Below are 57,671 nucleotides of genomic sequence, written 5' to 3'. Positions count from 1 at the left end.
ATTTAATAAAGGACTATTTCCATATTTATCTTGGGCATTAACATTGGCATCGCGATCGAGTAATAACTGAACAATTTCTTTCCTATTTTTAATATTTCTTGTCTTAGTTATATTTAATAGAGGAGTTTCGCCATGTTTTGTGGTTGCATTAACATTGGCATCGCGATCGAGTAATAATTGAACAATTTCTTTCCTGTTCTTAATATTTCTTGTCTTAGTTATGTTTAATAGAGGAGTCTGACCATTATTATCTTTGGCATTAACATCAGCACCATGAATAAGCAAAAGTTCTACTATTTCTATATTCTTTCTATTAATAGCATTAAATAAAGGAGTGTCACCATAATTATTTTTAAGATTAGTATCTGCTCCATGAGTAATCAATAATTCGGTCATATCTACATAGTTTCTTTCGATAGCACTAAATAATGGGGTCTTTCCATCTCTACCTTTAACATCAAGATCGATACCCAAATTTATTAACAGTTGAACAATTTCATAGTTATTATTCCATACGGCATCATGCAGTAACATATTTCCATCTCTTGCATATTGTAGTTTATCTCTAATTTTTTCGTTATTAATTATTTTTGAAATATCAGTCATATTAGCTATCATTCTTTTTAGATTACCAGTATTTTTTGTTCTAATAATACAAACTAATAATTTTAATTTATTCTTGTTCGATAGATAATTAATATTCCCTTTTTGCTGAAAAAAGTTTTGTGCAACTTCAGAAGAACATAAATTAGCAGGATAAAAACCTAAGCGACTTAGAAAGAACCATTTATAAGAACTAACACCCCAAATTAGAGATAAACATAAAACACCAATACCAACACCAGTAATCAACTTTCTTTGCTTAACCTTCTTACTCGCCAATAACTCAGCTAAAGCAACCTCAGCATCAGCAAATCTTTCATCTAAATCTGGTTCTAAAATCTTATCTAACCAGTCAGCAAAACTATCAGAAATATTAACCGAACTGCGAAAATCTAACTTAAGAGTATCTTGAGGTAATTCGGCGGGGGAACGATGAGTTAAAAGATAAAGTATGGTTGCACCAAGGCTATATAAATCTGTGGCGGGTACAGCTTTTCCTCTAAACTGTTCGGGAGCCATATAACCATAAGTTCCCACTACAGTGCTACCCTGCATTAAAGTATTGTAATAAGTATTTTGCACTGCACCAAAATCGACTAAATAGATAGTGCCGTCATCACTACGAATTAAGTTATTAGGTTTAATATCCCTGTGAATTACAGGAGGGTCTAAAGAATGGAGATAAGTTAATATGGCTAATATTTGTTGAGCAATCTTTTTAACCTCTGCTTCGGTAGTGCGCCAACCAGATTCTACTAACTCAAATAAAGACTTTCCTGGTGCTTGTTGCTGCACAATATAAAAAGCTTTATCGGTTTCGGTTTCAATGTCAAAGTAATCTATGTATTTAGGAATTGCAGGATGCTCTAACTTGGCTAATACCTCTGCTTCCCTTTGAAAAAGTTCGATTTGCTTCCAATTATCAAGCTGTTTGAGAGAAATAACTTTAATGGCGACATGAGAATTAGTTTCTAGATTTATCGCCTGATAGGTAATTGCTACCCCGCCTTTTCCTAATATATTAGTAATGCGATACCGATCTTTAACAATATCTCCTGGTTGATATGCGTTCACGCAGTCCCTACCTTGGCGAGATCGCCATATTTTATAAAAACAACTATATGTCTGGTTTTATTTTTCCCTCAAAAATGGCAAAAAACTGCACCGATTGAAAAGAAGAAATTGCTAGTCTATGGATAACTGTGTTGAAATACTTGATTAATGGTTTTGATAGATCTATCATTCACAAATCGCCAGTCATAAATCCCTAACCACTCGGAACTTTACCTAGAAGATTTATACTCTTAAACCATAAGCGGTATAACTAAACAGTCTTCATGTTTTTGATAGGCTAGTCTTATCAATGAGTAATGCGACTTGATTTAAACTTAATTTAAATAACAGTCTTTTTTTGATAGGGAATGAGCAAAACTCGCATTGGTAATGTTGACAATAACTCCATTAATTTATCTTGTTTCCCGTATGGGGTAGGTCACGATCGCGAGGGCGTTTGTTTATTATTAAATATAGGGGAACACCGTATTATCTTAGACTGTGGGATCGCAGATCTGGAAGCTCTACAAAAATCGTTAAAATCGCCCGCAGAATTAATTTTTTGTTCCCATGCCCATACGGATCATTGTCGCGGTTTACCACAACTAAGCCAAGCTTTTCCCGATCTTCCTATTTATACCAGTGAAGTTACTGCCAAACTGTTACCCCTTCATTGGTCAGAAGAAATGACCACTGAGGTTGAGAAACAGTTACACACTCTCCCTTGGCAATCGCCAGTAACCATTGGCAAAAACTTACAATTAGAGATCTTTCCCGCAGGACATTTACCTGGTGCTGCTGCAATTTTAATCACTTATAAGACTAGCCAGAAAGACTATAAAGTGATGTATACGGGTGATTTTTCCCTGTCTAACTTTCAGCTAGTAGAAGGACTTTCCATTGAAAATATGCGGGGTTTGGCTCCTGATGTTTTAATCATTGAAGGTAGCTATGGTACGGTGCGTCATCCCCATCGTCGTCAGCAAGAAAAGCAACTGATGTCAAGAATTAACCTCGCTTTAATGTCTGGGGTTAATGTCTTGTTACCTGTAGCTGCGATTGGTTTGGGACAAGAAATCTTAAAACTATTGCGCTCCCATCATCAGTTTACAGGACGCGATTTAGATATTTGGGTAGATGCCAATGTCGCCAAAGCCTGTAATATTTATCTCGATTTACTATCGCAATTTCCCGCTTCAGTACAGAATTTTGCCAAACACCAATCTTTATTTTGGGACGATCGAGTTTGTCCCCGAATGCGCCAGATAAACGATGCAGAAGACATCTTCCAAGGAAAATTCCCTTGCATTGTCTTGGTAGATCGTAAAGAAGATTTGTTGTCTTATATCTCTTCTAAAGCTGGTAAATGGTTAATTTTATTTCCTGAAAGTTCCCATGTAGACACCACAAATTTTGAAAAAAACAGAATACGTTTGGTAAAAAGACAAGAATGGATTACTCAAGAAACATATTTGCTAGCAGAACATAGTGATGGTCGCAATACTACCCAATTAATCCACAATTTGCGCCCTCAACACGTTATTTTAGTTCATGGTTTGGCAAATTATCTCCTAGAATTAGCTAGTTTAGAAGAATTGTGTAATCGCTATCAAATCCACTCTCCTAGTAATGATAAACTACTAGAATTGCCTATCGGCGATCGCTTTATTCAACCCAAAAACCCTACTCCCACTCACTACGAAGGAGAAATCAACGAAGGTAATTCTTACATTAGAATTACTTTTCCCGATAGTTTAAATAACGATTCTCGTTGGAATAAATTTGCCGATACAGGAATTGTGGAAGCACGTTGGCAAGGAGATGAGCTAACTTTAAGAGGTATACCACAAAGAGAATTACTCTACTCCAATCAAGACCCCACTATAGCGGAGGATTTAGATTGTTGCCAAACCTGCCTTCATTATCGCAGTCAAAGGTGCTGGAATCCAGGCTCTCCCCTCTATGGTTTTAAGGTAATTCCTGAAGGCTATTGTCCCGTTTTTGAACCAAAAGATTCAGAGGGAAAAGGGGAATAGGGAATAGGCAACACCTCAAGATATGGGGAAGATCATAAATTATTTTTCGAGAAAAATTGCTAGTTGCTACTTCTATCCTGTTTCGATATCTATATTCGATATCTATAATAGTCTTGTAAAGAGCTAAAAGACCTACTGTTCTGTCAATTAAAAATTGACGGGTAAAGGGAAAGGGGAAAAGGTTAAAGGAAGCTGTAAAAGTTGAAAAATTACCCAGCAAAATAAAGTTGACAAAGCCCTACACAGAAGAATCCATGAGCAATTCGATTAAAACACAGATTCTCGAAGCTGAAGAAAAGCTCAGGCTTGCAATGCTTCATTCCGATGTCGATACGCTCAATAAATTGCTTGCACCCGAACTTGTTTTTACGAATCATGGGATACTTCAAAAGTAGCAAGTACCCCGCGCTTCGCGCAAAGCAGTGCTTCATGTAGCAAGTTCTACCTCTGAGGCGAAGGAGCGAGGATTCTTGAATTGAATTATCTTTTTATATTTTCCTCACTCATCTAGGAGGCTTTATACCATGTTCTGGGAGCTATAGATATTACTTGCTACTGCGACGCGATAGCGAGTCCTTTAGGGCTATTTGCTACTTGCTACTTTAGCTGCTGAAGGCAGCTTGGTAATTGGGAAACCGCGTCTAGATTTAAGCGCGGAGGAACAATCGTTGAACGGCTTTAGCCGTAAGTGAAATATGGTAAAATACTCATACTTGGCAAGTCGCACAGACTTCTAAATTGTGGGTGAGACTCCCAGTAATTGGACGTTGCAGTTAAAAGGTAGGTGGGGGAAATCCCCAACTTGGTGGTTAACACTCTGCTCCTAGCCTTTACAAGTAAAGCTTTTAGGATGAGCGAAACAAAATAGATAAACATAGCCAAGTACAATTAAGTTTAAAAGTATGCTCAGACCTAGTTTTAGGCGAGAGAGTAGCGGGTTTTTGGCAAGCCCTTTAAGGATTCTTATCTCTTAAGAATCTCTGTCACTAGAGAGTGCGGAGAGTGTCAACTTGGTCAAGTATTAGGAAAACAAGACGATCTCACTGCCCATCAATCTGGAATACTGAAAATAGAAGTGTTAAAGCCTTCTGAGCAACAGATTCAATTGATAGGAAAGGTTGCAGTTGTCACCGTCCGAGTACATTTAGTAGGTAGCTACGCAGGCATTACATCTGATAATGATTTTCGATTTACCCGTGTTTGGAGTCTTGATTCTAGTGATATTTGGCAGATCGTCGCTGCTCACTCCAGTATAGTAACTTAGTTACAAGTCCAACTATTTATCAAGTCAATAGGGATTATAAGATTTGATTGGAAAATTAAGTATTCAGTCCAAGCTGATGCTGATGCTGTTAGCAGTATCTATTAGCTCGATAATAGCGATCGCTTATATTGGTTATAGTAGCGGTCAACAAGCTCTTAGTCAAAGTATTTTTAATCAGTTAACTTCTCTTAGAGAATCAAAAGCCTATCAAATAGAAACCTATTTTAAAAATTTACGCTCTCAGGTACAAACTATTAGCGAGATGCCGAGCATCCCCAATACGATGAGAGAGTTTCAAGAAGCTTACCAAGAACTCAAACAACAACCTGTCAATCCAGAGTGGAATAACAAACTAAAAACCTATTACGAGCAAGAGTTTTTACCCAGATTGGCTAAAAATGTTAAAGGTACACCTTTACTTTTTTCTTATCTACCCAAAAGCAACACCGCTCGCTATTTACAGTATCACTACATAGCAAATAACAGTAACCCTGTAGGGCAAAAACAATTTTTACAAGACCCGATGGATGGTAGTAAATATAGTGAGATTAACCAAAGAATTCAATCTGTTTATCGCGACTTCGTTGACGAATTCGGCTACTATGATATGTTTCTGATTGATATCGATACAGGAGATATTGTTTATTCTGTAGATAAAGAAGCTGACTTTGCCACCAACATTTATGATGGACCATATCTTACCAGTGGTTTAGCTAGTGTAGTCCGAGAAATCCAGAAAAATCCCAGTCCTGGTTTTGTTGCTGTCAGTGATTTTGAGCCTTATCGAGCTTCCTATGCTGTACCTGCTGCTTTTATTGCTAGTCCCATTTTTGATGATTCAGGATTAATCGGGGTGCTGGCTTTTCAAATCTCTGTTGATGAAATTAACACGGTAATGACGGGGAATCAAAATTGGCAAAGAGATGGCTTGGGCGAGTCGGGAGAAACCTATTTAGTGGGTGAAGATCGTAAGATGCGAAGCACTTCGCGCTTTTTAATTGAAGATCCCAAAGGCTATTTACAAGCAATTACAAACTATGGTTTACCTCAAGAAGAAGTTGAACACATACGACAACTTGGCACTACCGTTTTTTACCAAGAAATCAAGACTGAAGCCGTCGAAGAAGCTCTATCAGGACAAACCGACACGAACATTGGAGAAGATTATCGAGGAGTTACCACTTTAAATGCTTACAGCCCTTTAGAAATCAATGGCTTAGATTGGGCGATAATTGCTCAAATCAATCGCAGTGAAGCCCTTGCTCCCATTTTACAATTTGGACGCAGAGTTTTATTTTCTACTAGTATTATAGTCTTACTGGTAACAGCGATCGCAGGTTTTTTCTCTCATCAATTTGTTCGTCCCATTCGTAAGTTAACTAAAGGTTTTAAACAAGTAGGTGCAGGGGAAACTGATGTCAAAGTCCAGGTAAAAGCAAAAGATGAATTTCGTCTGATGGCGCATTCTTTTAACGAAATGGTGGAGAATCTTCATCACCAACAGCAATTAGTTAAAGAAAGAGAAAAAGAAAACGAAAAATTACTCTTAAGTATTTTACCCGAACCAGTAGCTAATCGCTTGAAAGAAGGAGAAGAAGATATTGCCGATAGCTTTCCTAATGTAACAGTGTTATTCGCCGATTTATCGGGATTTACCGAATTATGTGATAATTTATCTGCTAATGAAATAGTGGCTTTTCTGAATGAATTAGTAATTGCTTTTGATGAAGCAGCAGAGCTTTATGGAGTAGAAAAAGTAAAAACTATTGGTAGTGGTTATATGGCAGTAAGTGGTTTATCTGTACCTCGTATTGACCATAATAAAAGGGTGGTAGATTTTGCCTTAGAAATGATTAGAATTTTACGTAGTTTTAACCGCGATCGTAATATTAATCTCAAAATTCGTATTGGTGTTAATTCAGGAGAAGTCGTAGCTGGTATTATCGGTAGAAGTAAATTTATCTACGATCTTTGGGGAGATACTGTTAATATTGCTCATCGTTTACAAGTTAGAGGCGCAGAAGATATGGTACAAGTCACAGAGGATGTTTATGCTCGCTTAACCGATGTTTATGAGTTTAAATCTATTTCTGATATAGAAATTCCAGGTAAGGGAACAATACCAACCTGGTCTGTTTCTCTGAATTAGCTTTTAGCTAAAACTTTATTAGTAATAACTAAAAGCTATCTTACTTGGCTTGACTAGAGTTTAGTTTGTTCCCCAAAATTCACTATTAACAGCGCACTTTATAATTTTAATTATTGAAGCATCAATATTAATACCAAATCCGTTTAGTAAAACCCCCAATAAATATTTAGTGTAGAGACGTATCATGATACGTCTCTACAAGGTTTAATGGTTTCATCTAAGTACCCAGACAGAATTAATTACACATTTAGCTTTCTCTATTGCCTATTACAAGCGTGCCTATTGCCTCCCTCAACTAGGAAATTAATTTTGTCCAACTGCTTATAAACTGGGTATGTAATTCGGATTTGGTATAAACGCTTTGTTTACTGTTTCTCAAAATATATAAAAGGTATTGTGAATGACCAACTCAGTAGAAAATTTAAACGTGGTGATATTGTCTTAGGCAAAGTCATTGAAATTGAGCCATCAAAAGCTTTAATTGAAATAGAAGGCTGTGAGCCAGTTCATATTATTAAAGAGGTTGCATCTACTCAAGAAATAGAATCAATTGAAGAGGTTTTGCAGCTTAATCAAACTTATGAGTTTTTAGTTGTAAGAGATTGTGGTGCTGAATATTATAATTATGACGAACTTTATCTTTCAATTGTTGACCTTGAGTCCTCAAGATCGAAAAAAAGACTAGAGCAGTTAGCCATAGAAAATGTAACGGTATATATCAAAGTTTTTCAAGCTTTCGAGTATGGAGTATCAGTTATAGTAGAGAATAAAAGCTTTATTATTTCTAATATTCATCTCAAAACCAAAACACCAAATCAAGAATTAGTTGGAACAACAATACCTTGTAAAGTAATCTTGATAAAGCAAGAAAATGATAACTATAATTATAATTATATAGTGGTTAGTCATTGTTGGGCAGTATCAGATAATAAGCATTGTACAAACAATCCAAACACTATTGATAGAGATAATACTTCGTTAATAGATAATTCAATTACTCAACAACCATATGCTTTTGGTGATGTAGTTGTCGGAAAAGTAATTAAAATAGAAAAAGATTATGCTTTCGTTGATGTTTCGGCAGAAAAACCTGCTTATGTTGCATTAAGAGATATTTCACTTCAAGCTAAATCTTGCGAAGAAGTTTTACATCTTAATTTAATTCGCGAATTTAGAATCTTGGTTATTTATCGAGATGGTTCTCATACTCTCGCTTTATCTCGTAGGGATATAGATTATGAAATAGGTTTAAAAAGAGTTGAACAAATGCAAGAAGAAGATGTAATATTTTACCCTCCATCAATCAAAGAAACTGGCAGAGGAAATGGGTATATAGTAAGGGTTGAAGGAGTAATAGCTTTTCTTCCTGCTAATCATCTAGGAAATAATATTACAGAAAAAGAGGTGTTAGAGAGAAAAATACCTTTACAATTTTTAGAATTTGACAAAGAGCGATCCAGAATAGTAGTTAGTAACCGAAAAGCTTTAGTTAAATTAAGATTAGAACAGCTTCAAGTTGGCAATCTAATAATAGGAAAAATACTTGCAATCAAAGAATATGGCTTATTTATTTATACAGATAATCTTGCTGTTTTGTTGCATATTTCTGAAGTTTCCCAAATTTCTATAAGCTCCGAAGATTTGAACAATATTTTTAAAGTTGATGATGAAATAAAAGCAATTGTTGTTTCTATGGATATCTACAAAGGGCGTGTTGCAGTTTCTACAAAAGAACTCGAAATAGAGCCAGGAAATATGCTCAAAGACCCACAATTAGTTTATAGAAATGCCGAAATAATGGCAGCAAAATATCGTAGTAAACTATAAAATTCACTGTGAATTGGAATACTTATTTTTAATAATTGGTGGGCAACATACCTATGTTGAAAAAGTTCGTATATTCTGGTTTTTTTGCCCACCCTACAAAGCTTGTTAAACTTAAGGTAAATCAGTACTTCCCCTTAAATAGCGATCGCATTCATGAGCCACACCGCGACCTTCGTTAAATGCCCAAACTACTAGGCTTATTTAATTTTGGGACATCTTGAAAATATAACAACTTGTCGTGGTTTCATTTGCGTTACAAGTAAAGCGATCGCTTGATTATTTTGGATTTTCTATGCACTAAAATATGGAAGCTAATCTAACTGTTTGGATGGAGTGATTGTGTAGATGAAAGTAAGTGTTTTTCTTAGTCATAACTCAAAAGACAAACCATTTGTTAAAGAACTTGCTAGAGATTTAGATAATCATGGAGTTAGATACTGGCTTGATGAGGCTGAAATTAAAGTCGGTGAGTCATTAATAGAAAAGATTAGAAGTGGCTTAGATGAAGTTGACTACGTAGCAGTTATTTTATCTCCCAATTCAATAGCATCATCTTGGGTTCAGCGAGAAATAGATGTAGCAATGAACCAAGAAATCTATGGCAAAAAAGTAAAAGTTCTTCCGATAATGTACCAAAAGTGTGAACTACCAGGGTTTCTACTTGGAAAGCTCTACGTTGATTTTACAGATGAGGCAAACTATGAAGATGCTTTTAAAAAGCTTGTAAATAGCATTGGTGTGGTCTTTAACCAGAGAGCTTTAGAAAGCAACATCACTGCTTCTAGTTTGCATGATGCTTTAGATAAAGCCGATCTTATTAATCTTGCCCTGTTTAGCAAGCCATTTCATAGACCATTTCAATATTTGGGAATGACAATTGCCAATGCAGCCCAAGAAGTTGATCGAGAACCAAACGAAGTAGGCAATATCATTGTAGATACTGATGATTGTCATATGGTACTGGAAGCTGAAGGAAATTTTATTCAATATGTTGATATCGAGATAAAGAAAACAGCCCCTCAATACCAAAATCGAGAATTTGATTCAGAACCAGTATTAGCTTCACTCAGTATCAATCCTGCTGAATTAGATTTGGTCAGAAAACAAACTCATTATCATACTTACTACGATCATCGGAAGAAATTGAAAATAAGTGTATCTTGTTTGTATGATGGTAGCCCGCTAAATGCTGGCTTTAGTTCTAAAAATTATGGTGCTTAATTGTAAGTCAATCTAAAATTGTCAATTGATTTTTCACCATTACCTCATAGATAGCCATCAAATTAGAATTATTAGGCTTGGTTGATTCATTTTTAAGGGGAATAACCAAGCTTTCTTCTGATCTTCTCTATTCGTTAACTTAAGGTAAATCTGTACTTCCCCTTAAATAGCGATCGCTTTTACGAGCCACTCCACAACCTTCGTTGAATGTCCCAACTACTAGGTTTATTTAATTTTGGGACATCTGGAAAATATTACAACTTGTCGTAGTGTTGATCGTGTTACAAAAAGTGCGATCTCTTATTCCCCTGATATAAAAAAACGAAAAAAAGCGATCGCATCTTGATTATTTACGCTCTATTTTTACTGATTTAGACTGGAAACAGCATGAAAATCTTAAGGGAAAGAATACTGCATGAATTTAACTGTGATTGATGGAGATTTACTGAATCAAGATGTTGAAGTCATAGTAAATCCGTGGAATAGAAATATAATTCCTTGGTGGTTACTGATTCCACAAGGAGTATCAGGAGCCATAAAAAAGCGAGGTGGCTATAAACCTTTTTTTGAGCTAGGGAAAAAAGGTGCGATACCTTTGGGAAATGCTGTTGAAACAAATGCAGGCAAACTGACCTATAAAGCAATCATTCATGTCGCTGGAATAAGTATGTTATGGATATCGTCTGAAAAATCGATCGAGAATTCCGTAATAAATGCGATGAAAATAGTAAAATCTCGCAATTATCAGTCTGTCGCTTTTCCATTAATAGGTGCAGGGACAGGTGGATCGAAACAAGAGAAAGTTCTCTCGCTAATGAAAACGACATTAAATCAGATTGATTATGAAGGAACAGTTTTAATAGTCAGGTACGCGAAGTCAAAAACCTAATAAGCCTACCCTGGGTAAATATGTACTATCTAGTAAATAGCGATCGCATTCACGAGCTACACCACGACCTTAGTTAAATTGGAATATTATTATTTAATGGTTTGGTGGGCAACAGACCTATTCTGAACAAGTTTGTCTATTCTTGTTATTTTTGCCCACCCTACTAAACTGCAAAAGTCAACTTAAGGCAAATCTGTACTTCCCATTAAAAAGCGATCGCATTCACGGGCTACTCCACGACCTTCGTTAAATGCCCAAACTACCAGACTTTGTCCGCGACGACAATCTCCTGCTGCGAACACACCAGGAATATTGGTAGTGTATTGTTCGTGTTCTGCTTTGATGTTATTGCGGGCATCTTTTTCTAGTCCCAAAGCATCTAGGAGGGGTTGTTCTGGGCTGAGAAATCCCATTGCTAAGAGAACTAATTGGGCGGGTACAATTTTTTCTGTGCCAGCAATTGGTTGGGGTGTAAAACGACCATTGGCATCCCTTTCCCATTGTATTTGCACGGTATGGACGGCTTTGACTTGTCCTTGTTTATCTCCTTCAAACTTGGTTGCAGTAGTGAGATAGCCACGAGGATCGTCACCAAATTGGGCAGCAGCTTCTTCTTGTCCGTAATCAAGACGGTAAACTTTAGGCCACTCTGGCCAAGGATTATTGGGAGCGCGCTCTAAGGGGGGTTGGGGCATAATTTCTAGTTGCACTAAACTACGACAACCGTGACGCACTGATGTTCCAACGCAGTCAGTTCCAGTATCACCACCACCAATAATTACCACGTCTTTATCTTTGGCAGAGATATTAGTCTCATCCTGGTTGAGAATTGCTTGAGTATTGGCAGTGAGGAATTCCATAGCAAAGTGAATGCCCTTGAGGGAACGACCTTCGATGGGTAAATCTCTGGGTTTGGTTGAACCAGTACAAAGTATTACTGAATCATATTCCTTAAGTAACTGTTCGGCAGATATATCTTTTCCAATTTCGGTATTACAGGTAAATGTTACCCCTTCTGCTTCTAATAGCTTAATGCGACGCATCACAATCTCTTGCTTATCCAGCTTCATGTTGGGAATGCCATACATCAGCAGTCCTCCTGGTCGATCCGCCCGTTCAAATACTGTCACCCAATGACCTGCTTTGTTGAGTTGAGCAGCAGCAGACAGTCCAGCAGGGCCAGAACCAACGACAGCAACCTTTCTCCCTGTTCGTTTTTGTGGTGGTTCAGGGTTTACCCAACCTGATTCCCAACCTTTTTCGATAATTGAATATTCAATATTTTTAATGGTTACTGGGGGGTTGTGAATCCCTAGAACACAAGAACCCTCGCAGGGTGCGGGACAGACGCGACCAGTAAACTCTGGGAAATTATTGGTTTTGTGCAAGCGATCTAGTGCTTCGCGCCAAAGTCCCCGATAAATCAGGTCGTTCCACTCTGGAATTAGGTTATTAATTGGGCAACCACTCGCCATACCGCTAATGTTGATGCCAGTATGACAAAAGGGCGTACCGCAGTCCATACACCTAGCAGCCTGGGTTTTAAGGTTATCCTCTGGCATGGGTAAATGGAATTCATCCCAGTTACGAATGCGATCGCGGGGAGCTAGTTCGGAAGGTTCTTCGCGCAGATATTCAATAAAGCCTGTTGGTTTTCCCATAGTTTTTTATAAAAGGATGAATGATAAATTATGAATTATGAGGAAGTTGGGGTGTAGGGATATAGGGGAGAAGGGGGTTAGGGAAATAAGGAGTAGCAAATAATACTTATTACTTATTACTTATTACTTATTACTTTATCCCTCATCCCTCATCCCTCATCCCTCACTTTAGCTTCCGCTAATACGGGCAGCATCACGAGCGTTGGCTTCAAAGGCAGCAGTTAGGGCATCGTCTCCGCTTAAACCTTCAGCGATCGCTTTTTTGATGGCTTGCAGCACACGTTTGTAGTCTCTGGGCATTACTTTGACAAATTTTGCTGCCATTTCTTCCCAGTTAGCCAACACTTTAGTTGCTTTCTGACTGCTGGTATAATCTGCGTGTTTTTGAATCATTTGGTAAATAGTTTCTAAATCTTCTTCATCCAAAGATTCAATGTCTGCCATTTGAGTATTACAACGGGTTGCAAAGTCACCTTTCTCATCGAGAATGTATGCCACTCCGCCACTCATTCCCGCAGCAAAGTTACGCCCAGTTGACCCTAGAATTACAACTTTACCACCAGTCATATATTCACAACCATGATCGCCGATGGCTTCCACTACAGCATTAACCCCAGAGTTGCGGACGCAGAATCGTTCTCCAGCGACACCATTGATATAAGCTTCACCACCAGTTGCGCCATAAAATGCCACGTTACCGATAATAATATTTTCTTCGGGGACAAAAGTAGAACCTTTGGAAGGATAAACAATTATTTTGCCACCGCTCAAACCTTTGCCTAGATAATCGTTGGCATCACCTTCTAATTCTAAAGTTACGCCCTTGGGTACGAATGCCCCAAAACTTTGTCCCGCACTACCTTGAAAATGGAGATGTACGGTATCTTCTGGTAAACCTTGCCAGTGGCGTTTACTGATTTCATTGCCTAGAATCGTACCAACTACCCGATTAATATTTCTAATGGGCAGGGTAGCTTTAACTTTTTCTCCCTTTTCAATTGCTGGTTTGCAGAGATCGAGTAACACATTCAGATCTAAGGATTTACCTAGCCCGTGATCTTGGGGAATCTGGCAATAGCGACCGACTTCCGCTCCTACTTCGGGTTGGTAAAGGATTTTTGAGAGATCGATACCTTTGGCTTTCCAATGATCTACTGCTTTCCTGGCTTCTAAGATATCAGTACGCCCTACCATTTCATTGAGGGTACGGAAGCCCAAACTTGCCATAATTTCCCGCACTTCCTGGGCAATAAACTTCATAAAGTTGACCGTATATTCGGGATCGCCGATGAAGTTTTTGCGTAACTCTGGGTTTTGAGTAGCAACTCCTGCGGGACAGGTGTTCATGTGGCAGACGCGCATCATGATACAGCCAAGGGTAACTAAGGGGGCGGTGGAAAAACCAAATTCCTCAGCACCAAGAATAGTAGCGATCGCCACATCACGACCAGTTTTCATTTGACCGTCGGTTTCTACGGCAATTCTGCTACGGAGGTTATTTAAGACCAAGGTTTGATGGGTTTCTGCTAAACCAAGTTCCCAAGGTAATCCTGCGTGTTTAATTGAGGTTTGGGGAGATGCTCCCGTACCACCGTCAAAACCAGAGATCAACACTACATCAGCATGGGCTTTAGCTACCCCAGCAGCGATCGTTCCTACCCCTACTTCCGAGACTAATTTAACGCTGATCCGCGCTTCTCTGTTGGCATTTTTCAGATCGTGGATTAACTCGGCTAAATCTTCAATGGAGTAAATATCGTGGTGAGGTGGGGGAGAAATTAAACCTACTCCTGGGGTAGAGTGACGCACCTTGGCAATCCAAGGATAAACTTTTTTCCCTGGTAATTGTCCTCCTTCACCTGGTTTTGCCCCCTGTGCCATTTTGATCTGGAGTTCTTTGGCTTGGGATAAATACAAACTGGTAACGCCGAAACGACCTGATGCTACTTGTTTAATAGCACTGTTTTTCGAGTCACCCCGATCGTTTGTCCAGGTGTAGCGTTCTGGATCTTCTCCTCCTTCCCCTGTGTTAGATTTCCCGCCAATACGATTCATGGCGATCGCTAAAGATTCATGAGCTTCTTTAGAAATTGAGCCGTAACTCATCGCTCCCGTCTTAAACCGCTTCATAATCGCTTCTACTGGCTCTACTTCTTCCAGGGGAATTGGTTCGCGGTCTTTATATTCCAGCAATCCCCGCAGAGTAAAGTGTTGCTGATTCTGCTCGTTTACTAGCTTGGCGTACTGCTTGTAAAGTTCGTAATTACCTGTTCTGACTGCTTGTTGCAAAGTGTGAATGGTTTGAGGACTAAACAAATGTGCCTCTCCGTCTTTGCGCCATTGGTATTCTCCTCCAGCATCCAGGGTATGTCCGTTAACTTCTCGTTCGGGAAAAGCATGAGCGTGACGTAAAATAGTTTCTTTGGCGATCGCTTCTAAATCTACTCCTTCAATCCTCGATGCTGTCCAGGTGAAATAGCGGTCTATTACTGAGTGATTCAGTCCAATCGCTTCAAAAATTTGCGCTCCCCGATAACTTTGAAGTGTGGAAATACCAATCTTAGAAGCAATCTTAATTGTTCCTTTGGTTACTGCTTTGATGTAGTTCTTGCAAGCAGTTTGATAGTCTACATCAGCCAGTATTCCCTGACCCATCATGTCCTCTATAGTGGCAAAAGCGAGATAGGGATTAATCGCACCGCAACCATAGCCCAGCAAGACTGCATAATGATGTACTTCCCTTGGTTCGCCCGATTCTAAGACAATGCCCACTCTAGTACGAGTACCTTGACGAATTAAGTGGTGATGTAACCCCGCAACCGCTAGCAAAGCAGGAATAGGAGCGTTATCTTTATTTATACCGCGATCGCTCAAGATAATTACACTTGTTCCTTCGGAGATCGCTTTATCTACCTCAGTACAAATATTCGTGATTGCTGCTTCTAAACCCTGTACTCCTTCTTTGGGGTTAAATAAAATGGGTAGGGTAAGAGACTGAAAATCCCCGTCTAAGTTTTTCAGCTTTGCCAATTCTGCATTGCTAATTACAGGTGTTTTTAATTTAATTAGATGGCAACTTTCGGGTTGAGGATCGAGTAAGTTACGTTCTGAACCAATAGTGGTTACTGGAGAGGTAACAATTGCTTCCCTAATTGAATCTATGGGGGGATTAGTTACTTGAGCAAATAGTTGTTGGAAATAATCATAAAGTAACTTGGGACGATCTGAAAGTACTGCTAAGGGTGTATCCGTACCCATCGAACCAAGTGCCTCTACTCCATTAAGGGCCATTGGTTTGAGTAACATCCGCAGTTCTTCAAAAGTATAACCAAAGGTCATCTGTTGCTGAATAGTCGTAGTTAGTTCTGTTGAAGAAATAGGTAACAATTCATCGGCTACTTTGGGTTCTGGTAAAGATGCCAAATCTACCAAATAGCGATCCAACCACTCCCGATAAGGATGTTCGTTAATAATTGCTTGCTTAATCTCTTCGTCAGCAACAATACGTCCCTCTTCCATATTCACCAAGAACATCTTGCCAGGCTCTAAACGCCCTTTAGATTCTACGTTTTCTGGCGCAACTTCCAGCACTCCTGCTTCTGATGCCATAATTACCAGGTCATCTTTGGTAACGTAATAACGAGAAGGACGTAAACCATTGCGATCGAGCACTGCTCCTACCATTGTCCCATCAGTAAAGGCGATGGAAGCAGGTCCATCCCAAGGTTCCATCAAACAAGAATGATATTCATAAAAAGCCTTTTGCTCATCACTCATAGATTCGTGTGCCGTCCAAGGTTCGGGGATCATCATCATAACTGCGTGGGGAAGCGATCGCCCTGCCAAGACCAATAGTTCTAAAGTATTATCAAAAATACTGGAATCACTGCCATCGATATTAATTAAATTTTGCACCTTCTTCATATCATCGCCAAATAGCTCCGATTCCAACAATGATTGCCGAGCGTGCATCCAGTTAATGTTGCCCCGTAAGGTATTAATTTCCCCGTTGTGAGCAATGTAGCGATAGGGATGGGATCTTTCCCAACTAGGAAACGTGTTAGTGCTAAAGCGCGAATGTACCAGAGCTAAAGCACTTTCTAAGTCGCGATCGTGGAGTTCGGGATAATATTCTCCTACCTGCATCGGCATCAGCATCCCTTTATAAACAATTGTTCGACAGGAGACACTGGACTCATACCAAAACGAATCCCCCAACTGTTTGCGAATCGCTTTATGAGAACGCTTGCGAATCACGAAGAGTTTTCGTTCAAAGGCTGCTTCATCTAAATCGGCAGAGCGTTGGATAAACACCTGCTGCATAAAAGGCTCGCTCGATTGAGCGGTGTGTCCCAAAGTTGAATCATCGGTAGGCACGTCACGCCAACCCAAAACTTTTTGTCCTTCTTCGGCGACAATTGTTTCAAATACCCTTCTTCCCTTCTCTCTCATCGACGACTCTGGAGAAGAGTAGATCATGCCGACACCATACTGTCCTACTTCTGGTAAATTAATACTTTCCTGGGCAGCCACCTTCTTCATAAACCTATGGGGTATTTGCATCAAGATACCAGCCCCATCACCTGTATTCGTCTCAGCACCACAAGCACCACGATGTTCGAGATTACTTAAAATCGTCAAAGCCTGTTCCACAAGCTCATGAGATTTCTTCCCATTCATATGGACGATAAATCCCACACCGCAGGCATCATGCTCGAAGCGAGGATCGTATAGACCCTGTTGGGCTGGAGGTTGGTGATGATTCATTTTAATAAACTAAATAATGTTGGCAAAGACAGATGAAATGGTGTTTAGCTAGTGGTATTTGAGGTTTAAACCTGTTGGCTTTAGCTAATTACTGTAATTTTACCGAGAGAGCTTAAGGATTCAGATTTTTTAAGGAAATGATCATAATCAAATGGTGTTGTTCAAGCCAAGGTTGCACTTTGGCAGAAAATTATTCTGACTTTTCTTCTTTATTCCTTTAATCTAATTTTTTTTCTTTCATCTCAATATAGACACGACAATATAGTAGGCATTGCATAACTTACAATGTTTAGTCTAGACGTGCTACTAAGCAGTCGGATAAAATTAATTTCCTAGTTGAGAGAGGCAATAGGCACGCTTGTAATAGGCAATAGAGAAAGCTAAATGTGTAATTAATTCTGTCTGGGTACTTACCTTGATATAATTTTATGCTACTAAAAAACAAGAGCGCGTACTGATGATTTAAAACTGTCGCAATATGGAAGATACTAATCAAAATAAGCCAAGTAATAAAGTAATATTAGAACCAGAAAGAGCTAGAGCTTTGATTATTACTTTAGCTTTAGGAATAGTTATTTGTACTGGATTAATTATTTATTCTTTAATTACTCACAATGCTGCTTTTAACTTTTTAGATAGTTCTCTTTTTAAACCTAGACTACTGTGGTTAGGTTTTGTCGGAATGATTCTATTTTTTGAAAGTTATCTATTTTTTATGATTAGCATTACTATTTTTGAATCCTTACCAGAAAAAGAAGATACGGGAAAAATAACAGCTATTATTGGAATATTATTGCTTTCGGTAATATTTTTTGTCTTATTTTTTAGTTACGATCTTGAAAATGAGTGGAGGCATTACGTAGGTTTAATCGTTACAATGACTGGTGCTATTATGACGCTTTTTAAACAAATAATTCAGCATAAATTTCCTAAAATTGCCAAAATATGGAGTTGGACAGGAGCGATATCTGTGTTTACAGGACTTCTACTTTTAGCATTTTCATTTGATTCTTAAAAATCAATAATTATGGAACAATCTCTTTGGCAAAAACCATCTTTTTTTTGGGGATTAGGTTTAATTATAATTTTTCCTTTACTAACAGTAGTTTTAGAAGAAATTACAATTGCTTTGGAAAAGCATCATAGTTATGTTGCTGCTACTTTACAAATTATTCGTAACCTAGTATTGCCAAGTTTTGCAATCTTTATTTTACTGAATAAAGTATTAGAAATTTCCGCCGATAGCTCCTCAGTACAAATCATACAAACTATAGTAGGAGTGTGTACAATTCATGCCTTGTTAACTTTACTAAATGGATTACTATTTGGTTCGGCAAAAGTAGGAACATGGCAAGCTAACACACCAAAACTATTTCGCGATTTAATTCGTTTCTTTTTAATTTTAATTGGTACGGCTATCGTACTCTCTGTAGTCTGGAAAGCAGACCTGGGGGGGGTAATTACCGCTTTAGGTGTCAGTTCAATTGTTCTTGGGTTAGCTTTACAAGATACTTTAGGTAATTTATTTTCGGGTATTACTTTACTGTTTGAGCGTCCTTTTAATTTAGGGGATTGGTTAGAATTTAATGGCACTAAAGGAAAAGTTATAGAAATCAATTGGCGTTCTGTTCATTTACTGACTAGAGAACTAGAACTATTAGTAATTCCCAATGCTATTTTGGCAAAAGAAATTATTCGTAATTATCGCCTTCCTCAAAAACTTCACGTCGAACCAGTAGATATTGGTTTTTCTTATAGCGATCCTCCTAATAAAGTCAAAAGAGTCCTTAAAGAAACAGCTTTAGCAACCAAAGGAGTGCTAGAAAAACCAGAGCCAGTTATACAAACTATTAACTATAATGATTTTTCTATTGATTATCGAGTCAGATTATTCTTAGCTGATTATGACAAAGTACCACAAATTAGAGATGAATTTGTCACTCGTATTTGGTATGCTGCCAATAGAAATAATCTCAATATTCCCTTTCCTATTCGCACTGTCTATCATGAACCACCAGTAAAGTCTAAGCAAGAAGAAATACTTTTACAATTTGTAGAGTATTTACAAACATTTCCTAGTTTTATTTATTTAGAAAATTATCATCTAGAAAAATTAGCTAAAAATGCAATTTTAAAACATTTTGGAGTAGGTGAAATTGCTATTAATCGGCAAAATGTTCAACGTAATCTTTATTTAATTATTGCAGGAAGAGCTAAAATTTCTGTACTAAACAATTTAGGTAAAGAAAAAGAAATTGCTCGAATAGCTCGTGGAGAATTTTTTGGAGAAATGTCTTTGATTTCTAATAGCTCTAGCTTGATATCTGTAACTGCGATTGAGGATTTAGAGGTCTTAATTTTAAAAACAGAAACAGTACAAGATATCTTAGAGCTTGTTCCTCGTTTATCAAGGGAAATTGGGGAAGTGATTGAAACTCGTCGCCGAGCAATTCGTATTGCGAAAAAAGATAGTAATTAAATCAGAAGTCAGTGGTAATATTTTAATTCATTTAAGCTACTAAACTTTAATTTAATATTCGCTAAAAATTCGATTCTTTAGCTGTCCGATCACTGACTAACCTCTTTGGCGGATTTTTTTCCAGAGATTTGAGTACTCATTTTTAGTTTCTGGGGAAAGGGGAGAAAGGAATTCACTATTATTAAAAGTTGCCAGGGTAGATTTTAAAACAGGGCTGTTTTCTAAGTTTGGAGCTAAGTCTTGCATACCTTGTTCCTGCGATTTAGTTGAAATCGGAGAGATAGCATTAGTAAAAAGCAATATTTGCTTTGCCGATTTGGATTCCCAACAAAAATCCATCCAATTAGCTCTGATAGAAGCAATTTGTTCGTTACTGGAAGTATCATCTCCTAAATTGGGCTGTACCCATAAATCAGCCCAAAGAGAAGTTCCTGAAGCGGGAACAGCAACAGCAATATTAGAGTAGCGTTTGGTAATAGCTAAAACATCCGTAGACCAGCCTACAGCTAACCAAGTATCACCCAAAGCTAGGGGTTGCAAATATTTATCGGAACTATAAAACTTAACCTGTTGTTGCAATTGTTGTAATTCTGTTTCTAAATTAGGAATTTGACTTAGATTATTAGTGTTATAAGAATGCCCTAATTTTTTTAAAGTTAAACCAATTACTTCTCGATAGTCATCCAATAGAGAAATACGCCCTCGTAACTCCTCACGCCATAAGTCTGACCAATCTGTAGGAGTCCAAGCTATTTTATCTTTACGATAGGCAATTACCGTATTACCCCAACGATAGGGCGCACCATACACTTCTCCTTGAGCATTGAGATTACCTTCACGATCGCGCTTAACTAAATTTTGCCATCTAGTTGGTAAACTAGACCAGCCCTCTAATTTACTGGTATCTAGGGGTTGAACTAGCTGGTCAGCGATCGCTTTTTGCAGCCAAGAGTCACCCAGAGTAACTATACTAGCTTGCTGAGGGTTATTTCTACCGATGATAGGTAAAGAATCAATCACAGATTGCTCTTGTTCATCTGGTTTTTGCCAAGCTTCGAGTAAGTCAAAGATTGCTTGTAGATTAACTTCGGGTATCAGTTTTATTTGACCCGTTTGGGCAATAATTTTCTGAAAATCGCCTAGCAATTGAGGTGGAATTGAATCTTGTAGGAAAGTTACATCTAAAGTATTTTGAGAGCCACTACAACCAGACAACATACCAGCAGTAGCAGCTAGAGATGTTAGTAAAAAAGTACGGCGATTCAGCATTCTATCAAGGATGAGGTATGAAGTATGAAGTATGAGGGATGAAGTATGAAGTCGTGATGTCAGTCGTCAGAAGTAGCAAGTAATCAACAACTAACAACCAGAAGTGCGACCCCGCGTCGACGAAAGGCGCTCTGGGTAGCGCACTTCCCGAAGGGCAACCAACAACCAGCAACCAGCAAATAACCACTAACCACTAACCACTAACCACCAAACACTAACTAAGGAGATAATCTGGCAATTTTCCAGGTGTTATCTTGTTGTAAATGATAGACTAAGCGGTCATGAAGGCGACTGGGACGACCTTGCCAGAACTCGATAGTTTGAGGAATTACGCGAAAACCACCCCAATGAGAAGGACGAGAAATAATTTGGACATCCGCATACTGTTTTTCTAATTCTTGCTGTCTCTTCTCTAGAATTTCGCGATTATCGATTACTTGACTTTGATTAGATGTCCAAGCACCAATTTGAGAACCTAAAGGACGAGAATGAAAATAAGCATCAGATTCTTCGTCGCTAATTTTTACGACTTTGCCTTCTATTCTGACCTGTCGCTCCAGCTTATCCCACAAAAATACTAAAGCAGCCCAAGGATTAGCTATCAACTGTTGCCCTTTGGCACTTTCGTAATTAGTGTAAAAGACAAAACCCCTCTCATCATAACCTTTAAGTAAGACAATTCTAGCTGTAGGCTTGCCATCAGGGGAGGCAGTTGCTAAAGTCATGGCGTTTGGTTCGATAAAGTCTGCCTTTAATGCCTCTTGAAACCAGGATGCAAACTGTTTGATAGGATTGGCATTAATTTCTGCTTCTAATAAACCCGCAAAGGTGTAATTTTGGCGTAAATCTGCTACTTTTCGATCCATATTTACTATACTTTTAGGCAATAAAGTCTAAATTTACTTATTCTCAATATATTTATTGATATTGTGACTGATGGCAATCATTCCTGCACAAATCGCGATCGCAAATTTAATAGATTCTGCGGAAAAAGGAGATATCGATCCTTGGGATGTTCCTGTAATTGAAGTGATCGACCGCTTCTTGCAAGAACTCGGATTGATGGAAACGACAGAATTATCAACCACTGAAGCCAATCTTCCTCAATCTGGACAAGCCTTTTTATGGGCATCAATGCTGGTGTTACTCAAAGCTGATACCTTACAATTGCTACAAGAAATTTATCAAGAAGAAGAAACAGACACCGAGTTTTTGGAAGAATTAACTCTGGACGATCTTGAGCAATCACCTTCCTTACCACCTTTTTTAGAACGTCATTTGCGCCGTCGTACTTCTGTTCCTCCCAAAGGAAAACGTAAAGTAACGTTACAAGAGTTGATAGAACAGTTAGAACAAATTGCAGCCGAAATTGAAGCTACAACTACAGGAACGCCAAAACCCAAGCGTTCTAGTACTTCCAGACGGGCTGCCATGAAAGCGATCGCTAATTTAGCACACAATGAAAACTTAACCGAGTTAGCAATCCAACTAGAAAACTTTTTAGCTCTTAAATTTCCTCAGCTATCTGCTAGCCAAGATTTTCTCAATTGGGAACATCTTTTGAGCCATTGGCATCAAGATCGACCAGCAGACTGGAAGCAACATCAACATACAGAAAATCAAGATCGTGCAGGAATTTTTTGGGCATTATTGTTACTATCTGCTCAATCTAAAGTAGAGTTATCCCAAGAAGAATTTTATCAAGATCTCAGTATTAGACCAATTGTGAGTCTTTAAAATCAAGAAATAGTTAAGATAAAAGTGATTAAGCCCAATAATAATCTCAGTCAAAATGCTGAATTTTCAATATGGTATTCAGGAATATTTCATCGGGGTAATATTGTTGGTAGACTAAAAGAATTAAAAATTTTAACTTGCGTTCGGTTGAGGAGAAGCTTGAATGAAAGCCATGATCTTGGCAGCCGGTAAAGGTACTCGTGTTCGCCCAATTACCTATACTATACCCAAACCCCTAATTCCTATTTTGCAAAAGCCAGTAATGGAGTTTCTTTTAGAACTTCTCAAACAACATGGCTTCGATCAGATTATGGTTAATGTCAGCCACCTCGCTGAAGAAATAGAAAGCTATTTTCGTGATGGTCAAGGTTTTGGGGTAAGTATTGGTTACTCGTTTGAAGGAAAAATCATTGAAGGAAAACTGGTAGGGGAAGCTGTAGGCTCTGCTGGCGGACTCAAAAAAATACAAGAGTTTAATGCTTTTTTTGATGATACCTTTATTGTTCTTTGCGGAGATGCCCTAATTGACTTAGACTTAACCGCAGCCGTTAAATGGCACAAAGAAAAAGGAGCAATTGCTACTATTGTTACTAAATCAGTACCAAAAGAAGATGTTCCTAGTTATGGTGTAGTAGTTACTGACGATGACAGTAAAGTTCAATCTTTCCAAGAAAAACCTGCTGTAGAAGAAGCTCTAAGCACCGAAATTAATACAGGGATTTACATCTTTGAGCCAGAAATTTTTGACTACATTCCTCCCCATCAAGAATATGATATTGGTGGCGAACTATTCCCCAAATTGGTGGCAAAAAACGCGCCCTTTTATGCCGTATCAATGGATTTTGAATGGGTAGATATTGGTAAAGTTCCTGACTATTGGCACGCTATTCGTAGTGTACTTCGAGGAGAAGTCAAAAATGTCAAAATACCAGGCTCAGAAGTTAAACCAGGCATTTACACTGGTTTGAATGTAGCAGTTAATTGGGATAAAGTTAATATCCAAGGGCCCGTCTATATCGGTGGTATGACCAAAATTGAAGACGGAGCAACTATTATTGGCCCGACGATGATTGGCCCTAACTGCTGGATTTGTAGCGATTCCACCATAGATAATAGTGTAATTTTCGAGTATTCTCGTTTAGGTAAAGGAGTTTTTTTAGTCAATAAGCTAGTCTTTGGTCGTTACTGTGTAGATAAAGATGGAGTAGCTATTGATTTGCAAGCTGCTGCTTTGGATTGGCTGATTACCGATGCTCGTCAAGAACCTCCAGAAGAAGCAGAACACGAAATTGCTATTAAAGATTTTCGTGAAGAAGCACAAAATAAGAGTTAATAGTTAATCAATTGTTTTTTTGGTTGTTTGCGTTTTTAATTGGCGATTCTAAATCGGGAAATTTTTACAAGACATGAGATTTAATGTAGGGGTTTGGCAATGCTAAACCCCTACTGTTGTATTCTTTTTGCTTGATTAATTTATCGGAAATATCTAAATGTTCGCTACAGATCGGTAAATGAGTACAAACAATAATTTTTTCTACATCTTGTCTTACAAAACCTATGCATAGTTAGTATATGATTCTCTGTCAACACGGGAGTGGAATCTGCTCTTTGACCAAGAGCATTTCCTCCCGTCATACTTCAAATTAACTATTAGCGATGAATCATCAACTGGAAGAATTATTAAACCTAGCTCAAGCTCAAGGTGCTAGTCATAGTGAAGTTTATCAGGTACAGTCTCAATCTCGTCCTGTTTTTTTTGAAGGAAATCGTCTCAAGCAGTTAGAAAATTCTCAATCAACAGGTACAGCACTAAGATTGTGGTATCAAGGATGTCCAGGGGTTGCAGTAGCTTACGGAGAAATTAAACCCCAAATTCTCGTAGGTAAGGCGATCGCTATTTCCCAACTTAATACCCCAGAAAACATCGATTTAACCCCTGCTAGAACAGAGATTCACCCTAATAGCGGTCAAAGTTTAACTGTGGAGGAGTTAATCTCTATCGGTCAAGATGCCATTGCCAAAATTCGCGATTTGTATCCTGAAACTATCTGTAGTGCGGAATTTGATTGTGAAACCGAAGCCACAATTCTAGTTAATTCTCAAGGACTCCATTGTGAATATACAGATACTACTCTAAGTTATTATCTGGGAGTGGAGTTAGTTAAAGATGAAGATTTTTTAGGGATTTACGATGGGGAAGACAGCAAAAATTCCTTAAAATGCGATCGCGCAATTGCCGATATCGAACAACGTTTAGCTTGGGCGGAAACTAACACTAATACCCCCGCAGGAAAATTCCCCGTACTTTTTACGGCTAATGCAGCTACTTTACTCTGGGATACTGTAGTGTCTGCTTTAAACGGCAAAAGAGTCAGAGAAAATTCTTCTCCTTGGAGTAGCTATCAAGATAAAATGGTGGCTTCTCCTTTGTTAACTATTTCTCAAAAGCCAGAGCGAGAACCCTATAGTTGTCCTTTTGATGATGAAGGAACACCCACTAAAACTTTAAATCTAATTACCGCAGGTCAGTTAAATAATTTTTATTGCGATCGCACTATCGCTAAAGAATTGGGGATTCCACCCACAGGAAACGGCTTTCGTCCCGATCTCGGTAGCTATCCTACTCCTTCTTTAACCAATCTGATTGTCGAACCTGGTGATAGCTCGTTAACTCAATTAATCGCTCAACTAGATAATGGGATTATCGTAGACCAAATTTTAGGGGGAGGCGCAGATATTTCAGGGGATTTTTCGGTTAATGTCGAGCTTGGCTATCGAGTCAGTGGTGGTGAAGTGGTAGGTAGAATTAAAGATACTGCTATCTCTGGTAATGTTTACAATATAATTCAACAAATAGTCACTTTAGGAAACGATGTGCTTTGGAATGGCTCTTGCAATACTCCTTCTTTGATTGTGGAAGGTTTATCTGTCGTTAGCTAAGTAGGTTAATTTAATTATTCGTAGTAGGCGGATTCATAAATGCGCGAAAAATCAAAAATAATTTATTTGTTGAATCCTCCGACTTCGCAGCAGAGGTATTACTCATTACTTATTACTCATTACTCATTACTCGTGAAGAGTGTTTTTTGAGCCAACTTAACAGCAATTGATTAGTCCTATCTGGTTGTTCGAGCATCAACCAATGTCCTGCTTGTTCGATACTAATGTATTGCCACTCCTGTGAAATGTATTTACCAGAGTTTTTCATCTGTGACTCCCAGAGAAATTCGTCTCTTTCACTCCAAATACCCAAAGTTGGCACATTAATAAGCTTAGGTTCTGGTAATTGTCCAGTTGAAGCAGCTAATAGATATTCGGGAACTGGATTAGCTTTTTCAATTCTTTGCATATTTTTCCACATTGCTGATTTTAACGCGTTTTCGACAATGCGATCGCCATAAGGATGGGAACGTAAAACTTCGCGAAATAAATAACCATTATTAGCAAGATAGAGTTGGGGAGCAATATCTTGAATGTTCAGAAAGTAAACCCATTGAAGTTGTAAATTTTCTAGGGATATAGTTAAAAACTCGGCTAAATGTCCCACTGACATTGCTGTGTAAGTATTTAATAATTCGGTATCAGTAGCCAATTGCCAACCCAAAACAGCACCATAATCATGAGCAATACAATGAACTTTATTGAGATTGAGTTTTTCGAGTAGAGTTACTAAATCTTTCACTAAATTAGTTAGCTGATATCTTTCTATTTCTGGTGGTGCTTCACTCAATCCATAGCCTGGTAAATCTGGACATATAACCCTGTAACCAGCCTCAATCAAAGCGGGTATTTGCTGATGCCAAACTGTGCCATCATCTGGCCAACCATGAAGCAAGAGTACAGTTTCTTCGCCTTGTTGAGAGTCTCGGAGATAATATTGAACTCCGTTTAATTGAAGCCTACTTGTGTGTAAATTATCCAACATTATTTTTCGTGAATCAATTAATTTGTCTATTTGAGAAATTAACCGAATACACTAACTAAGTTCTTGTCTTTTCTTGCGATAGAGTTTTAATCTAGAACACATTCTTGTCAACTAAGCCGAAACTTTTGGGGAGAGATGCCCACAATACGCCTAAAATGGCGACTGAGATGACTTTGATGAGCAAAACCGCAAGATAAAGCTATTTCCACAGTTGTCAGATCGGAATGTTTGAGTAATTGTTTGGCTCTTTCGATTCTGCGTCTGATGATGTATTGATGAGGTGGAATTTGAATAACTTGTTTGAATAAATGACAAAAATAAAATTTACTAATTCCTGCAATTTTGGCTAAATCTTCCAATCGAATGTCTGTATCGAGATGAGCTTCAATAAAATCTAAAACTTCTTGTTGTTTTTTACGAGAGAAAGCTGCTAAATCTGGTTTTTTCAGAGGAACAACCGAGAAACTCTTGACTAAATGAATTGCTAAAGATGTGCCGAATGATTCTCCATACAGTCTTCCTGCTGGACATTTTGCTACCAAATCTGCTTTTAAAGCTTGAACAATAGCTTGAATAGTGGGGTCAAATACCTGCCATTGAGGTCTTAACTCTAAGCGATCGCGCATTACTGCCGAAGGCAGACCGCTATTAGACATTTGTTGCGCTATTCGAGTAAATAATTCTGACTCGAAGGTCATTACTGTAAAGCTCAACGGCTGTTCCCACCTTGTCCAGTGAGTTGTCTTAGCTGGACAAAAACAGATTTCTCCTTCTTGAAGACGATGGGAAAAATGTTGCTCTCCCAGACAACGATGATGATCTGATTCCCCACCAGCATCAATAATTTCTAGAGCGTGTTGATGAAAGGTAGATTGGGGAGTTTCGCAACCAGGATATCGATCGTAATAAGCCAAAAAGAAATTTTCCCAGCCAGCTTGATGACTGGAAAACTTAGGGACAGAGGGCAAAATTTCCGTGAAAGCCTCTGCTCGATTTAGGTCAATACTTCTATCACTCATAAATGGGATAGTCTAGTTTGAAAGCACGGTGGAAAACAAATGTCATAATGACTGATGCAATTATCTAGTGAAACTCGATTGCTGACTTAATCAAAATGTCCACAAACATAATATTTTTATCTTTATAGCTGAAGTCTTCTAGACTAAAACTCTTGTATCTCTTCTTGATTTTTACAAATATATCTTAGACTACATTCGTATGAACTATCCAATGTAGAACTCAGGACAATACGAAATGTCCGAGTTTAATAGACCTGTTGGGAAACAATCCTTGAAATTAACTAAAATCTTTTATCTATAAAGCTTTCAGTTTTTGTAAAAACCAAATAGCTAAAATCCTTTCTGTAAAAACGTTTTAGAGAATATAGGCTCTTATTTCCAGACAACTCTAATATCGAAGTCAACTTTAGTGACGGAAACCTAACTGTTTTTCAGCAAGCAGTTTTTACAGATGCAGCCGAACGTTGGAGTGAAATTATTGTCGAAGATTTACCTGATGTCGGAAAAGTAGACGATTCGACAATTTATTGATTGATGAATTAATAGCAGATTGACTTCAATTTCGGCAATGCTATTAAATTTTCCTGTTCTTTGTAAGTGGAATTTAAATAGTACAAAGTAAAATTTCAGCGAACTCTTAAACAATTAGGAACACATCCTCTTCTCATTTATTCGTCTGACTAGGAGATTCAGAAATGGCAATAGACATTCAACAAATTAGAAATGCGGGAATATCGCAGCGAGCTACAGATTATATTAATAATCTAAATGCAGATCGGAAGGAAGCTGTCTTACAAGATGAGGCAATGGAAGACACTATTAATGCTATCAATGCAACAGATTCAGTGCCTGAAGATGCAATAGAAATAACCACAGCAGATCGAAATGCAGCATCTCAAATTGAAAATGGTCAAGGCAAAACCTTTGTTCTTCGAGGTAATCTTAATTTCAATAAAACCCTGAGAATACCTAACGATGTTACGATTTATGTTGATGGCACTATCACCAAAAATGGTAGCCACAGTGCAGACTTTTATGATGATGAAAATACCAACGATTCTGTTGATGCGGTATTCCGAGTAGACGATCGCTCTAACGTTAAGCTCATTGGGGTCAATAATGCTAAATTAGTCAGCAATCAGCGAGCCACTGGTGTCTATATAGAAGGCTCTGACAATGTTGAAGTGCGGGGTTTTGATATCGGTAATGTGTGGGAAGGTGTGGTTGCTCACTGGGGTAATAACGACGTAAAAATTTTCAACAATTACATTCACGATACTGGCAAACGCGCCATTTGGAGTTTAGGCTCAGACGGAACGGAAGCTGCTCACAACTTTATTGAAAACGCAGGTGGAGACGGGTTTGATTGGGATGCCTATGCTACAGGTAATGTTGCCTATGAAAACGTAGTCGTCGGCTGGCGACGTTGGGCTGGATTTGTTGAAGAGGGCGCACAGGACAGCTACTTTGCCAAAAATATGGCGATTATGGCAGAGTTTGAATATAAACATCCCGATCCCAACAACGTTCCTGATAGTACGCAATACACCATGGGTTGGGCGGATAATGGTACTACTCCAGGTATCAATCGTCTTACTCAGAATAATTACTTTATCGGCAATACCCTATTTAAACCTTCAAGTTACACGCGGAGAAAAAGTGGAGGAGATTACTTTGCGAAAAGAAATCAGCAAGGTAAGGGTAAAACATACTTCTGGGGTAATAAAGGGAACGTTGGATTTGCACTCAATAGCAATAGTGATGTACCTGACTCACAGCAGAATCCTCAAGATAGTTGGTATCAAGCAGAATTTGCACCCACTGTTGCCCCAGGACAAAGCACCCTTGATAAGTTTGAGAACTTATTTCCCGTATTCGGTAGTTCTCAAGAACCGATTCGCATTAATGCTGGAGGAGAAGCTTTTACCGATGAAAGTGGCAACCAATGGAGTGCCGATCGATTTTCTCAAGGAGGTCAGCTTTATGCCACCACTGCAGGTATTGACTCTACACGGGATGACCCTTTATTGCAAACCGAACGCTTTGGTCAAAATTTTTCTTATGCAATACCAGTTGAAAACGGAAACTATCAAGTTAATCTGGGCTTTGCTGAAATTTATTGGAATGAATCGAATCAGCGTATTTTCGATTTAGAGATAGAAAACGAGCTCGTAATTGACGACCTCGATATCTATGCTGAAGCAGGCGGTAAAAATGAGGCTTTAGAAAAGTCATTTTCAGTTGAAGTGCAAGACGGCACACTTAATCTAGATTTTAGTACTACTATTGACAGTGCTAAAATCTCGACAATTGAAGTTGTCATGACACCTTGAGCGAATTAAGAGAGATTGTCAGAAATAAATAGCCGAAGCATCTGAAATGCCACTCGTGGATATTAGATTTCTTGTAGAAGTCAGGGGAAGGGGCGCGAAAGGGAAATATATCCAAAAAAGATAGCTGTTGCCACTTTATTGATTAACTTAAAGTCTCCTCTTCCATAAAAGCAATTGTTATACCTTTTCCCTCTTCAGCTTCCTTCTGAGATGAACTGATTTTCCCCCTGGATAGTTTCTAAAGTTTGTTAAATTTCTGGGGCGACAAAGAACACTTAAAATTTTATCTAGTAAGGATTATAGATACATTAACTGAGAAAAAATGAATCGTTTTGAAAGGTCTTTTTTGAAATGATAATCGCGATCGCGAAGTGTCAGGCTATGAGGCGAACTCATTACTGAAAGCTCTAATTTTTTCGTTAAAATAAAAAATTTTTGAGACGAATTATCACTTTCCAGGTTTAATTTATGCTTTATATTAACTTTTTTGCTGCCGTTTACCGCCTTTTGAAGAAATTCGATGATTAAAAAAACACTTGATTGAAAAAATATCATTCTGTATGTGTTCCTATCATAAACTATATATTTGTTAAAGTTATATAAGATATTCAAATATTATATACTCTAAAATAAAATATACACTTATAAAGTCTTAAATTTCTCTTTACCTAAATCAAATATCGTTTATCTATCAGAAAATAATTCAATAAACATTACACTCAAAATAGATGATTTCTAAAACTAAACGAAATTTTTGCATAACTTTAGTATCAGCTTTATCTTTAGCAGTGGTTGCCCAAAATATAGATATTTCTTCTAATAGAGCTAATATTTCTACACCAGTTGCCAATGCTCAGGGTATAAGTTTATCTGGTGCAGGTGCATCTTTTCCTGCTCCTTTGTATCAACGTTGGTTCTCCGAATACAACAAACAAAATCCTGATACTCAAATTAGCTATCAGTCTGTTGGTAGTGGTGCTGGAGTAAACCAGTATCTTGAAGGTACAGTGGATTTTGGTGCTTCTGATGCACCCTTAAGCGATGAAGAGCGTCAAACTTTTGAGCAAACTTATGGACAACCTCCCATACAAGTACCGATGGTTGCTGGCAGTGTGGTATTTGCATACAACTTACCTGGAGTAGAAAATTTAGAATTACCCCGCGATGTTTACTGTGGCATTGTTAATGGCGATATTAGTAGTTGGAACGATCCTGCAATTACTGAAGCTAACCCTACCGCTAGCTTACCCGATACTCCTATTAGCTGGATACATCGTTCTGACGGTAGCGGAACCACTTTCTTATTTACTAACCATATTGCAGCAGCTTGTCCTAATTGGCAGGGAGGCGCAGACAAAACTGTAGAATGGCCTACAGGTATTGGCGCAAAAGGAAACGAAGGTATATCTGCTCAGGTGTTACAAACTGAAGGCGGAATTGGCTACGTAGAATATGCCTATGCTACAGAAAATGGTATCTCCGCAGCAGCAATTGAAAATCAATCAGGTAATATCATTGCACCTTCTCCTGAAGCAGCATCTTTAGTTTTTGAGGGAGAAACTATCCCTGAAGATTTCGCGCTAACTGTACCCGACCCTGCCAATCCCGAAGCTTACCCCATAGCTGGTTTAACCTGGCTATTACTTTACCCTGAGTATGACGATCCTAATAAAGCAGAAGCTATACAGGGTATGATTGACTGGGCTTTAAATAGTGGAGATGAATATGCCGAACAACTAGGTTATATTTCTCTTCCCACAGATGTAGAACAGCGAGTTGTTCAAACCGTGCAACAAGAAGTTGTAGCTAATCAATAAAGCTGATATCTCTAGTGATTACTAAAGGTAAATTTAAATTGTGGGGGCAAAAATTGATTTGTCCCTATAAAAATAATCTACTGAAGTAGATAGCCATAATAGTTATTAAGAATATAGTCAAGGGTTACACTACATTCTTAATTTTTTTTACTGTATTTGACTACAAATAATGACAAATTCATTAACATTTCACTATACTGATTGAGATTTTTTAATTTCTTTATCTTCTTAAAGCTCGCTTGCTAACAGCTTCGCTTGCTAATAGCTTTGTACTTAACGGCTCTTCCAACAATCACGCTACTGAATTCAAGACGATTACGCCTTTGCGTTGTCTACAATCGAGTAGGGTCGTCTACCCTGTTTGACTGGCAATCGCGCTTATAGCTTATAGCTTATAGCTAGGAGCGAAGCTCCTTTATTTTTGATTTCAAATATTAAGCTGAAAGAAGCATAATTCGTAATGAATTGAGTTGAATTTTCCAGGGGAAGGGACGATCTTTTAATTCCAGCCATTTTTCTTTAAAAACTTCCGCTTGTAAATGATAATCTTCAGGACTATCAGCAGGTTGGTTTAATTTGAGATACAAAGTCATGCGGTGTTGGGTTTCGCTGATTGTGGCTAACCAACAAGAGAAAGTATTTGCTTCGTTGTCTGTATCGGGAAAAATTAGTTGATGGGCGCGAATTCCTACATATTCCAGGGATTTTGGTACGGGTTCGATTACTTCTAAGATACAATTCCAATCGATCGCCTTTACTTGACCTTCTGATATGGCTACGGCGCGGGAAAAGTTTTTACAGCCAGTTAATTGGGCGGTTCTGAAATTACGGGGATGCTCAAATATATCTTGTTTTATGCCATTAGCGATCGCTTCTCCCCGATCTACTACTAACAGTTGAGGACATACCCGATAAGCTTCTTCTAAGTTATGGGTAATAAATAGAGTCACTCCTTGATAGCGAATCAGATTATTTCTGAGAAGTTTTTCTTGTTTATCACGTAAATAGGTATCTAAAGCTGAAAAAGGCTCATCTAATAGCATTATCCCTGGTTCACTTGCTTTAGCTCTGGCTAATGCGACTCTTTGCTGTTGTCCTCCCGAAATTTCTCCAGGATAGCGATCGCTAATTCCTGGTAAGTCTACGGCGATTAATTGTTTTTCTACTTCTTGTTTGATTTCCCGCCGAGATTTTCCTGACTGCATCCCAAAGGCAATATTTTCCGCGATAGTTAGATGGGGAAACAGAGCATAATTTTGAAACAAAAAACCACAGGGGCGATCTCGTGGCGGTAGATTAATGCCTCGCTCCGAATCAAATAATACTTTACCATTTAAAACAATACGTCCTCGATCTGGACTATCCAATCCAGCAATACATCGCAAAATCAGACTTTTACCCGCGCCAGAAGCACCAAGCAATCCTAACGGCGTTTGATCTGTTTGAAAAGAGACATCTAGTAAAAAGCCTGGTAGCTGTTTTTGGATATCGACAATTAATTCGATTTTGGCTTGGGGTACGGGATAATCTAGAGGTTTTTTGCGTTTTGCCGACATCTTAGGGCATAGGGCGAACAGCCTGCCCCTACCAGGTTTTGATTTGTAATCCCCATTTACTTCTGTACCATAATTAACCGCCGTAATTACCCCCAGAGAAATCACCAGCATAATAATTACCAGCAGCAACGCTCGATCCATCGCCCCACCTTCAGCAGCAAAGAAAATTGCAATGGGAATTGTCTCAGTTTTACCAGGAATCGAACCAGCTAACATTAAAGTTGCGCCAAATTCGCCTAAAGCGCGAGCAAAAGCGAGTAAAGTACCAGCAATTAACCCAGGTCTAGCTAAAGGCAACATAATTCGCCAGAAAATTAGCCATTCTGAAGCTCCAAGGGTTCTGGCACAGGCAATTAAACTAGCATCGATCTGTTTGAATGCTCCTGAAGCAGTCTTATACATCAAGGGAAAAGCTACCACTGTTGAGGCGATAACGGTAGCATACCAAGAGAAAATAACTGTAACGCCAAAATAATCTAAGATTTGACCGATAAATCCATTTCTACCGAATAGCAGCAATAATAAAAAACCCACTACTGTAGGAGGAAGTACCAAAGGGGCAGTTAATAAACCTTCAATTAATCCTTTAGATTTACCTCGATAGCCCAACATCCACCGCGCTGCCATAATGCCCAGGAAAAAAGTAATTACCGTGGCAGTAGTAGCAGTTTTGAGAGATATCCAGATGGGGGTTAAGTCAGTCATTATTTGGTAGGGGCGCGATGCGCGATGCGCGATGCGAAGCGAGTCCTTTAGGAAAGCGAGTCCTTTAGGGAACGCCCGTTCGCTCGTACAATAAAGAATAAAATTATTTTTTCCTGGCAACAATATGAAAAATGTGCCAGTCTCTATCTTCTCCCAGAGGGGTTTTGCCTGGATGTTCTTCTTCTTCAAGTAGTTCAATTGCGTAGGGTTTGAGTAAGGTTTCTACTTGAGATCGCGTAAAACAATTAACTAACTCACTATCGCCCCAAGAATCGCGATTTCCAAATAAATGTCCGCAAAATCTACCACCAGTCACTAAAGAATTAAATATCTTGTTCCATAAGTTAGGAAAAGCGGAGGTCGAGCAAAAGGGTAAAGAAAAGCTGGCATTGATTAAATTTACTGATTGGGGAAGCTGTAACTCTTCAAAGCTAGCTACTTGAGTAGTTAATTGCAGGGTATTAATATTAGGACGAGCTAGTAAGCGGGTAATTGCATCTAGTTCTCGATCGATCGCCAATACTGCCCAATCATGTCGTAACATTTCTACTGTATCTCTACCATCTCCACAACCAAGATCGATCGCTATTCCTGACTCTTTAAAAGCAGCAAGGGCTGTCAAAATCGTTTTTCTTGGTGGACGATTAGCTATGGCATCATAATATGCTTTCCAGTCGCGTTTTAGGGTTGGGATATTCATAAATTTTGTGCTTTTTTTCTTTGTTTTTCGTCTTTTGTTATTTGTATCAATAACCAATAATTAATGACTAACTACTAACTATCTCGATCCCGCTTGACGGGACTAACAACCGACACAAACCCATGCTCTTTAAATACTGCTTGGGCTTCGGGGGTGGTTAAAAACTCTATTAGTTGAGTTGCTGCTTCTGAGTTATCGCTATCTTTCATTACTGCGATAGGATAAATGACGGGGGAATGGCTGGTTTCTGGGGCGGTAGCTACTATTTGGACATTATCAGAAACTTGAGCATCAGTACGATAAACAATCCCTGCATCAACGTTACCCGTAGCGACGTAATTGAGAACTTGACGAACATCTTTACCGTAAACAGCTTTAGAATTTACTTTGTCGGCAATCTCAAAAGAAGTTAAGACTTCTTGGGCATATTTACCCGCAGGAACGCTTTCTGGTTCGCCCAGAGCGATCATAGTTATTTCTTTGGTAGTTAAATCCTCAAAATTATCGATCTTAAGATCGTTTTTAGCATGACTTTCAGGAGTAACTAAAACCATTTGATTTTTCAATAAATCTTGGCGAGTTTCTATTAGTAATAAATCCTGTTTTTCTAAAGCATCTATTTGATTGGTTGCAGCAGAAATAAAAACATCTACAGGTGCGCCCTGTTCGATTTGACGTTGTAATGAACCAGAAGAAGCAAAATTGTAGATAATTTCGGTTTCAGGGTGCTTCTGCTGATAAATAGGCTCAATTTCTTCCATAACATTTTTTAAGCTAGCTGCTGCTGATACAGTTAATTGAGTTGATGGAGTAGCAATACTGGGTTTTTCTAGGCTAATATTACTTAGGCGATCGCATCCTACTATTAAAAATAAGGATAAGATACTAAGACTTAAAAAGTATAATATTTTTTTTTGTTTTTTCATAATTAAGATTCTCCAAAAAACAAACCTATAATGATAAAATTTGATTTGAATATAATATTTTCATTCAAATAGCAAGAGGTTTGGATATGAAATTAAGCACTCGCAATACTTTCAAAGGTACAGTTAAAAAGATCGAATTAGGAGCAGTTAATGCTGAAATAACTTTAGAAATAGCACCTGGGGTTGAAGTAGTTTCTATAATTACTAAATCTTCAGCAGAAAGACTTAGTTTAGCAGAAGGTAAAGAAGTCTATGCTTTGGTTAAAGCTACAGATGTAGCAATTGCTGTTGATTAAATTCATTAGAATAATAGTGAGGTGGGCATTGCCCACTTTACGACTAATTTCTTGTCGTGACCCTAACACTAATCGAGCTAGCAATATTTTTATCGATCGCAATTCTAGTTCGACCAACTCTAATTATAAAAGAAGGAAATTTCTGTTCTAAGGTAATTTGCATTCCTTTATGTACTCCCATTGCTAAAAGTTTTTTGACAATTTTTTCGTCTTTATTTTTAATAGCAGTAATCACCCCTTGAGTTTTAGTTCCTAAATAATCTAAGGGAGAATAGTGAACGGAAAAACCTTGAGTAAGCATTTTAAAAACTCAGCTCCATAATAGTTAATAATTGATTGAGAAGATAGCCCAAAGAAAAAGCAAAGAAAACTACAAAAATCGCGATCGCGATTGTCTTTTTAACACCTCTTTCTTTAAACATAAATTGCAGTTGGGCAACACAAGGAATAAATAGGGTTAAAGTTACTGCTGCAACAACTAATTGTTGACCTGCTAAAATTCCTGAAGAGTGCAAGTCGAACATTCCTGCTGCCCCGTAATCACGACGGAAAAAACCATATAAAAAGGTAGGTGCAGCTTCTTTGGGTAATCCCAACCACAACATTACTGGTTCTAATCCTCTGACTAAAACATCAAATAATCCTGTTAGTTTACCCGCCCAAATTAAGATCGAAGCGAAAATAAATAAGGGTAAAATTTCCCCAAAATACCATTTAAGTCGCACGTAGGTTTTAGTTAGGATGGCTTGAGGACGAGGTAATCTTAAGGGAGGAATTTCCATGTAGAAACAAGATGCGTTTCCTGGTACTATTTTTCCCGCCAAAAAACCAATACCTAAAAAGATTGCCACCATCACAGTAGCCCAGACAAGTAAAGCGGTGGGTTCTTGAGAGAGCAAGCCTAAGATTACCCCTAGTTGCGCCGAGCAAGGAATAGTTAAAGCTAAGAGTAATGTGGCAATAATTCTTTCTCGTTTACTTTCTAAGGTGCGAGTAACCAAAGTTGCCATTGTTCCGCAGCCCAGCCCTAAAATTAAAGGAATAATCGATCGCCCTGAAAGTCCAATGGTTTTAAAAAAACGATCTATTAATAAAGACAGACGGGGTAAATAACCGCTATCTTCCAACAGGGAAAACATTAAAAAGAAAGTGGCGACAACAGGTAATACAATAGCGACAGCATAACGAATTCCTAAAGTAATGATGCCGTAATCGTTAGCAAACAAATCTTGAATAACCTGCCAGGGAAAAATAGCAGCAACAATAGTATTTACAAAGGGATTAATGTGAGACTCAAAAAAACCTTCAATGCCATCGACTAAAGTTCCGCCACCGAATACCCCCACAAATTGATACACACCATAGTAAAGAACCAGAGCCAGAATAGGAACACCTGTCACGGGATGAACTGTTAACTTATGCAGCCACTCATTTTTAAAAGCTCTTTGCTGCTGTGGCTGAATGGTAATATCCTGTTCAATTGCCATTGCTCGTTTATGGCGGGATTCAGCTATTACCGAAGACAAAGATTCTGAAAAATAGGCTTCAGTATCAGCAACAATCCGCTCAATCTCTGAAAAATAAGTTTTTTCCTGCAACTGCGATCTCAATACTGGGTCTTTTTGCAGTAGCAATAAAGCGATGCTGCGCCGTGAAATTTTACTTTCTAAGGGATCTTCGAGTAAAGACTCAATACGGTTAATTGCAGTTTCAATAGGTGAATAATACAGGAGTTGATTGGACATAATCCGCTACCTTGGCGATTAATTTTTTCAGTCCCACTTTTTGCGTTGCTTCGGTAGTGACAACAGGAATACACAATTTGTGAGCTAATTGATTTTCATCTATCCAAATACCCAATTTAGCTGCTTCGTCAATCATGTTCACTACCAGTAACACGGGTAATTGAGCTTCAATTAATTGCAAAGTAAGGTTAAGCATTCTACCCAAATTTTTGGCATCAACTATGTGAATTACTAGATTCACGTTTTCGTTCATAATCAAATCTCTGGTAACGCTTTCTTCTTCGGTAATGGGGATCAGAGAATACATTCCTGGTGTATCAAAAAAAGTTACTGATTCTCCTGCAATTATCCTATTTCCTTTGGCAACTTCTACAGTAGTACCTGGATAGTTAGAAACCGTAACGTAAGTACCAGTTAAGAGGTTAAATAATAAACTTTTACCTACGTTGGGCAAACCTACCAAAGCAACATTGGTTTGAGAGTCGCGATCAATATTATTTTTTACCGATTTTCTGGAGTTAATACCAAATAATTTCCACCCCTTTTTCTGGTTTTTAGGTTGACAAGTTTGATGACAATCGTGACAATCCATTTCTCTTTTTTCTCACTATCTTTTAAGTTAATTAAAACTATTTTTATTAACAGTAATTTTAGCTACAAATCCCTGATTTTTATCGGCATTTTTTACTATTTTTTAAGTTATTTTTTCTTTAGTGTATTTATATAATAATTATGATTGATATTGACAAAAATCAATGCATAAATTAAAACTATGATGGATATAATTAATTCCTAAATATATTTAATCTCAGATTTCACCCAAAATCACTAATAATAAAAAGTAATTAGACTAGAAAATTTACACTAACCTAGTAATTAATAATTAATAACCAGTAACTAACCAGCGATCGCTATTTATCTCGAAATAATATGAGTAGGAAATATTTTATGCCCAACAGTTATAAATAATATTCCTAAAAAAATTTTAAGTACAATTGGAATTAAAATATAAACACATACTAGAGTAATTAAACTTGATAAAAAAGCGACCATTTGATGAATTTCATCATCGTCATGAATACTTAAGAGAATTATTCTTATGCATATTGAGAAAATAAGTAAACTAATTACTAACATTTTGATTACTCCAAAAAATTAATTTTTATTTTGAGCGATCCAACATAGCTCCAACCAGAAACGAAAGTCTTGTCGTTTAATTTTTGAATATGGGTCTTTGACTAAATGATTGGCATTTAAAAAAACTACTTCTACCAAGCCCAGATTCTCCGCAGCATCTCTAAAAATATCTTGTTGCTCTAATAAAGCTGCACCAATTATATTAGGATAATAAATACCTAAATAGTAAGAATGCTTATTCATGCGGTCGGCATTTAATGTTAAAATTCTTACAAGACAATGGTGCAGTAAGCGACCTGCTACTGGATAATAATTATTGAGAATATTGATATATTCTTTAGCTAATTGTTCGCGACTAATCATTTGAAGTAGTTAGTAGTTAGAGACATTTCTTCGGAAAGTCTGTACGGTTAGTGTTTCATAATTAATATTTAATAAAGCCAAGAAAAAAATAAGAATGTAACAAGTAATAGATAATAAACTACAAGTTAACTAAGAAACGAGGACTAGTTTTGAATCCCCGTACTTCGCTCTAAAAAACTTGATTTTGCCCTAAATATTTAGGCTTAAAACCGTTCTGGGAAAGGTAAAAAGAAGATTTTTTATTATTCGGTATCCTTACTCTTGGTTCAAAGGACGGTCAATTATACCTGAGTTTATGCTCTTTTGTTTCTGTTTTACATTTATTTATTTTATACCTACTTACTTGACTGAGTAACTTGATTGATATCAAGCTACTTGTCCACTTCTACATTTGTTGCTAGGTAAAGTATTTTGAGACAAGGTTTTACAAGTTCTCGGCATTTATCTTTAAATATTTCTTTTTTGGGAGAATGGCTATCTTTTTTAAGTACTTTTGGTTTAGTTACTATTCTTGGCATGGGACAAAAATCATCTATGTGATGACAAAACTGGGGTGAATTCTCACTAACTTTGACAGTTCGCCGATTTTTGAGATTTGAGTCTAAATTTTGCGAAAAAAGAAACTCACTGTAGTCAGCAATGTCATCTATACCAATAAGATTGAGCCAGATTTCAGCAGCTAGCCAAACCCCAGTTTTAGAAACCAGATTTTTCCAGATTTTTGGTTTTTTAGTCATTGATCTTGTGTCCTTTGTTTTTGGTCTTTCGTTCTTGATTACTCGATAAAAAACCAATCAATAATTGAATTGTTCAAGTATTTTTTGTCAGAGTACTTAATCAATCCATAACTAATGACTAACCCCCATCTCTTGGCAAGCCACTAATGACCAATGACCAATTTATTTCAACCTATCTAAACAAAATAGGCCTCTTGATGGGTTTTAATCGTACAATCTGATTTAGGATATGCTACGCAAAGCAGTACGTATCCTTTAGCAATTTGATCTTCATCCAAGAAGCTTTGATCTTCTTGGTCTACTTCTCCTTCGACAATTCTGCCTACGCAACTAGAACAAGCACCAGAACGACAGGAAGAAGGTAGTTCTAAATCTTGCTCCTCTGCTGCATCGAGAATATATTCGTCTTCAGGAACATCAATAGTTACATCTATTTCAGGGGGTTTTTTACGTTTTCCTTTGATCAAACGTACTTTGTAAGTAGTAGTCATAGTTCTTACTCCTCTCTAATATCTAATAATTGATTAACTACAAGGCACAGCTTCGGGAGTGCCGTCGGCGACAGAGAAGGATTTGCCACAGCCACAGCCACCCGTAGCATTGGGATTTTCAAAAGTAAATCCCGCTTGGGTTAAACTTTCTACAAAATCAACGATAATCCCATTTAAGAAAGGCGCACTTTTGCGATCTAAATAAATGTTTATTTTGTCTTGTTCAAAGACTAGATCGTCAGATTCAGGGCGCTCGACTATATCCAAAGCATATTCAAAACCGCTACAGCCTCCATCAACTGCTGCGAAGCGAACTCCTTTTTCAGTGGTAGTTTCATCAGCACCTGAACGGATAAAGGTACGAAGTCTAAAAGCTGCTTTTTCAGTTAAAGTTATGGTCATGGTAATTCTCCTTATTTTGTTTAGTCCAGCTCAACACTCACGCGTTCCTTTGCCTCAGTTACTTCGGCAGGGGTGGATAGGGGGGACTTTTCTGGTTTTCTGTTTTGTCTCTCACAGTTAACTGTGGTTTGTTGAAGTCCCCCCATCCCCGCGCTCGTCAAGCGGGATAATATGATTAGTGGTTAGTAGTAGTAGGGGCGAACGGCCGTTCGCCCTTACCATGATTGAGTGTTCCCTCTGCTCCCTCTGCTTCCTTCCCACACACGGGGCAGTCAGGATCTTTGTAGAGATGAAGCTTGTGAAACTCCACATTGGCTAAATCCATATTGAGTAACTGTCCCAAAAGAGGTTTACCCAAACCTGTAATTAGCTTGATTGCTTCTAACGCACTCAAACAGGCAAGAGTGCCAGAAACCGCTCCCAGTACGCCAAAAGCTCGGCGATCCCAATTAGGTTTTTCAGGGAAGAGACAAGAAAGACAGGGGGTTTGATGTGGAACAATAGTTGTTAGATAAGCCTCCATACTATTCATGGCAGCTTCTACCATCGGTTTCTGCCAACGAACACAAGCAGCATTGAGTAAATCTCGTTCGGGAAAGTTGTGAGCGCAACTGAGGGCAATATCAGAACGTTGAACCAAAGCATCTACATTTTCGGGAGTAATGTATTCTGCTATCGCTTCAACTTCGACATCAGGATTAATCTGATTGAGAGTTTCTTGAGCTTTGGTAACTCTGGTTTTACCTACCCAGTCATCACTCATCAAAATCTGACGATTCATATCATCGAGACGTAAACCTCCACCTCGAACTAAAATCAACTTACCAATACCAGCAACCGCTAGGTAAAGAGCGGTAGTACCGCCCAAACCACCTACACCAGAAACCAGAGCAGTGGTATTCTTAAGGGCTTTTTGTCCTTTTTCTCCCAGATCGGGAAGTTGAATTTGTCGGCTATAGCGTTCTAGTTCTTTTGGTGTCAGCATAATTGCCCTCTGTTGTTTTTTGTCATTTGTTGTTTGTTGCTTGCCTTTTGTCATCCGTTGTTTGTTACTTGTTACTTGTTAAAGCAATGAGGTAAAGACTAACGATATGCGAAGCGGTATCCGTGATAGACTAACAACTAACGACAATCATTTTCCCTCTGTTTTTTTAGTAAGTTCATCTAACGAAATAAAGTTTTTCGGTTTGCTTTGAAATACTTTAAATAACTTAGTTTTCAGAGGACTAGAGGTTAAGAAAACTTGATAAGCTTCTTCTAAAGCAAGACTGTACTTTTCTAGTTTTTCTGATTCGCTAACATCAGGAAAAGCTTTATCAACTTCTTTGATTAGTAGAGAAAACTGTTTCAAAATATGAAGACGATTGATGTTAACAAAATCGCGATCGTATTCGATGTTGAAAAATTGTAAATATTCTTCTGCATCTGATAGTTTTTGGAATGCTGTTAAAGTCTTTGGTGTAGTTTCAGGCACGGTCATTTCGCTTGCTCTATAAATATTTCAATTAATGTCTTTTGAGGTTGAGAATTAATCTATTGCAACTGTGATTCCCAAGTTTTCAGTTGTTGTTTTAGTTCAGCTAATTGACAATAGATATCGTAGGTTTTGGTTGCTTCTTCGATTAGTTTTTCATAATCTGTAGGTAAACCTTCGGCAAGGTCGTGCAAATCCATCTTCATTTGACCTGCCCTGCTGTTGAGCCGTCTGACTCTTTTCTTCAACTCTGCAACAGCTTCAGGGGTTGGGGGTGTTGTTGTAGTTTGAACCATTTTTTTGATTAATTCGTGGTTGGTAGAGGCAAGGCAATACCTTGCCCTTAAAGTGACTATTGGTTTTAAGACAAAGGACAGTTAACCATCAGCAGCTTTGGGATATTGTTCGATATTTTTAATACCTGAATTTACCAATCTTTCTCCTTGAGCAGCTAATTTCTCGAAAGAAGGATAACCAAAGCGTTGAACATCCCGCAAAGTACGAGATACCACCATCAAGCGTCCAGTCCAAATAATTGCCCAGCCAAAACCTTCATGGGAAAGATCGATTACAGCTTGGCAGAGTTTACCTGTTTGTTTTTCAATAGAAGATGCGATCGCCCTATAGAAACAGAGAACCCTCAACTGAGTAGCAGGATCGACATCTCCTTCAACAGAAATTTTACTTTTCTTTTCTTTGCTAACCACAAAATTGGCTAGCACTAATTCATCGCTCCAACTGCGATAAACGCCATAATGATCTTGAGCGCGTACTTGGAGAACTAATTCTTTGAGAAAGGCACTCTCTTTAACAATGCTAGTAGTAGTTTCGGGTGTATTAGTTGTAGTAGTCATGATTGGCAATAGTTAGTGGTTAGTGGTTAGTGGTTAGTCCCGTCAAGCGGGATAATATGGTTAGTGGTTAGTGGTTAGTGGTTACTTATTACTTATTACTTATTACTTATTACTTGTTATTTATTCCTCCTCATCATCAAAATCGAAGCTGGTAGCATTTTTGCCCAAGGCTTTACGCAACCAGGGAGGAGGATTACCTAATGTTTTTACCAAACTGTTAAGAACATCGGTAATTTCATCGTCTTTATTTTCCGCTTTTAGTGGCGTAATTTTGTTTTTTAAAAGACGGGATGCAGCACTACCGCCGATCGCAGAAACGTAAACAATCGTACAATCAGCAACTGCATTAATTTTGGGGACTAATTTGTCTTCGTTGCCATCTTCTTTCAGTACTCCGCCAAATTCAACTGTGTTAAGGAAGCTATAACCTTCAGAAGAAACATCATAAACATCAACTTTTTTTGCCCAGCCAAAGTGAGCATTAATATGAACATTATCTTGGGTAGCAAAAGCGACTTTCATGGGTTTTGTTAGTCCCGTCAAGCGGGATCGAGATAGTTAGTAGTTAGTGGTTAGTAGTTGGTGATTATTCTTTAACCAAGAAATAAAGAACAAAGGAAAAAAAACTAAACAAAATCTAAATAGAGACTGGCTTTACTCACAGCATTATGAATATTAGTTTCCGCCGACTCAATAAGTTCCTGTAAAGATGGAAAATGCAAGCTTTTGTAACCCCAAATTAGTGTATATAAAACCAAAACTCCACCACAGGTAATAACTGCGGAACTAAATTCCTTATTTCTTAAATGAACAAAGGTATTTGTGCTATGTCCTGTTATGTTCTTAATAGTCTCTCCTATAGCATTGTAAAAAGCATTAGTTACAAGCTGATTAAGAGGATGGAAATTGAGGTTTTTTGAGGAAATAGCTTCTTTATTGTGAGATATTATTAGTTGATTAACTAGGGATTCATTAGACCATGTACGGTATTTACTAAAAGTATCTGATAGACGAATTTGCTTAATGAATTCTTGCAGAAAAGGATTTTGATTTTTACTTAACTGTGGTGACTTTGCTAGGGTTAAAACTTGACTCATTTTCTTTCTCTAACCAATAACTAATGACTAACAATAAATGACCAATAAATAATTAATGTCCCAATTCAATAAAAATATTGCCGATATCGAATAAAAACTGCATCGTACCTCGATAACCGACTAAACAACGCGAACCATTACCCAGGCGATCGTAGATAGGATAACCCATACGATAAAGGGGAATATGTAGTTTGTCAGCGAGGCTTTTTCCTTGGGAATTAGTAATAATTAAATCTGAACCAGGAGCTATATCTTCTAAGTCTTCTAAATCCCCAATAGTTACCTTATCGCAAGGTAATTCTTTGAGTATTGGTGACTTGGTAGTAGTTACACCCGTGTGAACTTCTGCCCCCATTTCTTTCAGTAACCAACTGGTTTGATAAAGTAAATCGGGTTCTAATGCTAAGGAAACTTTTTTACCACCGAGATAGAAATGAGTATCTAGGATGGCATCTTGTAGCTGACGACGCTGACGTTGGTATTTTTCGGGTATTTGGGGTAAAAATTGCCAATTATCATTAGTTTTATAGCTAGAAATTTGTGCCAACAGCCACAAGAACTTATCTACTGCGCCCAAACCTGTTAAACGAGGTAATATCTGATAATTAGTGCCAAATTTTTGTTTTAAAGTTTCCGCACCCAATCGCATACTTTCCCCAATGGCAATGGTAAAAAGCGATCGCTCTAATTGCTGTAACTGCGATAGAGAAGTACCACCAGGGGTTTTACTGTTGTAATCATCATCCAAGTGTCCATCTACCGAACCAGATAAATCGGGGATAACCAAGGGGTTTAAACCAAATGCTTCGACTATTTCTTTAATTTCTTCCACATCCCCAGGGGACAGCAGCGAACCAGCTAAAATCGTGACCTGTTGTAGGGGCGATTCGCGAATCGCCCCTACAGGTGTACCGTAATCTGTAGCAACAATCGAGTTGACCGCAGCAGCATAACCATCCTGCAACGCACCTTTATAATCGGGAGTGGAAACGAAAATAATTGGCAGATAATCTAATTCGGGATGACGCTGACGAATAGATTTGAGAATAGCATCCATATCATCGCCCCGTGTCTCCGTTAACCCTGTAGTTAACAAACCAATCAAATCGGGTTTAGCACTCTCTACTAAAGTTAAAATCGCCTGTTCGATATTTTCCTCACCACCCAAAATCGTTGTCACCTCGGTCATGGCAGTAGTTGCTAGGGGGATCGCTTCGCGGAAATGCCGTACCAACAACACTTTGGCAAAAGCAGTACAACCCTGAGAACCATGAAACAAAGGTACAATTCCTTTTAATCCCAAGAAAGCCAATGCTGCACCCAAAGGAGGACTCTGTTTGAGAGGATTAACAGCTACAGATTTTTTGTTGCGGGTGATGGTAGTCATTTTTAAAGGATGAGGGATGAAGGATGAAGGCGGAGGAAGAAAAGGCGACGGAGGCGACAAAATAAATACTTGCTACTCGCTACTGCGATGCCCTAAAGGACTCGGCTTCGCCGTCGCGCGACCGAAGGAAGTCCTTTAGGGCAGCGAGTCCTTTAGGGCTGGGCTACTTGCTACTTTCTCCCACGGTGCTGGTTGACGAACCTGTTGCCATATAGGGCTGTGGAGAGCGCGATCGAATTCTTTTGCCATTTCGATTAGTCCGACATATCCTGCATAGGGTGTATGACGTTCTTGGTTGATATCGAGGAAGGGAATTCGGGCTTTGAGGGCGGTATATTGGTTACGTCCCCCAGCTACGAGCATATCCGCTTTAGTTTTAGCAATAACTCTTAAAATTTCTTTAGCATTACCTTTAGCTAGAGCAATGCCATCTTTACCTAATAATTTCTTGATTTTGGCTTTATCTTCTTCAGTACTTTTTTTGGTGCTGGTGGCAACTACTTTCATGCCTAAATCTTGTGCTGCGGACATCACCGACCAACTTTTTACCCCTCCTGTATACAGCACCATCTTTTTATCTTTGAGTCTGGCACGATAGGGAGCGAGGGCAATATCCAGTTTGGCAGTTTCTTCGGCAATTACTGTTTCTACCCGTTGCTGTAAAGCTTCGTCGCCTATTTTTTGAGCGATATTCCGCAAACAACGGTTCATATCCTCAACACCATAAAAAGACTCTTCAATATAAGGAATACCGTAACGTTCCTCCATTTTACGTCCCATGTTAATCAGGGCTTTGGAGCAAATCATCACATTGAGTTTGGCACGATGGGCGTAGCGAATCTCTTCAAAGGTGGCATCCCCCGTAATCTTGGAGAGGACGCGAATCCCAACTTTTTCAAATAGAGGCAATACGCTCCAAACTTCCCCGGCAACGTTGTATTCTCCAATCAGATTGATATCGTAGGGAGTAGTATATTCTGGCTCGGCAGTACCAACAACGTAATCTAATAAAGATTCTCCAGCTAATCTATTCCCTAAGTTTTTACTACCAACAAAACCAGGAGAATTTACGGGAATTATCGGAGTTTCAAACTTTTTAGTCGCTGCTTCGCAAACTGCATCCAAGTCATCTCCAATTAATGCTGTAACGCAGGTAGAGTAGACAAAGATAGCAGGAGGATCGTAACGTTTAATTATTTGAGAAATGCCTTTATAAAGTCTTTTCTCACCACCGAAAATAATGTCATTTTCACTAATATCGGTAGTAAAACCCATCTTATAGGTGGTAGCATCAGAAGAAAGACTACCGCGACTACCCCAAGAGTTTCCCGCACAGGCGATCGGGCCATGAACTAAGTGTGCAGCGTCGGTAATGGGGACAAGGGCAATGGAAGCTCCATCAAAGGCACAACCTCCCTGGGCTGCTCCTGGTTTGGCTTGTTGGGTACAGGCTTTATTTTTGCCTTGTTGTCCTTTTTTGTGATTGTGTTCGCAACCTGGTTCGTTAAGAAGGTCGGCGATTTTGCCTTTGGTGAGTTTCATAGTTCTTGATTAATTAGTGGTTAATGGTTAGTGAGCGATCGCGTCTTGATCGCGCGATGGGGAGCTAGTCCTTTAGGGCAGCTTTGTTGTTTCTACTAACAAATAACGACTAACAGATATACTGTGTAATATCTTCCCCACAGTCTCCTTCTAAATAGCTAAGAGCGCGGAGGCGCAAACCAACAACTTCGTCATACAAAGGGTTTAGTTTACAAAGAGGGGGAATGTGAAAGGTTTTTCCCAAAATAGTTACATCGCGCTCGAAGGGACAGGTACAGGGAATTAAATTACAAAGAAAATGAGCGAATTCTTCGTTATTAATTTTAATGCTATCTACCCAGCGACGTAGGGGATACAAAAGATCGATCCGAAATCTTCTGAAAGTAATTGGGTAGTTAAAATTATTTTGGGTAGAATTAGACATAATAGTTTCCTCAGTTTTCTGTAACCTGTTCTAGTTCTTTGCCCAGACAACCCACGACGCTATTAGTTTCTAAAAAATGAACGGAATAAATATAAGCAGTTTGTAGATATGTACCGATGGAAATGATATATCCTTCATCTCCCTTATTAGCTAAGGTTTCACCGATTCTTTTGCCTGGGAATGTGCCATCATTGCGAATTTTCTTAAGGACTCTAACTTTAGAATCAAGATCGAAAGTTGGTTCTTGATCTAGTTCTACATCACCTAATTTCATGATTTCCTTATTTTTCTTTTCCGTTATCTGAAAATTTTAAGTAGGAGCGTTTCTTGGTCAGCCTTCCTTGGGCGAGGTTTCCTCGCCAGGCTCTCACCGCTTTTGCGAAACGCCCTTACAAGGTATAGATCATCAATTAACGAATCAAGTCGAAAGAAATATCTGTTTTCGCGGGGATAATAGTCTGGCGATCGAGTTCATCGAGAATGGTGTTGATAATCCAGTTATGGAGGTTGAGCGCGCCTTTATAACCCAAGGTTTCATAGCGGTGCATATGATGGCGATCAAAGATGGGATAGCCAATGCGTACTAAGGGAGTTTTGGTGTCGCGCCAGAGGTATTTACCGTAGGAGTTACCAATCAGTAGGTCTACTGGTTCAGTAAACATAAGACTCCGTAAATGCCACAGGTCTTTTTTGCCCCAGATGGTGGAATTTTTACCGTAGGGACTAGCATCTAACACAGCTTGTAGTTCTGCTTCAAAGTCTTCGTTAGTATTGGTGACGAGGATATGAACTGGTTCTGCGCCTAATTCTAGTAAGAAGTTAACTAAGCTAAATACATGGTCGGGATCGCCGTAAATAGCAACTCGCTTACCGTGAATCCAAGCCTGGGAATCAGTCATGGCATCCACTGCACGACCTCTTTCTTCGACTAACTCTTGAGGTACGGGCTTACCACTGATTTCTGAGAGCTTGCTCAGGAATTCATCAGTACCTTTGATACCAAAGGGACGGAAGTTGTAAGTTTCTTGACCCCATTCTTTGCCGATCCATTCTTGAGTTTTAGTAGTGGTATATTTTTGGAAGAAGAATGTACCTTCGCCGTTAATCGAATCACCAGCATCTTCTAGTTTAGTTAGACCGTTGTACATTTGGAATTCACCAGTGTTAGGAGAATCAAATGAATCTGCATTATCGGAAAGAACAGTATAGTCAAGATCGAATAACTGAAGAATTCGTTTTAGTTCGCGAATATTACCAATATAAGGATCGAAGCCCAAGTTAAAATTATATTTACCGTTGGTAGTTTCTTGCTTTTTACCTTCGCTTAAGCAACTCAAAATACCTTTGAGCATATTGTCATAACCAGTGATATGAGAGCCGACAAAGCTAGGAGTATGAGCATAAGGAACGGGGAAATCTTCGGGAACCGCACCTTTCTGTTTCGATGTTTGGATAAATGCACCCAAGTCATCACCAATTACCTCAGCCATACAGGTAGTACAGAGGGCAATCATTTTGGGCTTGTAGAGGGTGTAGGAGTTTGCTAGCCCATCTACCATGTTGTTGAGTCCGCCAAATACTGCTGCATCCTCAGTCATGGAGGAAGAAACAGCTTGGAAAGGCTCTTTAAAATTACGAGTTAAGTGAGTACGGAAATAAGCAACGCAGCCTTGAGAACCGTGAGAGTAGGGTAAAGTTCCTTCAAAACCGGCTGCCACAAACAATGCACCCAAAGGTTGACAAGCTTTAGCGGGGTTGATAGTTAGGGCTTCGCGATCAAAGTTTTTCTCGCGGTAATCCCAAGATTTTGTCCATTCTGCCACTTCAGCAACTTTTTCTTTGCTGTGCGCTCCTTCAAACTGACGCTTGTATTCAAACAAGTCCTGATAGGGGTCGGTTTGAAATAAATCGAAGTGGTCTTGTATTTTACCTGCTTCTGAAGTTATGGCAGGTGTTAAATTTCTTTCAGTGTTCTCAGTCATGACGCTTTACCTCTGAGGAGAATAAATATTATTGCTTGGTTACCAGTCATTGGTTATCCAGCCAACAAAAGGCAAAGAAAGAATAACCAATGACTATTTATTTATTGAATTGAAAGGAAATTACTTTGCTTCCCAAGGATTTTTGATTAAACTCCAGGTTGGGTTGTTGATTGCCAAATCCATATCGCGAGCGAAGACAGCAAAGCCATGATAGCCGTGATAAGGACCTGAGTAATCCCAGGAGTGCATCTGACGGAAGGGCAGTGCCATTTTCTGGAAGACGTATTTTTCTTTGATTCCTGCTGCAATCAAGTCGGGGTTTAGCTTTTTAGCAAATTCCTCAAATTCATGACCGCTAACGTCATCGTAGAGAATTGTGCCGTCTTTAATATAATCTTCGGTACGTTTGTAATCATCATTGTGACCAAACTCATAGCCAGTACCGATCACTTCCATGCCTAGGTCTTCAAAGGCTGGAATTACGTGACGGGGGCGCAATCCACCAACCATCATCATTACAGTTCTGCCTTCTAAGCGGGGACGATATTGCTCGATTATCGCATCCATATCAGTTTGATACTGAGCAATTACTTTCTCAGCATTGGCTTGAATGGTTTCGTCAAACTGAGCAGCAATCTTACGTAGAGACTTGGCAATTTGAGTAGGGCCAAAGAAGTTATATTCTAACCAGCCGATGCCATATTTCTCTTCCATGTGACGACAGATGTAGTTCATCGATCGATAACAGTGGATCAGATTTAATTTGGCTAAGGGAGTCATTACAGTCTCGTTGAATGAACCATCCCCAGAGAATTGACTGATTACTCTCAAACCAATTGCTTCAAGTAACATACGACTGGGCCAAGCATCACCACCGATGTTATAGTCACCGATAATGTTAACGTCATAAGGACTTGGTTCAAATCCTTCAGGAAGCTTACGATATTCATCGGCTTTAGGTAGTACCCAGTCACGGACTGTATCGTTAGCAATGTGGTGTCCTAAAGATTGAGAAACTCCTCTAAAACCTTCGCAACGTACGGGAACTACAGGTTTTTTGGTTTCGTCAGCTTTCTTTCTCGCAACGGCTTCAATATCATCTCCAATTAAGCCGACGGGACATTCTGATTCAATAGTAGTTCCTTGGCTTAAGGGGAAAAGAACTTCTAACTCATCAATCAGTTTAGCTAGTTTTTTGTCACCGCCAAAAACGATATCTCTTTCTTGGAAATCGGAAGTAAACTGCATTGTACCAAAGGTATCAACACCAGTAGTACCCACATAGTAATTACGACGACCAGACCAGGAATAGTAACCGCAACCTACAGGTCCATGGGAGATATGAATCATATCTTTTACAGGACCCCAAACTACCCCTTTTGCACCCGCATAGGCACAACCACGAGTAGTCATTACTCCAGGAACGGATTTTTTATTAGATTTTACGCCACACTTAGAATTATCTTCTTCGTAGACATCGAGGTGCTTGGAGCGTCTTTTCGCAGCCTTCTCTGGATAGGCATCTAGTACCTCTTTGATTAGTTCTTTGTTGTCTTCGATGTATGTCATGATGTCCTCTCTCCATAGATGGTTGTTAGTCTAATTCGAGCATTCCCTTGCCCCCAAATGCGATGGGGATAAACACCCAATGCGACGGGTATAAACGTCTTACGCCACGCGGGAGCTCGAATTTAGTCATTAGTATTTAAAACCAATAACAAGAAACTAGGGACGAAGAACAGAGAATTATTCCCCATCCCCAATCGCAAAATTAGACAGCAGTAGCTTTGTCTGCTGCGAGGACTTTTTTGTATTCTTCATCAGAATCCATAAATCCGAACTCAACTAATAATTCTTCCAATTCATCCATAGTGATAGGAGTAGGAATTACTAAATCTTTGTTATGTTCGATTTTGCGAGCTAAGGTACGATATTCTTGAGCTTGAGGATGATCTGGCTCATACTCAATAACAGTCATACGACGTAATTCTGCTCTTTGAACAACATTGTCGCGAGGAACATAGTGAATCATTTTAGTTCCAAGTCTGTCAGCCAAAGCCTCGATTAATTCGATTTCTTTGTCAACTTTACGGCTGTTACAGATTAAACCGCCTAAGCGAACACCACCAGACTGAGCATACTTGAGAATACCGCGAGCGATGTTGTTAGCTGCGTACATTGCCATCATCTCACCAGAGGTAACAATGTAGATTTCTTGGGCTTTACCTTCCCGAATAGGCATGGCGAAACCACCACATACAACGTCACCCAGTACGTCATAGGATACTAAGTCTAGGTCTTCGTAAGCACCTTCTTCTTCGAGGAAGTTAATGGCAGTGATAATACCACGACCAGCACAGCCTACACCTGGTTCAGGACCACCAGACTCAACGCAACGAACGTTGTTATAGCCAGTGAGTAATACTTCTTCTAGTTCGATATCTTCTACTGCACCTCTTTCTGCTGCTAGAGAAAGAATAGTAGTTTGAGCTTTAGTGTGCAGCATCAAGCGAGTGGAGTCAGCTTTGGGGTCACAACCAACGATCATGACTCTTAAAGTTTCAGATAATGCAGCGATGGTGTTCTGAGAAGTAGTAGATTTACCAATACCGCCTTTACCGTAAAATGCAATCTGTCTCATGGTTATTTCTCGTTAAATTGTTAGAGGTCAATGGAAATACGTGCAAGAATTAATTTCAGATGCCACAAAGCAAGAATGTGTGAAGTCTAGTAATATTTGTCGGGGAATTTCGTCCCTGCGAACTCTCACTTCTGACTTGTTGCGGTCATCTGAAACTTTGAGAGTTGTGTTTCTTGGAGGAAATTTTGTTGGAAATTATCGAGTACAAAGAGAAGTGATTCTAATGTAAGGGAATTATCGAGTGCAAATGTCTCAAGCTGATTAGTAGTTAATTTGGTGTTGTGTTGGGAAATTTCGTTCCCTGCGAACTGTTAATCTCTCTCGTTGCCAATCTTTAATTCTTGTGGGAACTACGCTTTGGTGGCGATCGCTCTCCGTGATTATGGGGGTTAGAAGCAAACATTTTCTGGTTTTTAGGTACTAAATTTATCGTTTAGGATTGGGCAAAGGGAAAAGGTTAAAGGAACAATATTTTATGTTTCATGATTCATCCCTTATCCTTCGTTTAGACTGATTCAACAGTTAAAGTAGACAATACTCGGTCTTGTAAGGTGGCTTCAATTGCTAGTTTTAAAGTTTCAGTGGAAGAAGCACAGCCACTACAAGCACCTTTGAGGATAACTTTAACGACATCTCCGACCACATCGAATAATTCCATATCACCGCCGTCTTCGGCTAAAATTGGTCGGATTTCTGTGTCTATTACTTGTTGAATTAGGGTAATTTTTTGTAAGTTAGTTAAGGTTTTTGTGGTTTGAGTAGTTGTGGATGTCTCTACTGAAGAAGAATCTCTATTTGTCCAAACTTCGGTTGCTGCCTCTACACTCTTTTCTTGTTCAACAGTAGCTGTTTCTTGTTCAGTGGTAATTTCTTCGATTAAATCGTCGATATCTGGTAAACAAGAACTACATCCACCACCCGCTTTAACATAGTTAGTAACTTGCTCTGCGGTTGTAAGACTATTCTCGCGAATAATTCTTTTGATTTTTGTATCAGAGATACCAAAACAACGACATATAAGATTTCCTTCATCTTCTTCGTGGTCATCAAGGGGAATCCCTTTATAGGTATAGATTGCAGCTTCTAAAGCTTCTTGTCCCATGACGGAACAGTGCATTTTTTCTTCGGGTAAGCCACCAAGAGATTCGGCAATTTCTTTGTTAGTTAGCTTCATAGCTTCATCGACTTTTCTGCCTTTAAGCAATTCAGTTAGGGCAGAAGATGAGGCGATCGCACTAGCACAACCAAAGGTTTGAAACGTAGCATCTTTAATGGTTTGAGTCTCTTCATCAATTTTAAGATGGAGTTTAAGGGCATCTCCACAGGCAATACTGCCTACTTGTCCTGTAACAATTTCTTCTCCTTCCTGCTTCTCCGTAATCTTGCCTTGATTACGAGGATTATGGAAGTGTTCCATTACTTTGTCTGTATAATCCCACATTTTCTTTCTTTAGTAGCTAGTGGTTAGTAGTTAGTAGTTAGTGGTTAGCGATCGAGACGCGAATCCGCGTATAAATAAACTCTCCTGTTGAGGAGACCTCAAATTTTGCATCTATGCGTAGATCTATGCATAGATAGTAGTTATCTAGCGAGTACGGCTTGTTCTTGTTCTTGTAGCCAATCTGCATCATCGCTATTGAAAGGTGAAAGTTCGCGGAGGCGATCGATTACCCCAGGAAGAACTTCTAAAACGCGATCGATTTCTGTCTCAGTGGTATAGCGAGAAAGGCTAAAGCGAATCGAACCGTGAAGTACACTATAAGGCAATCCTAAAGCTCTGAGTACGTGAGAAGGTTCTAGAGAACCAGAGCTACAGGCTGAGCCAGAAGAGGCACAGATGCCATATTCATCCAAAGAGAGTAAGATTGCTTCCCCTTCGATGAATTTGAAGCCAATGTTACTTGTATTGGGTAAGCGATTATCTGGGTCACCATTAACTGCTGTATTAGGAATAGCAGCTAAGATTCCCTGTTCTAGTTTGTCCCGTAATATTTTTTCCCTGCCAATACTTCCTAAATGCTGTTGTGCTAATTCGGCAGCTTTACCTAAAGCAACTATACCTGCTACGTTTTCTGTTCCACCTCTGCGCCCTCTTTCTTGATGTCCGCCAATTAATAGGGGACGAAATCTGACACCTTTTCGCACATATAAAGCACCAATTCCTTTGGGAGCGTGGATTTTATGACCAGAAAGAGTCAACAGATCTATGGTACTGGTTTTCATGTCTAAGGGGATTTTACCCACAGCTTGTACTGCATCAACATGGAACAGTGCGCCATATTCTTTAACTATTTGCCCGATCTGTTCGATGGGGAAAATCACACCAGTTTCGTTGTTGGCATACATAACGGAAACTACCGCCGTATTGCCAGTTAAAGAAGCTTCTAGCTCGTCAAAATCGATTTGTCCTTTGCTGTTAACTGAAAGATAAGTAACAGTATAACCGTCTCTTTCCAGCCGACGACACAAATTTAAAATTGCTGGATGTTCTACTTCAGTAGTAATAATATGTTTTTTCTTCGGTTGAGCTTTCAAGGCAGCTAAGATGGCTGCATTATCTCCTTCAGTACCACAACTGGTAAAAACAATTTCTGATTCTTCTGCACCCAACAAGGAAGCTACTTGGCTTCTGGCTTGGCGAACTACTTTGCCTATTTGTCCGCCAAAGGTGTGCATACTAGAAGGATTTCCATAATAGGTTGTAAAGTAAGGCAGCATTGCTGCCAAAACATCTTCATCTATTTTTGTTGTGGCGTTATTATCCAGATAAATCGTGTTTGTCATTTGTCCTTTGTCCTTCGTCCTTCGTTCTTATGTTCTTTGTATTTATTAATAACTAATGACTAACAACTAAATGTTCTAATTTCTGCGAATAAAGATCGAACCAACGTTGCCAATACTGAGTTTCTTGTTTGGCTTTCAACCTAGAGGTCAAGCGATTATAAGCTGAGAACCAGTCATCCCAATAGTTGCTAGTAGTTGTCTGAGTTGATTTAATCAAACTAGAAACTGTGGGGGTACAACCATTAAAAGTGGGACAACCTGCCATACATTGAGGGACTCCGTAAGAACCAACGCAATCATTACAGAGATTAGGATCGATGGAAAATTTGTCTTTGTGGTTTTTCTGAATTGCGTTTGTCGGACAGTGAGGCAAACAATTTTCACAAGCGATACATTGGTTAGAAATGATGTAAGTCATGGTGCGGTTCCCCCTTAATTGCGATCTGGGCTAATGAGGCTAGGGAAGCAACCACCATCGCTGCTCAAGTTGGTTTGACAAGGAGGTATATCGTAATAGTCGGAACAATTAGTACAAAGACTGTGAGTGGGAGAAAAAGTACTAGATTGTTGATTTATTACCTCTTGGTAATCTTTAAACTGATAGCGATCGCTTTGGAATTTTTTTGGAGAAGTGTTAATCATGATTTTGTCCTCATCTTATGTGTCAAACAGATGACTGGTGTAGGGGTGGATTGCGATCCGCCCCTAGGAGCGATTAACGACTAGCAACAAACTGTTCTTCGTAATATTTCAAAGCAATTTTGTCAATAGTGTCGTAACCTTGAACTGGCTCTACTCCAGCTTCTCGCAGCATTCCTTGAGGACAATCCCCAATCTTAGAAGCAAGTACGGCTTTACAATCTTTAATTGCACCGATGATATTGTCAAGCATGGCATCTTCACCGTAACCGCCCTGACAATAATGGTCTACTTTGCGGTGTCCGACAAATTTAACTTCAACGCCATCAACTTCAAAGATTTGAAACTCTTTGGCATGACCGAAGTGTTGATTAACTACGCCACCACCTTTAGTCGCTACTGCAACTAGGATTTTCTCTCCTCTGGGTTTTTTCTTAGCTGCTCTTTCTGCTTTAGCAGCTTTCATGGCATCTTTAATTTTGTTGATACCTGCATGAACTTCTTGGCGTTTTTCGAGGTCGTATTCGGGAGTCATTTCTAAGAACTTCTCTTTAGTAAATTCCTGGGAACGATCTTCACCCAATAAACCCACTGCATCAGCGCGACACTGGCGACAGTGACGCATCATTTTCATATTGCCCGAACAACTATCCTGTAAAGCTTTTAACTCTTTGGGTTTAGGGCCTCTTTGTCCTGTTAAACCAAAGTAAGTACCGTGTTCTGGTGCAGAGATAAGAGGCATTATATTGTGGAGAAATGCACCCTTAGAACGAATCACTTCATCTACTTCTACTAAGTGTTCGTCATTAATTCCTGGAATCATTACTGAGTTGACTTTGCAAAGGACATCAGCTTCTTGCAGAGCCTGTATGCCTTCCATCTGACGTTCGTGGAGTATCTGGGATGCTTCTTCTCCTTTCCAACGTTTGCGATTGTAACGCACCCAAGGATAGATTTTTGTCCCTACTTTGGGGTCAACCATATTAATAGTCATGGTGACGTGATCTACGTTTAGTTCTTTGATTTTTTGAACGTGATCGGGAAGCATTAATCCATTAGTAGATAAGCACAACTTAATATCTGGTGCTTTGTCAGCTACTAATTCAAAGGTGCGAAAAGTTTGCTTGGGATTTGCTAAAGGATCTCCAGGACCAGCAATACCCAAAACTGTCATTTGCGGAATTTTTCCAGCAATTACCAATGCTTTGTGTGCTGCTTCTTCAGGTGTGAGTAGTTCACTTACTACCCCAGGACGACTTTCATTAGCACAATCATATTTGCGATTGCAAAAATTACACTGGATATTACAAGCTGGTGCCACTGCTACGTGCATCCGTGCATAGTGGTGGTGTGCGTCTTCACTATAACAGGGATGTTTTTCGATTCTGGCTTGAATTTTAGGATCGATCTGTTGAGGAGTAGTAGAACTACAACCACAGCCTTTATCAGACTTCTTTGCTTTCGTCTTGGTTTCGGTTGCTAGAGTGGTGCTGGTAGTTGGTGACATTAAATTGAATTCCGCAAATTAAGGTATATGGGATGAGACAGAAATTGAAAATATTCAAATATCAAACTCTAAATTATTCTTAGAGAGTAAGTGACAATTTACTTCGCTTAAAATTCAGATGCTTGATGACGTTATGAAAGTTATATCATTCAGATTTAGGCTGAAGGGAAAACTTGCACTCGGTTAGTTTTATTGAATTGATTAAGGACGTACTCAATCTCTGAAACCTTTGA

49 protein-coding genes (1 of these 49 running past the window's edge) are annotated in these 57,671 nt (G+C 38.8%); 14 read left to right on the top strand and 35 right to left on the bottom strand.

Annotated elements, in window-relative coordinates; genetic code table 11:
* Positions 1-1,677, bottom strand: the 5' portion of a protein-coding gene (locus H1P_RS01455) for an ankyrin repeat domain-containing protein (protein WP_144863417.1). Its footprint begins 174 nt before the window's first position; the window shows 1,677 of its 1,851 coding nt (coding positions 1-1,677); its start codon is at positions 1,675-1,677; its stop codon lies beyond the left edge, outside the window.
* Between the two features lie 347 nt (positions 1,678-2,024).
* Between H1P_RS01455 and H1P_RS01450 the strand changes: the two genes are divergently transcribed.
* The 6 genes from H1P_RS01450 (at position 2,025) to H1P_RS01420 (ending at position 11,042) form a co-directional block, all read left to right on the top strand.
* The gene (locus tag H1P_RS01450) at positions 2,025-3,692 is read left to right on the top strand and encodes an MBL fold metallo-hydrolase (protein WP_144863415.1); all 1,668 of its coding nucleotides are present in this window, start codon (positions 2,025-2,027) and stop codon (positions 3,690-3,692) included.
* A 976-nt stretch (positions 3,693-4,668) separates the two neighbouring features.
* A complete protein-coding gene (locus H1P_RS01440) occupies positions 4,669-4,956 on the top strand; it encodes a nuclear transport factor 2 family protein (protein WP_144863413.1) in 288 nt (95 codons plus the stop codon).
* A gap of 43 nt (positions 4,957-4,999) precedes the next feature.
* Positions 5,000-7,105 (top strand): adenylate/guanylate cyclase domain-containing protein, encoded by a 2,106-nt coding sequence (locus H1P_RS01435; RefSeq protein ID WP_144863411.1) that lies wholly within the window; start codon positions 5,000-5,002, stop codon positions 7,103-7,105.
* A gap of 396 nt (positions 7,106-7,501) precedes the next feature.
* Entirely contained in the window at positions 7,502-8,932 is a 1,431-nt protein-coding gene (locus tag H1P_RS01430) for a S1 RNA-binding domain-containing protein (RefSeq protein WP_144863409.1), read from the top strand.
* 345 nt (positions 8,933-9,277) lie between these two features.
* The gene (locus H1P_RS01425; RefSeq protein WP_144863408.1) at positions 9,278-10,153 is read left to right on the top strand and encodes a toll/interleukin-1 receptor domain-containing protein; all 876 of its coding nucleotides are present in this window, start codon (positions 9,278-9,280) and stop codon (positions 10,151-10,153) included.
* A 415-nt stretch (positions 10,154-10,568) separates the two neighbouring features.
* A complete protein-coding gene (locus H1P_RS01420) occupies positions 10,569-11,042 on the top strand; it encodes a macro domain-containing protein (protein WP_144863406.1) in 474 nt (157 codons plus the stop codon).
* A gap of 182 nt (positions 11,043-11,224) precedes the next feature.
* Here H1P_RS01420 and gltD read toward each other — a convergent pair whose 3' ends face one another.
* Positions 11,225-12,703 carry a glutamate synthase small subunit gene (gene gltD, locus H1P_RS01415; RefSeq protein ID WP_144863404.1) on the bottom strand — a complete coding sequence of 493 codons (1,479 nt, stop codon included), beginning with the start codon at positions 12,701-12,703 and terminating at the stop codon, positions 11,225-11,227.
* 168 nt (positions 12,704-12,871) lie between these two features.
* Positions 12,872-17,470 (bottom strand): glutamate synthase large subunit, encoded by a 4,599-nt coding sequence (gene gltB / locus H1P_RS01410; RefSeq protein ID WP_144863402.1) that lies wholly within the window; start codon positions 17,468-17,470, stop codon positions 12,872-12,874.
* Between the two features lie 478 nt (positions 17,471-17,948).
* On the opposite strand from gltB, the gene H1P_RS01405 reads away from it, so the two are divergent.
* Together H1P_RS01405 and H1P_RS01400 are read left to right on the top strand one after the other, a co-directional pair.
* Complete coding sequence (locus tag H1P_RS01405) at positions 17,949-18,485, top strand: hypothetical protein (RefSeq protein WP_144863400.1); 537 nt, start codon at positions 17,949-17,951, stop codon at positions 18,483-18,485.
* A 12-nt stretch (positions 18,486-18,497) separates the two neighbouring features.
* Positions 18,498-19,949: a mechanosensitive ion channel family protein gene (locus tag H1P_RS01400; RefSeq protein ID WP_144863398.1), complete on the top strand. Its 1,452-nt coding sequence runs from the start codon at positions 18,498-18,500 to the stop codon at positions 19,947-19,949.
* Positions 19,950-20,045: 96 nt separating this feature from the next.
* Here the strand turns inward: H1P_RS01400 and H1P_RS01395 are convergent, their stop codons facing one another.
* Both H1P_RS01395 and pdxH read right to left on the bottom strand, forming a co-directional pair.
* Positions 20,046-21,218: a substrate-binding domain-containing protein gene (locus H1P_RS01395; protein WP_144863396.1), complete on the bottom strand. Its 1,173-nt coding sequence runs from the start codon at positions 21,216-21,218 to the stop codon at positions 20,046-20,048.
* 218 nt (positions 21,219-21,436) lie between these two features.
* The gene (gene pdxH, locus H1P_RS01390; RefSeq protein WP_144863394.1) at positions 21,437-22,084 is read right to left on the bottom strand and encodes a pyridoxamine 5'-phosphate oxidase; all 648 of its coding nucleotides are present in this window, start codon (positions 22,082-22,084) and stop codon (positions 21,437-21,439) included.
* Positions 22,085-22,154: 70 nt separating this feature from the next.
* On the opposite strand from pdxH, the gene H1P_RS01385 reads away from it, so the two are divergent.
* From H1P_RS01385 to H1P_RS01375, 3 genes are all read left to right on the top strand, one after another.
* Positions 22,155-22,955, top strand: a complete 801-nt coding sequence (locus H1P_RS01385; RefSeq protein WP_144863392.1) for a segregation/condensation protein A — start codon at positions 22,155-22,157, stop codon at positions 22,953-22,955.
* 163 nt (positions 22,956-23,118) lie between these two features.
* Positions 23,119-24,288 carry a nucleotidyltransferase family protein gene (locus H1P_RS01380; protein ID WP_144863390.1) on the top strand — a complete coding sequence of 390 codons (1,170 nt, stop codon included), beginning with the start codon at positions 23,119-23,121 and terminating at the stop codon, positions 24,286-24,288.
* A gap of 323 nt (positions 24,289-24,611) precedes the next feature.
* Positions 24,612-25,895 carry a TldD/PmbA family protein gene (locus H1P_RS01375; protein ID WP_144863388.1) on the top strand — a complete coding sequence of 428 codons (1,284 nt, stop codon included), beginning with the start codon at positions 24,612-24,614 and terminating at the stop codon, positions 25,893-25,895.
* A 112-nt stretch (positions 25,896-26,007) separates the two neighbouring features.
* On the opposite strand, the gene H1P_RS01370 is transcribed toward H1P_RS01375, so the two are convergent.
* Together H1P_RS01370 and H1P_RS01365 are read right to left on the bottom strand one after the other, a co-directional pair.
* A complete protein-coding gene (locus tag H1P_RS01370) occupies positions 26,008-26,880 on the bottom strand; it encodes an alpha/beta fold hydrolase (protein ID WP_144863386.1) in 873 nt (290 codons plus the stop codon).
* Between the two features lie 107 nt (positions 26,881-26,987).
* Positions 26,988-27,899: a helix-turn-helix transcriptional regulator gene (locus H1P_RS01365; protein WP_144863383.1), complete on the bottom strand. Its 912-nt coding sequence runs from the start codon at positions 27,897-27,899 to the stop codon at positions 26,988-26,990.
* A 695-nt stretch (positions 27,900-28,594) separates the two neighbouring features.
* Here H1P_RS01365 and H1P_RS01360 point away from each other — a divergent pair.
* On the top strand, positions 28,595-30,232 hold the full coding sequence (locus H1P_RS01360; RefSeq protein WP_144863381.1) for a malectin domain-containing carbohydrate-binding protein: 1,638 nt from the start codon (positions 28,595-28,597) through the stop codon (positions 30,230-30,232).
* A gap of 728 nt (positions 30,233-30,960) precedes the next feature.
* Positions 30,961-32,049 carry a phosphate ABC transporter substrate-binding protein PstS gene (gene pstS / locus H1P_RS01355; RefSeq protein ID WP_144863379.1) on the top strand — a complete coding sequence of 363 codons (1,089 nt, stop codon included), beginning with the start codon at positions 30,961-30,963 and terminating at the stop codon, positions 32,047-32,049.
* A gap of 434 nt (positions 32,050-32,483) precedes the next feature.
* On the opposite strand, the gene modB is transcribed toward pstS, so the two are convergent.
* From modB to modA, 3 genes are all read right to left on the bottom strand, one after another.
* Entirely contained in the window at positions 32,484-34,310 is a 1,827-nt protein-coding gene (gene modB / locus H1P_RS01350; protein WP_186375787.1) for a molybdate ABC transporter permease subunit, read from the bottom strand.
* A gap of 103 nt (positions 34,311-34,413) precedes the next feature.
* Positions 34,414-35,010, bottom strand: a complete 597-nt coding sequence (locus H1P_RS01345; RefSeq protein ID WP_144863377.1) for a class I SAM-dependent methyltransferase — start codon at positions 35,008-35,010, stop codon at positions 34,414-34,416.
* Between the two features lie 74 nt (positions 35,011-35,084).
* Positions 35,085-35,936: a molybdate ABC transporter substrate-binding protein gene (modA, locus tag H1P_RS01340; RefSeq protein WP_144863375.1), complete on the bottom strand. Its 852-nt coding sequence runs from the start codon at positions 35,934-35,936 to the stop codon at positions 35,085-35,087.
* Between the two features lie 86 nt (positions 35,937-36,022).
* On the opposite strand from modA, the gene H1P_RS01335 reads away from it, so the two are divergent.
* Positions 36,023-36,232 (top strand): TOBE domain-containing protein, encoded by a 210-nt coding sequence (locus H1P_RS01335; RefSeq protein ID WP_144863373.1) that lies wholly within the window; start codon positions 36,023-36,025, stop codon positions 36,230-36,232.
* A 43-nt stretch (positions 36,233-36,275) separates the two neighbouring features.
* On the opposite strand, the gene H1P_RS01330 is transcribed toward H1P_RS01335, so the two are convergent.
* The 25 genes from H1P_RS01330 to nifB form a co-directional block, all read right to left on the bottom strand.
* Positions 36,276-36,533, bottom strand: coding sequence for a FeoA family protein (locus tag H1P_RS01330; protein ID WP_144863371.1), 258 nt, complete (start codon positions 36,531-36,533; stop codon positions 36,276-36,278).
* Position 36,534: 1 nt separating this feature from the next.
* Entirely contained in the window at positions 36,535-37,977 is a 1,443-nt protein-coding gene (locus tag H1P_RS01325; RefSeq protein WP_144863369.1) for a ferrous iron transporter B, read from the bottom strand.
* Positions 37,943-38,569: a FeoB small GTPase domain-containing protein gene (locus H1P_RS01320; protein ID WP_144863367.1), complete on the bottom strand. Its 627-nt coding sequence runs from the start codon at positions 38,567-38,569 to the stop codon at positions 37,943-37,945. The genes H1P_RS01325 and H1P_RS01320 overlap by 35 nt, the downstream gene beginning before the upstream one ends.
* A gap of 563 nt (positions 38,570-39,132) precedes the next feature.
* Positions 39,133-39,477 (bottom strand): hypothetical protein, encoded by a 345-nt coding sequence (locus H1P_RS01310; RefSeq protein WP_144863363.1) that lies wholly within the window; start codon positions 39,475-39,477, stop codon positions 39,133-39,135.
* 371 nt (positions 39,478-39,848) lie between these two features.
* On the bottom strand, positions 39,849-40,214 hold the full coding sequence (locus tag H1P_RS01305; protein WP_144863361.1) for a hypothetical protein: 366 nt from the start codon (positions 40,212-40,214) through the stop codon (positions 39,849-39,851).
* Positions 40,215-40,390: 176 nt separating this feature from the next.
* Positions 40,391-40,705 (bottom strand): 2Fe-2S iron-sulfur cluster-binding protein, encoded by a 315-nt coding sequence (locus H1P_RS01300; protein WP_144863359.1) that lies wholly within the window; start codon positions 40,703-40,705, stop codon positions 40,391-40,393.
* Between the two features lie 33 nt (positions 40,706-40,738).
* On the bottom strand, positions 40,739-41,107 hold the full coding sequence (locus tag H1P_RS01295; protein WP_144863357.1) for a HesB/IscA family protein: 369 nt from the start codon (positions 41,105-41,107) through the stop codon (positions 40,739-40,741).
* A 175-nt stretch (positions 41,108-41,282) separates the two neighbouring features.
* Positions 41,283-42,146 (bottom strand): HesA/MoeB/ThiF family protein, encoded by an 864-nt coding sequence (locus H1P_RS01290; protein WP_246141422.1) that lies wholly within the window; start codon positions 42,144-42,146, stop codon positions 41,283-41,285.
* 93 nt (positions 42,147-42,239) lie between these two features.
* On the bottom strand, positions 42,240-42,587 hold the full coding sequence (gene nifW / locus H1P_RS01285; RefSeq protein WP_144863355.1) for a nitrogenase-stabilizing/protective protein NifW: 348 nt from the start codon (positions 42,585-42,587) through the stop codon (positions 42,240-42,242).
* 53 nt (positions 42,588-42,640) lie between these two features.
* Positions 42,641-42,877 (bottom strand): CCE_0567 family metalloprotein, encoded by a 237-nt coding sequence (locus tag H1P_RS01280; protein WP_144863353.1) that lies wholly within the window; start codon positions 42,875-42,877, stop codon positions 42,641-42,643.
* 81 nt (positions 42,878-42,958) lie between these two features.
* On the bottom strand, positions 42,959-43,435 hold the full coding sequence (locus H1P_RS01275) for a NifX-associated nitrogen fixation protein (RefSeq protein ID WP_144863351.1): 477 nt from the start codon (positions 43,433-43,435) through the stop codon (positions 42,959-42,961).
* A 120-nt stretch (positions 43,436-43,555) separates the two neighbouring features.
* Complete coding sequence (gene nifX / locus H1P_RS01270) at positions 43,556-43,957, bottom strand: nitrogen fixation protein NifX (RefSeq protein WP_144863350.1); 402 nt, start codon at positions 43,955-43,957, stop codon at positions 43,556-43,558.
* A gap of 104 nt (positions 43,958-44,061) precedes the next feature.
* Entirely contained in the window at positions 44,062-44,532 is a 471-nt protein-coding gene (locus H1P_RS01265) for a DUF269 domain-containing protein (protein ID WP_144863348.1), read from the bottom strand.
* A 52-nt stretch (positions 44,533-44,584) separates the two neighbouring features.
* On the bottom strand, positions 44,585-45,919 hold the full coding sequence (gene nifN, locus H1P_RS01260; RefSeq protein WP_144863346.1) for a nitrogenase iron-molybdenum cofactor biosynthesis protein NifN: 1,335 nt from the start codon (positions 45,917-45,919) through the stop codon (positions 44,585-44,587).
* Between the two features lie 135 nt (positions 45,920-46,054).
* Positions 46,055-47,461, bottom strand: coding sequence for a nitrogenase iron-molybdenum cofactor biosynthesis protein NifE (gene nifE / locus H1P_RS01255; RefSeq protein ID WP_144863344.1), 1,407 nt, complete (start codon positions 47,459-47,461; stop codon positions 46,055-46,057).
* A 109-nt stretch (positions 47,462-47,570) separates the two neighbouring features.
* Positions 47,571-47,885 carry a Mo-dependent nitrogenase C-terminal domain-containing protein gene (locus H1P_RS01250; protein WP_144863342.1) on the bottom strand — a complete coding sequence of 105 codons (315 nt, stop codon included), beginning with the start codon at positions 47,883-47,885 and terminating at the stop codon, positions 47,571-47,573.
* A 10-nt stretch (positions 47,886-47,895) separates the two neighbouring features.
* Positions 47,896-48,159, bottom strand: coding sequence for a nitrogen fixation protein NifZ (locus tag H1P_RS01245; RefSeq protein WP_144863340.1), 264 nt, complete (start codon positions 48,157-48,159; stop codon positions 47,896-47,898).
* A 136-nt stretch (positions 48,160-48,295) separates the two neighbouring features.
* Positions 48,296-49,867: a nitrogenase molybdenum-iron protein subunit beta gene (gene nifK / locus H1P_RS01240; RefSeq protein ID WP_144863338.1), complete on the bottom strand. Its 1,572-nt coding sequence runs from the start codon at positions 49,865-49,867 to the stop codon at positions 48,296-48,298.
* Positions 49,868-49,987: 120 nt separating this feature from the next.
* Positions 49,988-51,436, bottom strand: a complete 1,449-nt coding sequence (gene nifD / locus H1P_RS01235) for a nitrogenase molybdenum-iron protein alpha chain (RefSeq protein WP_144863336.1) — start codon at positions 51,434-51,436, stop codon at positions 49,988-49,990.
* Between the two features lie 202 nt (positions 51,437-51,638).
* Positions 51,639-52,508 (bottom strand): nitrogenase iron protein, encoded by an 870-nt coding sequence (gene nifH, locus H1P_RS01230; protein WP_144863334.1) that lies wholly within the window; start codon positions 52,506-52,508, stop codon positions 51,639-51,641.
* Positions 52,509-53,013: 505 nt separating this feature from the next.
* Positions 53,014-53,949 (bottom strand): Fe-S cluster assembly protein NifU, encoded by a 936-nt coding sequence (nifU, locus tag H1P_RS01225; RefSeq protein WP_144863332.1) that lies wholly within the window; start codon positions 53,947-53,949, stop codon positions 53,014-53,016.
* A 140-nt stretch (positions 53,950-54,089) separates the two neighbouring features.
* On the bottom strand, positions 54,090-55,292 hold the full coding sequence (nifS, locus tag H1P_RS01220; RefSeq protein WP_144863330.1) for a cysteine desulfurase NifS: 1,203 nt from the start codon (positions 55,290-55,292) through the stop codon (positions 54,090-54,092).
* Between the two features lie 52 nt (positions 55,293-55,344).
* Positions 55,345-55,710: a 4Fe-4S binding protein gene (locus H1P_RS01215; protein WP_144863328.1), complete on the bottom strand. Its 366-nt coding sequence runs from the start codon at positions 55,708-55,710 to the stop codon at positions 55,345-55,347.
* Positions 55,711-55,724: 14 nt separating this feature from the next.
* Positions 55,725-55,934: a hypothetical protein gene (locus H1P_RS01210; protein ID WP_144863326.1), complete on the bottom strand. Its 210-nt coding sequence runs from the start codon at positions 55,932-55,934 to the stop codon at positions 55,725-55,727.
* A 73-nt stretch (positions 55,935-56,007) separates the two neighbouring features.
* A complete protein-coding gene (nifB, locus tag H1P_RS01205) occupies positions 56,008-57,438 on the bottom strand; it encodes a nitrogenase cofactor biosynthesis protein NifB (protein ID WP_144863324.1) in 1,431 nt (476 codons plus the stop codon).
* Positions 57,439-57,671 lie beyond the last annotated feature (233 nt).

The sequence above is a fragment of the Hyella patelloides LEGE 07179 genome (genome assembly GCF_900659865.1).
Lineage (GTDB): Bacteria > Cyanobacteriota > Cyanobacteriia > Cyanobacteriales > Xenococcaceae > Hyella > Hyella patelloides.
Note: the sequence above shows the minus strand (reverse complement) of the source record. Positions and strands in the feature narration are given on the sequence as shown.

Coding starts and splice junctions, on each gene's coding strand:
- H1P_RS01450 (WP_144863415.1), top strand. CDS start 2,025: ATGAGCAAAACTCGCATTGGTAATGTTGACAATAACTCCATTAATTTA.
- H1P_RS01425 (WP_144863408.1), top strand. CDS start 9,278: ATGAAAGTAAGTGTTTTTCTTAGTCATAACTCAAAAGACAAACCATTT.
- H1P_RS01420 (WP_144863406.1), top strand. CDS start 10,569: ATGAATTTAACTGTGATTGATGGAGATTTACTGAATCAAGATGTTGAA.
- gltD (WP_144863404.1), bottom strand. CDS start 12,703: ATGGGAAAACCAACAGGCTTTATTGAATATCTGCGCGAAGAACCTTCC.
- gltB (WP_144863402.1), bottom strand. CDS start 17,470: ATGAATCATCACCAACCTCCAGCCCAACAGGGTCTATACGATCCTCGC.
- H1P_RS01405 (WP_144863400.1), top strand. CDS start 17,949: ATGGAAGATACTAATCAAAATAAGCCAAGTAATAAAGTAATATTAGAA.
- H1P_RS01400 (WP_144863398.1), top strand. CDS start 18,498: ATGGAACAATCTCTTTGGCAAAAACCATCTTTTTTTTGGGGATTAGGT.
- H1P_RS01395 (WP_144863396.1), bottom strand. CDS start 21,218: ATGCTGAATCGCCGTACTTTTTTACTAACATCTCTAGCTGCTACTGCT.
- pdxH (WP_144863394.1), bottom strand. CDS start 22,084: ATGGATCGAAAAGTAGCAGATTTACGCCAAAATTACACCTTTGCGGGT.
- H1P_RS01385 (WP_144863392.1), top strand. CDS start 22,155: ATGGCAATCATTCCTGCACAAATCGCGATCGCAAATTTAATAGATTCT.
- H1P_RS01380 (WP_144863390.1), top strand. CDS start 23,119: ATGAAAGCCATGATCTTGGCAGCCGGTAAAGGTACTCGTGTTCGCCCA.
- H1P_RS01375 (WP_144863388.1), top strand. CDS start 24,612: ATGAATCATCAACTGGAAGAATTATTAAACCTAGCTCAAGCTCAAGGT.
- H1P_RS01370 (WP_144863386.1), bottom strand. CDS start 26,880: ATGTTGGATAATTTACACACAAGTAGGCTTCAATTAAACGGAGTTCAA.
- H1P_RS01365 (WP_144863383.1), bottom strand. CDS start 27,899: ATGAGTGATAGAAGTATTGACCTAAATCGAGCAGAGGCTTTCACGGAA.
- H1P_RS01360 (WP_144863381.1), top strand. CDS start 28,595: ATGGCAATAGACATTCAACAAATTAGAAATGCGGGAATATCGCAGCGA.
- pstS (WP_144863379.1), top strand. CDS start 30,961: ATGATTTCTAAAACTAAACGAAATTTTTGCATAACTTTAGTATCAGCT.
- modB (WP_186375787.1), bottom strand. CDS start 34,310: ATGACTGACTTAACCCCCATCTGGATATCTCTCAAAACTGCTACTACT.
- H1P_RS01345 (WP_144863377.1), bottom strand. CDS start 35,010: ATGAATATCCCAACCCTAAAACGCGACTGGAAAGCATATTATGATGCC.
- modA (WP_144863375.1), bottom strand. CDS start 35,936: ATGAAAAAACAAAAAAAAATATTATACTTTTTAAGTCTTAGTATCTTA.
- H1P_RS01335 (WP_144863373.1), top strand. CDS start 36,023: ATGAAATTAAGCACTCGCAATACTTTCAAAGGTACAGTTAAAAAGATC.
- H1P_RS01330 (WP_144863371.1), bottom strand. CDS start 36,533: ATGCTTACTCAAGGTTTTTCCGTTCACTATTCTCCCTTAGATTATTTA.
- H1P_RS01325 (WP_144863369.1), bottom strand. CDS start 37,977: ATGTCCAATCAACTCCTGTATTATTCACCTATTGAAACTGCAATTAAC.
- H1P_RS01320 (WP_144863367.1), bottom strand. CDS start 38,569: ATGGATTGTCACGATTGTCATCAAACTTGTCAACCTAAAAACCAGAAA.
- H1P_RS01310 (WP_144863363.1), bottom strand. CDS start 39,477: ATGATTAGTCGCGAACAATTAGCTAAAGAATATATCAATATTCTCAAT.
- H1P_RS01305 (WP_144863361.1), bottom strand. CDS start 40,214: ATGACTAAAAAACCAAAAATCTGGAAAAATCTGGTTTCTAAAACTGGG.
- H1P_RS01300 (WP_144863359.1), bottom strand. CDS start 40,705: ATGACTACTACTTACAAAGTACGTTTGATCAAAGGAAAACGTAAAAAA.
- H1P_RS01295 (WP_144863357.1), bottom strand. CDS start 41,107: ATGACCATAACTTTAACTGAAAAAGCAGCTTTTAGACTTCGTACCTTT.
- H1P_RS01290 (WP_246141422.1), bottom strand. CDS start 42,146: ATGACAAAAGGCAAGCAACAAACAACAAATGACAAAAAACAACAGAGG.
- nifW (WP_144863355.1), bottom strand. CDS start 42,587: ATGACCGTGCCTGAAACTACACCAAAGACTTTAACAGCATTCCAAAAA.
- H1P_RS01280 (WP_144863353.1), bottom strand. CDS start 42,877: ATGGTTCAAACTACAACAACACCCCCAACCCCTGAAGCTGTTGCAGAG.
- H1P_RS01275 (WP_144863351.1), bottom strand. CDS start 43,435: ATGACTACTACAACTAATACACCCGAAACTACTACTAGCATTGTTAAA.
- nifX (WP_144863350.1), bottom strand. CDS start 43,957: ATGAAAGTCGCTTTTGCTACCCAAGATAATGTTCATATTAATGCTCAC.
- H1P_RS01265 (WP_144863348.1), bottom strand. CDS start 44,532: ATGAGTCAAGTTTTAACCCTAGCAAAGTCACCACAGTTAAGTAAAAAT.
- nifN (WP_144863346.1), bottom strand. CDS start 45,919: ATGACTACCATCACCCGCAACAAAAAATCTGTAGCTGTTAATCCTCTC.
- nifE (WP_144863344.1), bottom strand. CDS start 47,461: ATGAAACTCACCAAAGGCAAAATCGCCGACCTTCTTAACGAACCAGGT.
- H1P_RS01250 (WP_144863342.1), bottom strand. CDS start 47,885: ATGTCTAATTCTACCCAAAATAATTTTAACTACCCAATTACTTTCAGA.
- H1P_RS01245 (WP_144863340.1), bottom strand. CDS start 48,159: ATGAAATTAGGTGATGTAGAACTAGATCAAGAACCAACTTTCGATCTT.
- nifK (WP_144863338.1), bottom strand. CDS start 49,867: ATGACTGAGAACACTGAAAGAAATTTAACACCTGCCATAACTTCAGAA.
- nifD (WP_144863336.1), bottom strand. CDS start 51,436: ATGACATACATCGAAGACAACAAAGAACTAATCAAAGAGGTACTAGAT.
- nifH (WP_144863334.1), bottom strand. CDS start 52,508: ATGAGACAGATTGCATTTTACGGTAAAGGCGGTATTGGTAAATCTACT.
- nifU (WP_144863332.1), bottom strand. CDS start 53,949: ATGTGGGATTATACAGACAAAGTAATGGAACACTTCCATAATCCTCGT.
- nifS (WP_144863330.1), bottom strand. CDS start 55,292: ATGACAAACACGATTTATCTGGATAATAACGCCACAACAAAAATAGAT.
- H1P_RS01215 (WP_144863328.1), bottom strand. CDS start 55,710: ATGACTTACATCATTTCTAACCAATGTATCGCTTGTGAAAATTGTTTG.
- H1P_RS01210 (WP_144863326.1), bottom strand. CDS start 55,934: ATGATTAACACTTCTCCAAAAAAATTCCAAAGCGATCGCTATCAGTTT.
- nifB (WP_144863324.1), bottom strand. CDS start 57,438: ATGTCACCAACTACCAGCACCACTCTAGCAACCGAAACCAAGACGAAA.